At 73.7% G+C, this 57,240-nt stretch carries 46 protein-coding genes, 1 tRNA gene, 1 pseudogene and 1 riboswitch; of the genes and pseudogenes, 35 read left to right on the plus strand and 13 right to left on the minus strand.

The genetic code is table 11. The features are described 5' to 3' along the window. Window positions 1-77: 77 nt before the first annotated feature. The 3 genes from ACFRAV_RS03720 to mfd all read left to right on the plus strand — a co-directional run bounded on the left by ACFRAV_RS03720 (window position 78) and on the right by mfd (window position 4,968). Window positions 78-599 carry a YwqJ-related putative deaminase gene (locus tag ACFRAV_RS03720; RefSeq protein ID WP_382551416.1) on the plus strand — a complete coding sequence of 174 codons (522 nt, stop codon included), beginning with the start codon at window positions 78-80 and terminating at the stop codon, window positions 597-599. Window positions 600-669: 70 nt separating this feature from the next. Continuing rightward, a complete protein-coding gene (locus tag ACFRAV_RS03725; RefSeq protein WP_382551331.1) occupies window positions 670-1,191 on the plus strand; it encodes an SUKH-3 domain-containing protein in 522 nt (173 codons plus the stop codon). A 228-nt stretch (window positions 1,192-1,419) separates the two neighbouring features. Then, window positions 1,420-4,968: a transcription-repair coupling factor gene (gene mfd, locus ACFRAV_RS03730; RefSeq protein ID WP_382551333.1), complete on the plus strand. Its 3,549-nt coding sequence runs from the start codon at window positions 1,420-1,422 to the stop codon at window positions 4,966-4,968. A gap of 341 nt (window positions 4,969-5,309) precedes the next feature. Here mfd and ACFRAV_RS03735 read toward each other — a convergent pair whose 3' ends face one another. Further along, window positions 5,310-5,912, minus strand: a complete 603-nt coding sequence (locus ACFRAV_RS03735) for a TetR/AcrR family transcriptional regulator (RefSeq protein ID WP_382551335.1) — start codon at window positions 5,910-5,912, stop codon at window positions 5,310-5,312. Window positions 5,913-6,016: 104 nt separating this feature from the next. On the opposite strand from ACFRAV_RS03735, the gene ACFRAV_RS03740 reads away from it, so the two are divergent. Beyond that, the gene (locus tag ACFRAV_RS03740) at window positions 6,017-6,937 is read left to right on the plus strand and encodes a hypothetical protein (protein ID WP_382551337.1); all 921 of its coding nucleotides are present in this window, start codon (window positions 6,017-6,019) and stop codon (window positions 6,935-6,937) included. Between the two features lie 107 nt (window positions 6,938-7,044). Continuing rightward, window positions 7,045-7,842, plus strand: coding sequence for an HNH endonuclease family protein (locus ACFRAV_RS03745; protein ID WP_382551339.1), 798 nt, complete (start codon window positions 7,045-7,047; stop codon window positions 7,840-7,842). Between the two features lie 175 nt (window positions 7,843-8,017). On the opposite strand, the gene ACFRAV_RS03750 is transcribed toward ACFRAV_RS03745, so the two are convergent. After that, window positions 8,018-8,794, minus strand: a complete 777-nt coding sequence (locus tag ACFRAV_RS03750; protein ID WP_382551341.1) for a hypothetical protein — start codon at window positions 8,792-8,794, stop codon at window positions 8,018-8,020. Between the two features lie 208 nt (window positions 8,795-9,002). On the opposite strand from ACFRAV_RS03750, the gene ACFRAV_RS03755 reads away from it, so the two are divergent. After that, window positions 9,003-11,123: an N-6 DNA methylase gene (locus tag ACFRAV_RS03755; protein ID WP_382551343.1), complete on the plus strand. Its 2,121-nt coding sequence runs from the start codon at window positions 9,003-9,005 to the stop codon at window positions 11,121-11,123. A gap of 96 nt (window positions 11,124-11,219) precedes the next feature. On the opposite strand, the gene ACFRAV_RS03760 is transcribed toward ACFRAV_RS03755, so the two are convergent. Further along, window positions 11,220-12,059, minus strand: a complete 840-nt coding sequence (locus ACFRAV_RS03760) for a DUF4190 domain-containing protein (protein WP_382551345.1) — start codon at window positions 12,057-12,059, stop codon at window positions 11,220-11,222. Window positions 12,060-12,410: 351 nt separating this feature from the next. On the opposite strand from ACFRAV_RS03760, the gene ACFRAV_RS03765 reads away from it, so the two are divergent. The 16 genes from ACFRAV_RS03765 to ACFRAV_RS03840 all read left to right on the plus strand — a co-directional run bounded on the left by ACFRAV_RS03765 (window position 12,411) and on the right by ACFRAV_RS03840 (window position 32,087). Beyond that, window positions 12,411-14,690 carry an N-6 DNA methylase gene (locus ACFRAV_RS03765; RefSeq protein ID WP_382551346.1) on the plus strand — a complete coding sequence of 760 codons (2,280 nt, stop codon included), beginning with the start codon at window positions 12,411-12,413 and terminating at the stop codon, window positions 14,688-14,690. A gap of 146 nt (window positions 14,691-14,836) precedes the next feature. Continuing rightward, complete coding sequence (locus ACFRAV_RS03770) at window positions 14,837-15,538, plus strand: hypothetical protein (RefSeq protein WP_382551349.1); 702 nt, start codon at window positions 14,837-14,839, stop codon at window positions 15,536-15,538. Next, the gene (locus tag ACFRAV_RS03775) at window positions 15,535-17,082 is read left to right on the plus strand and encodes a protein kinase (protein WP_351113449.1); all 1,548 of its coding nucleotides are present in this window, start codon (window positions 15,535-15,537) and stop codon (window positions 17,080-17,082) included. The genes ACFRAV_RS03770 and ACFRAV_RS03775 overlap by 4 nt, the downstream gene beginning before the upstream one ends. A gap of 219 nt (window positions 17,083-17,301) precedes the next feature. Continuing rightward, complete coding sequence (locus tag ACFRAV_RS03780; protein ID WP_382551351.1) at window positions 17,302-17,925, plus strand: SurA N-terminal domain-containing protein; 624 nt, start codon at window positions 17,302-17,304, stop codon at window positions 17,923-17,925. Window positions 17,926-17,976: 51 nt separating this feature from the next. Beyond that, on the plus strand, window positions 17,977-18,963 hold the full coding sequence (locus ACFRAV_RS03785; RefSeq protein WP_382551353.1) for a nucleoside triphosphate pyrophosphohydrolase: 987 nt from the start codon (window positions 17,977-17,979) through the stop codon (window positions 18,961-18,963). A 171-nt stretch (window positions 18,964-19,134) separates the two neighbouring features. Beyond that, on the plus strand, window positions 19,135-20,490 hold the full coding sequence (locus tag ACFRAV_RS03790) for a cytochrome P450 (protein WP_382551354.1): 1,356 nt from the start codon (window positions 19,135-19,137) through the stop codon (window positions 20,488-20,490). Window positions 20,491-20,626: 136 nt separating this feature from the next. After that, window positions 20,627-21,850 (plus strand): transglycosylase family protein, encoded by a 1,224-nt coding sequence (locus tag ACFRAV_RS03795; protein ID WP_382551355.1) that lies wholly within the window; start codon window positions 20,627-20,629, stop codon window positions 21,848-21,850. A 241-nt stretch (window positions 21,851-22,091) separates the two neighbouring features. After that, window positions 22,092-22,260, plus strand: a riboswitch (cyclic di-AMP (ydaO/yuaA leader). A gap of 4 nt (window positions 22,261-22,264) precedes the next feature. Next, complete coding sequence (locus ACFRAV_RS03800; protein WP_382551357.1) at window positions 22,265-22,963, plus strand: transglycosylase family protein; 699 nt, start codon at window positions 22,265-22,267, stop codon at window positions 22,961-22,963. Between the two features lie 292 nt (window positions 22,964-23,255). Continuing rightward, window positions 23,256-24,536: a phosphopyruvate hydratase gene (gene eno / locus ACFRAV_RS03805; RefSeq protein WP_351113456.1), complete on the plus strand. Its 1,281-nt coding sequence runs from the start codon at window positions 23,256-23,258 to the stop codon at window positions 24,534-24,536. Window positions 24,537-24,804: 268 nt separating this feature from the next. After that, a complete protein-coding gene (locus ACFRAV_RS03810) occupies window positions 24,805-25,329 on the plus strand; it encodes a septum formation initiator family protein (protein ID WP_382551359.1) in 525 nt (174 codons plus the stop codon). Window positions 25,330-25,375: 46 nt separating this feature from the next. Next, window positions 25,376-25,924 carry a DUF501 domain-containing protein gene (locus ACFRAV_RS03815; RefSeq protein ID WP_351113458.1) on the plus strand — a complete coding sequence of 183 codons (549 nt, stop codon included), beginning with the start codon at window positions 25,376-25,378 and terminating at the stop codon, window positions 25,922-25,924. Next, window positions 25,921-26,862, plus strand: a complete 942-nt coding sequence (locus ACFRAV_RS03820; RefSeq protein ID WP_382551361.1) for an exopolyphosphatase — start codon at window positions 25,921-25,923, stop codon at window positions 26,860-26,862. The genes ACFRAV_RS03815 and ACFRAV_RS03820 overlap by 4 nt, the downstream gene beginning before the upstream one ends. A 276-nt stretch (window positions 26,863-27,138) precedes the next feature. After that, the gene (locus ACFRAV_RS03825) at window positions 27,139-28,389 is read left to right on the plus strand and encodes an LPXTG cell wall anchor domain-containing protein (protein ID WP_382551362.1); all 1,251 of its coding nucleotides are present in this window, start codon (window positions 27,139-27,141) and stop codon (window positions 28,387-28,389) included. 464 nt (window positions 28,390-28,853) lie between these two features. Further along, on the plus strand, window positions 28,854-30,263 hold the full coding sequence (locus ACFRAV_RS03830) for an NAD(P)/FAD-dependent oxidoreductase (RefSeq protein ID WP_382551363.1): 1,410 nt from the start codon (window positions 28,854-28,856) through the stop codon (window positions 30,261-30,263). A 299-nt stretch (window positions 30,264-30,562) separates the two neighbouring features. Next, entirely contained in the window at window positions 30,563-31,699 is a 1,137-nt protein-coding gene (locus ACFRAV_RS03835) for a lytic polysaccharide monooxygenase (protein ID WP_382551365.1), read from the plus strand. 305 nt (window positions 31,700-32,004) lie between these two features. Further along, window positions 32,005-32,087, plus strand: a tRNA-Leu gene (locus ACFRAV_RS03840). Between the two features lie 295 nt (window positions 32,088-32,382). Here the strand turns inward: ACFRAV_RS03840 and ACFRAV_RS03845 are convergent. The 3 genes and pseudogenes from ACFRAV_RS03845 to ACFRAV_RS03855 form a co-directional block, all read right to left on the minus strand. Then, complete coding sequence (locus ACFRAV_RS03845) at window positions 32,383-32,745, minus strand: CU044_2847 family protein (RefSeq protein ID WP_382551366.1); 363 nt, start codon at window positions 32,743-32,745, stop codon at window positions 32,383-32,385. Between the two features lie 1,850 nt (window positions 32,746-34,595). Then, window positions 34,596-35,783 (minus strand): annotated as a pseudogene (locus ACFRAV_RS03850) (hypothetical protein); the annotation flags it as partial. Then, window positions 35,677-36,387, minus strand: a complete 711-nt coding sequence (locus ACFRAV_RS03855; protein WP_382551367.1) for a serine protease — start codon at window positions 36,385-36,387, stop codon at window positions 35,677-35,679. The gene ACFRAV_RS03855 and the pseudogene ACFRAV_RS03850, both read right to left, overlap by 107 nt. Window positions 36,388-36,822: 435 nt before the next feature. Between ACFRAV_RS03855 and ACFRAV_RS03860 the strand changes: the two genes are divergently transcribed. Both ACFRAV_RS03860 and ACFRAV_RS03865 read left to right on the plus strand, forming a co-directional pair. Further along, window positions 36,823-38,043, plus strand: coding sequence for an acetyl-CoA C-acetyltransferase (locus ACFRAV_RS03860; protein ID WP_382551369.1), 1,221 nt, complete (start codon window positions 36,823-36,825; stop codon window positions 38,041-38,043). Between the two features lie 400 nt (window positions 38,044-38,443). Beyond that, window positions 38,444-39,232, plus strand: coding sequence for a hypothetical protein (locus tag ACFRAV_RS03865; protein WP_382551417.1), 789 nt, complete (start codon window positions 38,444-38,446; stop codon window positions 39,230-39,232). 303 nt (window positions 39,233-39,535) lie between these two features. On the opposite strand, the gene ACFRAV_RS03870 is transcribed toward ACFRAV_RS03865, so the two are convergent. Beyond that, the gene (locus ACFRAV_RS03870) at window positions 39,536-40,924 is read right to left on the minus strand and encodes a cystathionine beta-synthase (protein ID WP_382551370.1); all 1,389 of its coding nucleotides are present in this window, start codon (window positions 40,922-40,924) and stop codon (window positions 39,536-39,538) included. A gap of 165 nt (window positions 40,925-41,089) precedes the next feature. Here ACFRAV_RS03870 and ACFRAV_RS03875 point away from each other — a divergent pair, with 165 nt between their 5' ends. The 3 genes from ACFRAV_RS03875 (at window position 41,090) to ACFRAV_RS03885 (ending at window position 43,524) form a co-directional block, all read left to right on the plus strand. Beyond that, window positions 41,090-42,130 carry an SGNH/GDSL hydrolase family protein gene (locus ACFRAV_RS03875; protein WP_382551372.1) on the plus strand — a complete coding sequence of 347 codons (1,041 nt, stop codon included), beginning with the start codon at window positions 41,090-41,092 and terminating at the stop codon, window positions 42,128-42,130. A gap of 129 nt (window positions 42,131-42,259) precedes the next feature. Next, window positions 42,260-43,144, plus strand: coding sequence for a Bax inhibitor-1/YccA family protein (locus tag ACFRAV_RS03880; RefSeq protein WP_351113469.1), 885 nt, complete (start codon window positions 42,260-42,262; stop codon window positions 43,142-43,144). Between the two features lie 68 nt (window positions 43,145-43,212). Next, window positions 43,213-43,524, plus strand: a complete 312-nt coding sequence (locus ACFRAV_RS03885) for a hypothetical protein (protein ID WP_382551373.1) — start codon at window positions 43,213-43,215, stop codon at window positions 43,522-43,524. 84 nt (window positions 43,525-43,608) lie between these two features. On the opposite strand, the gene ACFRAV_RS03890 is transcribed toward ACFRAV_RS03885, so the two are convergent. Further along, entirely contained in the window at window positions 43,609-43,830 is a 222-nt protein-coding gene (locus ACFRAV_RS03890; RefSeq protein ID WP_382551374.1) for a hypothetical protein, read from the minus strand. A gap of 153 nt (window positions 43,831-43,983) precedes the next feature. Between ACFRAV_RS03890 and ACFRAV_RS03895 the strand changes: the two genes are divergently transcribed. Continuing rightward, window positions 43,984-44,844 (plus strand): MurR/RpiR family transcriptional regulator, encoded by an 861-nt coding sequence (locus ACFRAV_RS03895; RefSeq protein WP_382551376.1) that lies wholly within the window; start codon window positions 43,984-43,986, stop codon window positions 44,842-44,844. Between the two features lie 138 nt (window positions 44,845-44,982). Then, complete coding sequence (locus tag ACFRAV_RS03900; RefSeq protein ID WP_382551378.1) at window positions 44,983-45,567, plus strand: hypothetical protein; 585 nt, start codon at window positions 44,983-44,985, stop codon at window positions 45,565-45,567. 74 nt (window positions 45,568-45,641) lie between these two features. On the opposite strand, the gene ACFRAV_RS03905 is transcribed toward ACFRAV_RS03900, so the two are convergent. The 4 genes from ACFRAV_RS03905 to ACFRAV_RS03920 form a co-directional block, all read right to left on the minus strand. Beyond that, window positions 45,642-46,016, minus strand: coding sequence for a hypothetical protein (locus tag ACFRAV_RS03905; RefSeq protein ID WP_351113475.1), 375 nt, complete (start codon window positions 46,014-46,016; stop codon window positions 45,642-45,644). A gap of 13 nt (window positions 46,017-46,029) precedes the next feature. Next, the gene (locus ACFRAV_RS03910) at window positions 46,030-46,623 is read right to left on the minus strand and encodes a roadblock/LC7 domain-containing protein (RefSeq protein WP_382551379.1); all 594 of its coding nucleotides are present in this window, start codon (window positions 46,621-46,623) and stop codon (window positions 46,030-46,032) included. Then, on the minus strand, window positions 46,620-48,080 hold the full coding sequence (locus tag ACFRAV_RS03915; RefSeq protein ID WP_382551380.1) for a hypothetical protein: 1,461 nt from the start codon (window positions 48,078-48,080) through the stop codon (window positions 46,620-46,622). The genes ACFRAV_RS03910 and ACFRAV_RS03915 overlap by 4 nt, the downstream gene beginning before the upstream one ends. Before the next feature lie 83 nt (window positions 48,081-48,163). After that, window positions 48,164-48,565, minus strand: a complete 402-nt coding sequence (locus ACFRAV_RS03920) for a hypothetical protein (RefSeq protein ID WP_351113477.1) — start codon at window positions 48,563-48,565, stop codon at window positions 48,164-48,166. A gap of 437 nt (window positions 48,566-49,002) precedes the next feature. Between ACFRAV_RS03920 and hutU the strand changes: the two genes are divergently transcribed. The 4 genes from hutU to hutI are packed head-to-tail and all read left to right on the plus strand — an operon-like array spanning window position 49,003 to window position 54,576. Beyond that, window positions 49,003-50,715, plus strand: a complete 1,713-nt coding sequence (gene hutU, locus ACFRAV_RS03925) for a urocanate hydratase (protein ID WP_382551382.1) — start codon at window positions 49,003-49,005, stop codon at window positions 50,713-50,715. Window positions 50,716-50,765: 50 nt separating this feature from the next. Further along, a complete protein-coding gene (locus ACFRAV_RS03930; protein ID WP_382551418.1) occupies window positions 50,766-51,977 on the plus strand; it encodes an allantoate amidohydrolase in 1,212 nt (403 codons plus the stop codon). Further along, window positions 51,974-53,356 (plus strand): formimidoylglutamate deiminase, encoded by a 1,383-nt coding sequence (locus ACFRAV_RS03935; RefSeq protein WP_382551384.1) that lies wholly within the window; start codon window positions 51,974-51,976, stop codon window positions 53,354-53,356. Before ACFRAV_RS03930 ends, ACFRAV_RS03935 begins: the two co-directional genes overlap by 4 nt. Beyond that, a complete protein-coding gene (gene hutI / locus ACFRAV_RS03940; RefSeq protein WP_382551386.1) occupies window positions 53,353-54,576 on the plus strand; it encodes an imidazolonepropionase in 1,224 nt (407 codons plus the stop codon). Before ACFRAV_RS03935 ends, hutI begins: the two co-directional genes overlap by 4 nt. Before the next feature lie 33 nt (window positions 54,577-54,609). Here hutI and ACFRAV_RS03945 read toward each other — a convergent pair whose 3' ends face one another. Continuing rightward, complete coding sequence (locus tag ACFRAV_RS03945) at window positions 54,610-55,647, minus strand: RNA polymerase sigma factor SigF (protein ID WP_382551387.1); 1,038 nt, start codon at window positions 55,645-55,647, stop codon at window positions 54,610-54,612. A gap of 238 nt (window positions 55,648-55,885) precedes the next feature. Here ACFRAV_RS03945 and ACFRAV_RS03950 point away from each other — a divergent pair, with 238 nt between their 5' ends. Together ACFRAV_RS03950 and ACFRAV_RS03955 are read left to right on the plus strand one after the other, a co-directional pair. Next, entirely contained in the window at window positions 55,886-56,269 is a 384-nt protein-coding gene (locus ACFRAV_RS03950; RefSeq protein ID WP_382551389.1) for an STAS domain-containing protein, read from the plus strand. Between the two features lie 253 nt (window positions 56,270-56,522). Next, the gene (locus ACFRAV_RS03955) at window positions 56,523-57,116 is read left to right on the plus strand and encodes an ATP-binding protein (RefSeq protein WP_382551391.1); all 594 of its coding nucleotides are present in this window, start codon (window positions 56,523-56,525) and stop codon (window positions 57,114-57,116) included. Window positions 57,117-57,240: the final 124 nt, after the last annotated feature.

Here is a 57,240-nt window from a genome sequence, read left to right on the forward strand (position 1 = left end):
GGCCCTGGCTTCCTCCTCGGCCGCCGGGTTTGGCACTCTAAGGCGACCGAGGGGATGCTCGGGAGGTGAGAACGATCATGCAGGCCGCACAGACCACCGGGACGGAACCGCCGTCCGGTCCGTCGCAGGACCCGCGAGTGGGCTGGAGCAGCGCGGACGACGCCGCGGCTCCGGCGCTGCTGCACCGCCGTGACGGGATACTCCCGACGGTGGCCGCCGCGCTGTCCGTTCGCGGCACCACGCTCACCGGAACGGCCGCCCGGGGCGACCAGGTCCCGGTCCTGCACCCGCTGGTGCAGGACTTCCTCGACACCCTCACCAGCGACCAGCGTGACCGCTTCACCGGCCGGTGTGCCGAGGCGCTGCTGATCTCCCGGCACATCGCCGCGGCCGACGCGGCGCGCAACAAGCGGGCCGCGCGCCGGCCCATGACCAGCAGCGAGGCGCGCAAGGCCCTGAAGCACGCCAAGCTGACCGCGCGGCGCATCCGGGAGGACGGGGACCCGCTGCACGGCAGCTTCGCCGAGCCCTGCCGGGCGTGCGCGGCCCTCACCGCCCACTTCGGAGTGCGGGTCGTCGACCCGGGCGCCGAGGGCTGAGCCGCCCGCCGTCGCCTGTGCCGTCGCCTCCGCCCGCCCCCGTCCCGTCCTTAAGGACTCCAGGTTTCCGATGCAAGCCGAGCGCACTTCCTCGACCCGTTTCGCCGTCCACGTCGACGTCGCGCTGCGCGCGTCCGGCTGGGAGCCGGGGCGCTGGGACATCCGCCAGGCCGAGGTGTGGGCCGACACGCTGCGCGAGCACGCCTCGCCGGCCGGGCACACGCACGCGGTGTTCCCGGCGGCGGTGGAGGCGTGGGCGGAGTTCGGCGGCCTGCGGATCGCCCCGTCCGGTCCGGGCCGTCAGGTCGCGCCCGCGGTGCTGGACATGGACCCCATGCACGGGCTGCACATGGCGCGCACGCTGGGGGACCTCGGGCGGGCGCTGGGGACGGAGCTGTGTCCCATCGGGGCGGAGGCGGACAGCGGGGCGCTGGTGGCCGTCGACGCGGTGGGGCGGGTGTACGCCCTCGACCACGCCGGCGACTGGTACCTCGGCCCCACCCTCGACCAGGCCCTCACCACCCTCCTCACCGGCACCGCCCCCACCCGCCTCACCACGGCCGACATCCCAGGCCCCCGCACGGAGGCGTGAGCGGCCCCACCCGGCACGCGGGAGGTGAACCCCCGGTGCGGTGAGGGAGAGGGCCCCGGTGCGGTGGCGGAGAGGGCCCCGGTGCGGTGGGGGAGAGGGGCGCCGTCGTGGAGGCGCCGCGCGGTGCCCGGGCGCGACGTAGGCTGGAACCCCCGGTCCGCCCCGCGTACCGGGCGCTTCGCGTGACACGAGAACCCCGCGGAACCCCCGCTGGACGGAAAGGCCTCCATGAGCCTGCACGGTCTGCTCGACGCCGTCGTCAAGGACGCCGCCCTCACCGACGCGGTACGCGCCGCCGCCGAGGGCCACCGCCCCCACGTCGACCTGGTCGGCCCTCCCGCCGCCCGCCCCTTCACGGTGGCCGCCCTGGCCAGGGACGCCGGCCGCACCGTCCTCGCGGTGACCGCGACCGGCCGCGAGGCCGAGGACCTGGCCGCCGCGCTGCGCTCGCTGCTCGACCCTGACGCCGTCGTGGAGTACCCGTCCTGGGAGACCCTGCCCCATGAGCGGCTGAGCCCTCGCAGCGACACCGTCGGCCGCCGCCTCGCCGTGCTGCGCCGCCTCGCGCACCCCCGCGCCGACGACCCGGGCGCGGGCCCCGTCCAGGTGGTCGTCGCGCCCGTCCGCTCCGTCCTCCAGCCGCAGGTCAAGGGCCTCGGCGACCTCGAGCCGGTCTTCCTGCGCACCGGACAGCAGGCCGACCTGGGCGAGATCGTCGAGGCGCTCGCCGCCGCCGCGTACAGCCGCGTCGAACTGGTCGAGAACCGCGGCGAGTTCGCCGTCCGCGGCGGCATCCTCGACGTCTTCCCGCCGACCGAGGAGCACCCGCTCCGCATCGAGTTCTGGGGCGACGACGTCGAGGAGATCCGCTACTTCAAGGTGGCCGACCAGCGGTCCCTGGAGGTCGCCGAGCACGGCCTGTGGGCGCCGCCCTGCCGCGAGCTCCTGCTGACCGACGAGGTCCGCCGCCGTGCCGCCGAGCTGGCCGAGGAGCACCCGGAGCTGGGTGAACTGCTCGGCAAGATCGCCGAGGGCATCGCCGTCGAGGGCATGGAGTCCCTCGCCCCCGTCCTCGTCGACGACATGGAGCTGCTCCTCGACGTGCTCCCCAAGGGCTCGATGGCCGTCGTCTGCGACCCGGAGCGGGTCCGCACCCGCGCCACCGACCTGGTGGCCACCTCGCAGGAGTTCCTCCAGGCGTCCTGGGCGGCCACCGCCGGCGGCGGGGAGGCCCCCATCGACGTCGGCGCGGCCTCCCTGTGGTCGATGGCGGACGTCCGCGACCGGGCCCGTCAGCTCGACATGCTCTGGTGGTCCGTCTCGCCGTTCGCCGCCGACGAGATCACCGGCGAGTTCGCCGACGACGCGACCGCCGACACCCTCAAGCTCGGAATGCACGCCCCCGACACCTACCGCGGCGACACCGCCCGCGCGCTGGCGGACACCAAGGGCTGGGTGGCCGACGGCTGGCGCATCGCGTTCCTCACCGAGGGCCACGGCCCGGCGGCCCGGATCACCGAGGTGCTCGGTGGCGAGGGCGTCCCCGCCCGCCTCGAGAAGGACCTCACCGAGCTCACGCCGTCCCTGGTGCACGTCTCCTGCGGCAGCGTCGAGTACGGCTTCGTGGACCCGGCGCTGAAGCTGGCCGTGCTCACCGAGACCGACCTCTCCGGGCAGCGCACCGCCACCCGGGACGGTGCGAAGATGCCGGCCCGCCGCCGCAAGGCGATCGACCCGCTCACCCTGGAGCCGGGCGACCACATCGTGCACGAACAGCACGGCGTGGGCCGCTACCTGGAGATGGTGCAGCGCACCGTGCAGGGCGCGACCCGCGAGTACCTGGTGGTCGAGTACGCCCCCGCCAAGCGGGGCCAGCCCGGCGACCGGCTGTACATCCCGACCGACCAGCTGGAGCAGATCACCAAGTACGTCGGCGGCGAGGCGCCCACCCTGCACCGCCTGGGCGGCGCGGACTGGACGAAGACCAAGGCGCGGGCGAAGAAGGCGGTCAAGGAGATCGCCGCCGACCTGATCAGGCTGTACAGCGCCCGCATGGCGGCGCCCGGCCACGTGTTCGGCCCGGACACCCCCTGGCAGCGGGAGCTGGAGGACGCCTTCCCCTACGCGGAGACGCCGGACCAGCTGACCACCATCGCCGAGGTGAAGGCCGACATGGAGAAGTCGGTCCCGATGGACCGTCTGATCTGCGGCGACGTCGGCTACGGCAAGACCGAGATCGCGGTGCGCGCCGCGTTCAAGGCGGTCCAGGACGGCAAGCAGGTCGCCGTGCTGGTGCCCACCACGCTGCTGGTGCAGCAGCACTTCGGCACCTTCAGCGAGCGGTACGCGCAGTTCCCGGTGAAGGTGAGGGCGCTCTCCCGTTTCCAGTCGGAGTCGGAGTCCAAGGCGACCCTGGAGGGGCTGCGGGACGGCTCGGTGGACATCGTCATCGGCACCCACCGGCTGTTCTCGTCCGAGACGAAGTTCAAGGACCTGGGCCTGGTCGTCGTCGACGAGGAGCAGCGGTTCGGCGTCGAGCACAAGGAGCAGCTGAAGAAGCTCCGCGCCAACGTGGACGTGCTCACCATGTCCGCCACGCCCATCCCCCGCACCCTGGAGATGGCGGTCACCGGCATCCGCGAGATGTCGACGATCACCACCCCGCCGGAGGAACGCCACCCGGTGCTCACCTTCGTCGGCCCGTACGAGGAGCGGCAGATCGGCGCGGCGATCCGGCGTGAACTGCTGCGCGAGGGCCAGGTGTTCTACATCCACAACCGGGTGGAGTCGATCGACCGGGCGGCGGCGCGGCTGCGGGAGATCGTCCCGGAGGCGCGGATCGCGACGGCGCACGGCCAGATGTCGGAGCAGGCGCTGGAGCAGGTGGTCGTCGACTTCTGGGAGAAGCGGTTCGACGTGCTGGTCTCCACGACGATCGTGGAGTCGGGCATCGACATCGCCAACGCCAACACGCTGATCGTGGAGCGCGGCGACAACTTCGGCCTCTCCCAGCTGCACCAGCTGCGCGGCCGGGTCGGCCGTGGCCGGGAGCGGGGCTACGCCTACTTCCTGTACCCGCCGGAGAAGCCGCTGACCGAGACCGCGCACGAGCGGCTGGCGACCATCGCCCAGCACACCGACCTGGGCGCGGGCATGTACGTGGCGATGAAGGACCTGGAGATCCGCGGCGCGGGCAACCTGCTCGGCGGCGAGCAGTCCGGTCACATCGCGGGCGTCGGCTTCGACCTGTACGTGCGGATGGTCGGCGAGGCGGTGGCGGAGTACCGGGCCTCGCTGGAGGGCGGTGTGGAGGAGGCGCCGCCGCTGGAGGTGAAGATCGAGCTGCCGGTGGACGCGCACGTCCCGCACGACTACGCGCCGGGCGAGCGGCTGCGGCTCCAGGCGTACCGGTCGATCGCCTCCGCCAACTCGGAGGAGGACGTCGCGGCGGTCCGCGAGGAGCTGGTCGACCGGTACGGCAAGCTGCCGGAGCCGGTGGAGAACCTGCTGCTGGTGGCGGGGCTGCGGATGCTGGCCAGGTCCTGCGGGGTGGGCGAGATCGTGCTCCAGGGCAACAACATCCGGTTCGCGCCGGTGGACCTGCGGGAGTCGCAGGAGCTGCGGCTCAAGCGGGTGTACCCGGGGACGGTCATCAAGGCGACGGCGCAGCAGGTGCTGGTGCCGCGGCCCAAGACGGCGAAGATCGGCGGCAAGCCGCTGACGGGACGCGAACTTCTGTCCTGGACCGGGGAGTTCCTGACGACGGTGCTGTCCTAGGCGGACGGGTCCCGGGACGGCTGTCCTAGGCGGACGGATCCCGGGGCGGCGGTCCTGGGCGGACGGGTCCCGGGGCGGCGGTCCTGTTGGACGGGTCCCGGGGCGGCGGTCCTGTCTCGGGGGACGTGATCCGAGGGACGTGATCCGGGCGGACGGTCCCGGGCGGATGTTCCTGCACGGATGTTCCCGGGTTGTGGATGCTTCCTGGGCGGAGGGGCGGGCGGCGCGCGGCGCGGCCCGCCCCTCCGGCGTGTCCGCGGCCTCCCCGGGGGCCTACGGCGCGGCGCGGGGCCGCGCGCGAACCCTTGGCGCGTCCGTGGACCTACGCCCCGTCCGCAGACCTACGGCGCATCCGCGTCGCCGCCGGGCCGGAACAGCGTCGTGGCGAGCTCGCGGAACGTCTCCTCGGGGTCGCCTCCACCGAGCGCGTCGTCGAGGTTGTGCGCCAGCAGCAGCGTGGCGAAGCCGTGGGCCAGTGACCAGGCGGCGACGCCCGCCAGCCGGGTCTCCACCCCGCGGTCGCGGTCCGGGACCTGGGCCACGGCGTCCTGCAGCGCGGCGCCGGAGAGGGCCTGCGCGGTGACCAGCTCGACGTCGTCGGGCCGCAGCAGCTGCGGGCTGAACATCACCTGGAAGTGCGCCGGGTGTTCTCGGGCGAAGCGGACGTACCGCACTCCGGCCTCCCGCAGGTCGCCCGCCCGGCGCAGGGTGTCCGCGAGCAGCTCGTGCCCCTCGGCGGCGATGGCGGTGAGCAGACCCGTGCGGTCCTTGAAGTGGTGGGCGGGCGCGGCGTGCGAGACGCCGGCCCGGCGGGCGAGGTCGCGCAGGCTCAGCGCCGCGGGGCCCTCGGCGGCGATGGCCTCCAGGGCGGCGGACATGATCGCGCGCCGCAGGTCGCCGTGGTGGTACGGGCGGTCCGGAGGCGTCGGGCGGGTGGTGGCCATGGGGCCAGGTTACTCCGATCTGGTCATTGACAAGTTCTGCCCTGCGGCTCAATCTGGACAGTGACAAGTTCAGGTTCTTCCCTCGCCGACGGTGGAGGCATCCCATGACGGAGCAGACCGGAACCACGGCCCCTGCCGCGGCCGCGACAGCGGCGCCGGCGGAGGTCGGCCCCACCGAGGTCCGCCGGATCTGGCACCTCCTCGAGCCGCTGCACGCGGTGCTCTACTACGCCCCGGAGGCCTTCGAGGAGGCGGCCGCCCTGGGCTACGACGTGCGGGAGCGGTGGCCCGCCTACTTCGCCTTCCGGGCCGCCCCGCTCGGAGCCGTCGGCGCGGTGCGCGCGGCCTCGGCCTTCTGCAGCATGAGCCCGCGGATGGTGGAGCGGCAGCTGCCGGCCGCGTGGCGGGTCGCGAGCCCGGAGGAGGTCCTCGCGGCGCGGCTGCGCGGGGTGGACCGCGCCTACCGCTCGCTGTTCGGCGAGCGGGTGGCCGGCCCGGAGATACGCGCTGCCGCAGCGCTCGCCCGGCGTGCGGCCGAGGCCGCCGACCTCGCCGGCAGGCCACTGGCCGCGGCCAACGCCGAGCTGCCCTGGCCGGACGAACCGCACCTCCAGCTGTGGCAGGCGGCGACGATCCTGCGCGAGCACCGGGGCGACGGTCATGTGGCCGCGTTGATGACGGCGGGGCTCGACCCGGTGGAGGCGCTGGTCTCCTTCGCGGCGATCGGCGCCGCCAGTCGGCAGACCCTCGCCAGCCGGGAGTGGAGCGCGCCGGAGTGGGACACGGCGTGCAGCCGGCTGGCCGGGCGCGGCCTGGTGACGGAGGGCGGGGAGGCCACGGAGGAGGGCAGGGCGCTGCGTGAGCGGGTGGAGCGGGAGACCGACCGGCTGGCCTCGGCGCCCTGGCGCGCTACGGGCGGGCGGAACACCGCCCGACTCGCCGATCTGCTGGGCGACTTCTGGGTGGCGGTGATCGCCTCGGGTCTGCTGCCGGCCGACAACTCCCTGGGGATAGGCAAGGTATGAGTCCGGCCGTCGCCGACTCGTACGAGTGAGGGCCGGAATGTCCGCTACCACCGGGGGCATGATCGCATCAGTTCGTGCAGTTCCGACACGACCGGAGGTAGCGAACTATGCGCAACAGAAGGCCGGGCGGCGACCGCCGCCGAGCCCTCGGTGTCCTTTCCGCGATCGGAGCGGCGGCGGTACTGGTCTCCGGGTGCGAGATGCCGGAAGGCACGCTCGACAACTCGCCCTCGGACCAAGCCGGTTCGCCGACCGGCCCGCAGGCGGCCGCGGGGCGTGCCGTCAGCCCGCTCGACAATCCGGACGGCACCAAGCCGGGCCTCGCGGTGGTGTCCTCGGACGCCGACCGCGCCAAGGCCCGTGACCTGATCGAGAAGGTGGACGTGAAGGGCCGCGGCCCCAAGACGGGCTACGACCGCGACGAGTTCGGCGAGGCGTGGCTGGACACCGCCGACGTCCCCCTCTCCCGCAACGGCTGCGACACCCGCAACGACCTGCTGAAGCGGGACGGTGACGAGCTGAAGTTCCGCTCCGGCTCGAACTGCGTGGTCGTGGAGATGACGCTCGCGGACCCCTATACAGGGAAGGAGATCGACTGGGCCAAGGCGGACGCCGCCGAGGTGCAGATCGACCACGTGATGGCGCTGTCCTACGACTGGCAGATGGGCGCCTCCCGCTGGTCGAAGGACAAGCGGAAGGCCATCGCCAACGACCCGCTCAACCTGCTGCCGGTGGACGGCCCCACCAACTCGTCCAAGGGCGACTCAGGCCCGGCGGCCTGGGTACCGCCGAGCAAGCAGATCCGCTGCGCCTACGCGGTGCGCTTCGCCCAGGTCTCGCTGAAGTACGAACTCCCGGTGACCAAGGCGGACAAGGCGGCCATGCTCAAGCAGTGCGGTGGCTGACGCGACCCCGACCCCGACCCCGGCGCGTTCGCGGTGACGGCCACCGAACAGGCCGCAGGGCCGCCCCCCGTGTGGACGGAGGACGGCCCCGCGGCCTGTGCGACGACTTCGGCGCGATGACTTCGGTGCGACGACTTCGGTCCGATGACTTCGGTGCGACGACCGGGAGGCTGGCTCAGAGGTTGTCGAGGTCCACGATCTCGCCCTTGGGGGCGGCGGAGGGGACCGGCTTGCCGTAGTCGCTGAACTTCAGGGAGACCGGGGCGCCGCTCTCGGTGGTGTCGACCTGCAGCAGGTAGGGCTTGCCCTCGGTGGCGACGTACAGCGTGGTGGAGCCCTTGCCCTCCTTCGCCGTGACGGTGAAGGCCGGGGTGCCGGCGAGCTCGGTCTCCTTGCCGCGCTTGGAGCCGGCGGTGCTCGCGGTCTTGAGCTCCCCGAGGATGGTGTCGAGGTTGCACATCTCGGCCACGTCGCCGGCGCCGTCGGCCGAGGTCTTGGCCCACTTGCCGCCGATCATGTCGACCATCGCGTCGAGGGTGGCCGCGTCCTGGTCCTTGTTCTGGGCGCGCAGGGCCTTCTCGTCCAGCTTCATGTAGAGCGTCTTCTCGGTGCTGATGATCTCCATAGTGCCCTCGCCCTCAGGGCTGATGGTCCCCGCGCACGCGCCCTTCTTGTCCATGGCGATGTCCATCGCCATCGTCTTGCCGGTCTCCTCGTCGGGCATCGTGCCCTTGAAGCGCAGGGACTCGGCGTCCGTGGTGGCCTTCACGGCCTTGTCGGCGATCTGCTCGCCGGACAGGCCCGCGAAGACCTCCTGGCCGGCGCTGCCCTGGGAGTCCTTCGAGCCCTTGGAGTCCTTGGCGTCCGAGCCGGACTGGCAGCCGGTGACGAGCAGAACGGCGGTGGCGGCGACCGCGGTCAGCCGGGCGGCGGTACGGGTGGAAGAGCGCATGGCAGGTGGTTCCTTCTCAGGTCCTGGAGACAGCGGCAGGTGTCCCGGCGGCCGCGAAGACGCACTGCACGGGCCGGTCGAACACGACCATGACAGCATGATTGTGTGAACGGGGTCAACCAAGTTCACAAATTGGTGGCCGTACACGCTGTGAACCAGGAGCCCAGATGGCTATGCTCTGCTCGAAGCCGTCCGAGGGGAGTGCCTGGTGCAGGACAACGCGACCGAGGTGACGGCCGCCGATATCGCCCGGCTCGCCGGTGTGGGACGGGCGGCGGTCAGCAACTGGCGTCGTCGGCACGCGGATTTCCCGAAGCCGGTCGGTGGCACGGAGAGCAGTCCGGCGTTCCTCCTCGCGGACGTGGAGGAGTGGCTGCGGCGGCAGGGGAAGCTGGTCGAGGTCCCGCTGCGGGAGCGGGTCTGGCAGCAGGTGTCCGGGCACCCCGAGAGCCCGGCCGCCGCCCTGGTGCAGGCGGGCTGCGTCCTGCTCCTGGTGCACGAGCGGCCCACCCGCTGGCTGGAGATCGCCGCCGGTTCCGACGAGCGGCTCGCCGCGCTCCTGCCGGCGGACCTCGAACAGACCCTCACCCGCCGCCTCGGCGGCGGTCAGGCCTCCGCCGAGGCGGGTCCGTCGAGCGGCCCGCGGGCCGTGCGGGTGCCCACCGGACCCGAACTCCTGCCGTCCGCCGCCCTGTTGCGCGGCGTGGCCGAGCTGGCCGCGGAGAGCGGCCCGCGCCAGACCTACGAGTTCCTCCTCGACCGGTTCGTCGACCTCCGCCACCACGCCCTCACCCCGCCCGACCTGGCCGGGCTGATGGCCGACCTCGCCGAGACCGTCCCCGGGCCGGGCGGCGACGGGGGCGACGGCGACCGCACGTCCCCCCGCGTCGTCCTCGACCCGGCCTGCGGCACCGGCGCCCTGCTGCGCGCCGCCGCCTCCCGGCCCCACCCCGAACCGGAACTCCTCGGCCAGGACAGCGCCCCCGCGCTCGCCGCGCTGGCCGCCCTGCGGCTCGCCCTGCACACCCCGGGCCCGGTGCGGACCGCTCCCGGCGACACGCTGCGGGCCGACGCGTTCTCCACGGCGCGGGCCGACGCGGTGCTGTGCCATCCGCCGTTCAACGAGCGCAACTGGGGCCACGAGGACCTCGCCTACGACCCCCGCTGGGAGTACGGCTTCCCCGCCCGCACCGAGTCCGAGCTCGCCTGGGTCCAGCACGCCCTCGCCCGGCTCAAGGACACCGGGACCGCCGTGCTGCTGATGCCGCCGGCCGCCGCCTCGCGCCGCTCCGGCCGTCGGATCCGCGCCGACCTGCTGCGCCGGGGCGCGCTGCGCGCGGTCATCGCCCTGCCCGCCGGGAGCGCACCCCCGCACAGCCTTCCGCTCCACCTGTGGGTGCTGCGCCGCCCCGGCGTCGCACCGGTCCAGCCCCGGCTGCTGCTCGTCGACACGGCCGGCGGCGCGGGGAGCCGTCCGGAGACCGACCCGCGAGACGTCCGCGAGACCGCCCTGAACGCCTGGCGGTCCTTCGACCGCGCCGGTGACGTCACCGAGGAACCCGGCCGGGTCCGCGCGGTCCCGGTGATCGACCTGCTGGACGACGACGTCGACCTGACCCCGGCCCGGCACCTGCCCCCGCCGGTCACCGCCCAGGACACCGAACAGCTCACCGCCGTGCGTGAACGCCTCGGCGACACCCTCAGACGGACCGCCGAACTCGCCCCCCTCCCGCCGCCCGGGGAAGAGCCTGCCCCCGGCGCCGGCGGCCCGGTCACCACCGTCGGGGAACTCGTCCGCGGCGGGGTCCTCACGCTCCTGCTGGGCGGCGCCGGCGGCCGTCGCGGCCTGCCGGTCCTGACCGACCACGACGTCCTCGCCGGCACGGCCCCCTCCGGCGCGCTGTCCGACGACGGCACCGGCGACGAGCACACGGTCGTCACGCGTGCCGGGGACGTCGTCCTCCCCGTCCTCGGGGGCGAGCCCGTCGCCCGTGTGGTCGACGACGAGGCGGCCGGCGCGGTCCTCGGCCGCAACCTGGTCCTGCTGCGGCCCGACCCCGACACCCTCGACCCCTGGTTCCTCGCCGGATTCCTGCGCGGCACCGCCAACCAGCGCAGGGCCAGCAGCTTCGCCTCCACCGCCACCCGTCTCGACGTACGCCGCCTGAGAGTGCCCAGACTTCCGTTGGAGGACCAGCGCCGCTACGGCGACCGCTTCCGCGCCCTCGACGAGTTCGAGGCCGCCCTGCGCCAGGCCGCCGCCCTCGGCGCCCGTCTCGTCCGCGGCACCTACGACGCCCTCACCGACGGCGTCCTGCCGCCGGTCTGACACCGCCTCGCCGGAGAACGGTGAAAGGGCCGCCCCGGCGGGGCGGCCCTTTCACGTGTCAGGGTGGCGACCGGTGGACGGTCGCGCGGGGGCGGGTCAGGGGGTCTTGAGCTCCCAGACGACCGGGTCGGACATGAAGTCCGGGGTGACCGACAGGTCGATGGTCTTGGCGCCCGCCTCGACGCTGAAGCCGTAGACGAGGGTGGCCTTCTTGCCCGGGGCGACGGTGCCCGCGTTGAGCTCCAGGTCGGAGTCGAAGTCGAAGACCTGCGAACCGGGGGTGCCGTTCTTGCCGGCGGTCGCGTCGACCATGAGGTTCGCCAGCTTGTAGTTCTTGCCGGTGGTGTTCTCCACGACGACCGTCACCTTGTACGCGTCGTTGCCCTTCTCGTGGCCCGCGGAGACGTCGCTCGGCGTGAACTTGGCGATCTTGTCGATGCTGACGGTGACGCCGTCCTCCCACTCCGCCATGTCGTCGATGGTGAAGGGCTTGCCGTCCGCGGCCTCGCCCTCGGCGCCCGCCTCTTCCGCGGTCTCCTCGGTGCCCGGGTCCAGCGGCGCGCTCGTGCCGGACTCCTTCTCGAGCCGGTCGAGGTCCTTGGCGATGTCGTCGCCCAGCTTGTTGACCACGAAGACCGAGACGATCGTGATGGCGGCCGCGGCCACGACGGCGATGGCGCCGAGCACCACACCGGTGACGGCCGCGCCCTTGTTGGTCGCCTCGCCGGCCTTCGCCTTGCTGATGCCGATGATGCCGAAGATCACCGCGAGGACGCCGAGGACGCCGCCGAACACGGAGAAGATCACCGTGACGGCGAGGATGAGGGCGATGATGCCGCACACCAGACCGGCGGTGCCCATGCCGTTCTTCGGCGGCTGCTGGTAAGGCGGCAGGGGCGGCGGCGGTACGGGCGCGTAAGGCATCTGCTGGGACATCGGGGTTCCCCCTCCAAGGGTCGTGATCGCCGCCCGTTGTCGTGTCCACGTGCAGCACTCCAAGGAGATCACGTGTTGTGAACTCGATCAACCAAAAACCCCGCGCCGAGACGGTCTTGTGATGAACCGGGGACGTATGTGTGAACAGTCGTGCGGTGGTGTCCGAGGTGAGGGTGGAGGTGGCGGATCCGCGTCGGAGCGGTCCTGGCGCTCGGTCTGACGTCCCGCCAGGTGGTGGGGACAGAGGTGTGAATGGGATCAACCTGTATGCACAGACGTTCAAAGCAACTCGCTGTGTACGTCGTGATCGTGTGGTTATGCTCGGCCCCACCGAACGAGGGAAGGGGGCCCGTGCAGGAGGACGCGACCGAGGTGACGGCCGCCGGCATCGCCCGGCTCGCCGGTGTCGGGCGGGCGGCGGTCAGCAACTGGCGTCGCAGGCACGGGGACTTCCCGAAACCGGTGGGCGGCACGGAGAGCGGTCCGGCGTTCCTCCTCGCGGACGTGGAGGAGTGGCTGCGGCGGCAGGGGAAGCTGGTCGAGGTCCCGCTGCGGGAGCGTGTCTGGCGGCAGGTGACCGCACACCCGCAGGGTCCCGCCGTGGCTCTGGTGCAGGCGGGCTGCGTCCTGCTCCTGGTGCACGAGCGGCCCACCCGCTGGCTGGAGATCGCCGCCGGTTCCGACGAGCGGCTCGCCGCCCTCCTGCCGGCGGACCTCGCGAACGTCCTCGCCCCGCGCCTCGGTCCTGCCGCACCCGTGGTGCCCGGCGCCCCCGAACTGGCCGCCTGCGCGTCGCTGTTGCGCGGTGTCGCCGAACTGGCCGAGGGGAGCGGCCCGCGCCGGACCTACGAGTTCCTCCTCGACCGGTACACGGACCCCCGTCGGCACGCGCTCACCCCGCCGGGCCTGGCCGGGCTGATGGCCGACCTGGCGGGAACGCACGGCCCGGACCGTCCCGGCCCACCCCGGGTCGTCCTCGACCCGGCCTGCGGCACCGGCGCCCTGCTGCGCGCCGTCGCCCGGACACACCCAGCTCATGTGCTGCACGGTCAGGACAGTGTCCCCGTCCTCACCACGCTCACCGCCCTGCGTCTCGCCCTGCACACCCCGGGCCCGGTGCGCGTCACCACCGCGGACACCCTGCGCGCCGACGCCGCCCCCTTGCTGCGGGCCGACATCGTGCTGTGCCATCCGCCGTTCAACGAGCGCAACTGGGGCCACGAGGACCTCGCACACGACCCCCGCTGGCGGTACGGCTTCCCGGCACGCACCGAGTCGGAGCTGGCCTGGGTGCAGCACGCGCTGGCCCGTCTGCGCGAGGGCGGGACCGCCGTGCTGCTGATGCCGCCGGCCGCCGCCTCGCGCCGCTCCGGCCGCCGGATCCGCGCCGACCTGCTGCGCCGGGGCGCGCTGCGCGCGGTCATCGCCCTGCCCGCCGGGAGCGCGCCCCCGCACGGGCTCCCCCTCCACCTGTGGATACTGCGCCGCCCGGGCCGCGGCCCCGTCCCGGCGCGGGTGCTGATGGCCGACACCGCCCTCGCCCCCGCCCCCGAGGCGCGAGCGGCGAGCGCCACGAGGTCCACGAGGTCCACTGCCATGAGGTCCACTGCCACGAAGCCCGGTGCCACGGAGCTCGGTGCCACGAGGTCCGTTGTCGCGAGGTCCGAAACCCCAACGTCCGGCGCCCGGACGTCCGGCACCTCGAAGTCCGGCATTCCGACGTCCGGCGCCCCGGCGACGGGCACCCCGGTGTCCGGCGCCGTCTCCCGGCCGGGACGGGACTGCGGGCACGTGCGGGAGGCGGCACTGGCTCTCTGGCGCGCCTTCGACCGCACCGGAACGCTGGACGAACACCCCGGTGTCGCCCGCGCGGTCCCGGTGGTCGACCTGCTGGACGACGAGGTCGACCTGACCCCGGCACGGCACCTGCCCCCGCCCGTCACCCGCGACGGCCCCGAGCGGCCGGCGGCGGTCCGGGAACGTCTGGACGTGACGCTGCGGGCCGTCGCCGCGCTCGCACCCCTCCCGCCGCCCGTGGACGAAGCGGCCGCCGCCGCCCGTGGCTCCGGCCCGGTCACCACCGTCGGGGACCTCCTCCGCGGCGGGGCCCTCACCCTCGCGCCGGGCGGGGCGGGCGGAAGGAGAGGCGCGCGGGTCCTGACCGACCACGACGTCGTCACGGGTGCGGCTCCCTCCGGCACGCTGCCCGAGGACGGAGCGGGGAAGGACGAGCCCGTGGTCACCCGGTTGGGGGACGTCGTGCTTCCGGTGACCGGGGGAGAGGCGGTGGCCCGCGTGGTGGGCGACGAGGCGGCGGGCGCGCTCCTCGGCCGCAATCTGGTCCTGCTGCGGCCCGACCCGGACACCCTGGATGCCTGGTTCCTGGCGGGGTTCCTGCGGGGCACCGCGAACCAGCGCCGGGCCAGCCGCTTCGCCTCCACCACGACCCGCCTCGACGTGCGCCGCCTGCGGGTGCCGAGGCTGCCCCTGGAGGACCAGCGCCGCCACAGCGAACGCTTCCGCGCCCTCGACGAGTTCGAGGCCGCGCTGCGCCGGGCCGCCGCCCTCGGCACGCGCCTGGTCCGCGGCTCCCGCGACGCCCTGACCGACGGCGTGCTCCCTCCCCTCTGACGCCCCTTCACCCCCGGGACGCCCCCACGGCCGCGCCCGCGCACCGCCCCCGGCTGCGATCCGGAAACGGATCCCGTACTCCGGGGCCAGGCGCGCGAACCGGCCAGTACCCTGCTCGAAGCCGTCGATACAACACAGGAGATGCCATGCAGGGCCAGGGCCATCACCACCCGGTCACGCCGCCGCCGCCCACCGGACTGCTGGTGTTCCTGCGGATCCTCTTCGTGGCGATCGCGCTCGGCAGCATCGGCTTCCTGATGTGGGTGCCGATGATGCGACTGGCGATCGTCACCCGCAAGGCCCTCGACTGGGTGCTCTGCGGCCTCTCCTTCGTCCTGCTGGTGGTCTCCATGGCGCTGCTGCTGTCGGAGCCGGACGAGGAGGTCGACACCCCCGCCGAGACGGTCGGCGTGCTGCTGCTGCTGGTCACGCTGCTCGCCGTCGTCTCCTACTACCTGGCCGTCGACATCCGGCACTTCGACGAGCGGCGCCGGCTCGCGGACGCCGCGCTCGCCGGGCACGGGCACCGTCACGGTCCCGCCGGGGCGTACGGCTACCCGCAGAACACCGGCCCCTACGGCTACCCCGTGCTCCCGCAGCAGCAGGGGCAGCCCGGCACCTGGTCCGGCGGCGGCCACGCGCCCACCCCGAACCACACCTCCACCCCGAACCACACGTCGACGCCGAACCACACCCCCGCCGCGACCCACACGCCCACGCCCGCGCACACGCCCCCGCCGCCCACCACCCCCGCGCCCGGCGGCCGCATCGACCAGGTGCGCGCCGAGCTCGACGAGCTCAGCGAACTGCTGCGCAAGCAGGACGGCGGCCCGGAGGACGCCAGGTGACCACCACCACCGGCCGGGTCGTCGCCGGACGTTACGAACTGTCCACGCTCATAGGCCAGGGCGGCATGGGCCAGGTGTGGACCGCCTACGACCGCCGCCTCGACCGGCGCGTCGCCGTCAAGCTGCTGCGTCCCGACCGCGTCGCCGGGGCCGAGGCGGAGGAACTGCGCCGCCGCTTCCTGCGCGAGTGCCGGGTCACCGCCCAGGTCGACCACCCCGGCCTGGTCACCGTCCACGACGCGGGCAGCGAGCAGGACGACCTGTTCCTGGTCATGCAGTACGTCGACGGCGCGGACCTCGCCGACCACCTCGCCGAGCACGACCCGTACCCCTGGCCGTGGGCGACCGCCGTCGCCGCCCAGCTGTGCGCGGTCCTCAGCGCGGTGCACGCGGTGCCGATCGTCCACCGCGACCTCAAGCCGCGGAACGTCATGGTCAAGCAGGACGGCACGGTGACCGTGCTGGACCTCGGCGTGGCCTCCGTGATGGACTCCGACACCACCCGCCTCACCCACACCGGCTCGCCCATCGGCTCGCCCGCCTACATGGCGCCCGAGCAGGCCATGGGCGGCGCCGTCGGCCCCTACACCGACCTGTACGCGCTCGGCGTGGTGCTGCACGAACTCCTCTCCGGCGAGGTCCCGTTCGCCGGGACCACCGCGCTCGGCGTCCTGCACCGGCACCTCTACGACCCGCCGCTGCCGCTGCGTCGGCTGCGCGCCGAGGTCCCCGAGCCGCTGGAGCGCCTGGTGCTGCGGCTGCTGGAGAAGGACCCGCAGAACCGGCCGTCCTCCGCCCAGGAGGTCTACGAGGCGCTGCTGCCGCTGCTCCCCGAGCGGGGACTGCCCAGCGGCGCGCCCCTGGACCCCACCCGGCCCTTCCTGCGCCCGCACGCGCCCTGGCCCGACCGTGCCCGCACGCCCGCCCCGCGGCCCGTCACCCCGCCGCCCGCCGCCGACCCGGCGGCCTCCAGGGCGGGCAAGCCGGCCGTGGCCGACGCCGTGGACGAGGTCAAGCGGCTGCTCGGCGACGGGCGGATCACCCAGGCCGTGGACCTCCTCGGCGCGATCCTCCCGGACGCCGCCCACCAGCACGGCGAGCGCTCCCCGGTGGTGCGCACCCTGCGCAAGCTGTACGCCGCCACCCTGATGGACGACGGCCAGTACCGCCGCGCCCTGCCCGAGCTGCGCCGCCTCGCCGAGGAACGCGCCGCCGAGGCCGGCCACGACGACCGCCAGGCGCTCGGGTTCCGGTTCGACGCCGCGCTCTGCCTGGAACAGCTCGGCGAGGCCACCGCCGCGCTCGCCGAGTACCGCGCGCTGCTGCCCGCCTACGAGAACCCCTACGCCGGCGGCGACCCGGCCCGCGCCCACGACCTGCGCCGCCGCATCGGGCACCTGCTGCTCGCCCTCGGCGACCGCCAGGCCGCCCACGACACCCTGGCCCGCCTGGCCCTGGACGTGGAACGCCTGCACGGCCCCGCCCACCCCCTGGTCGGCGACCTCCGCCGCACCCTCCAGTGGCTCGGCCAGATGGGCGGCTGACCCCAGTCCGACTCCGTGGACGGCGCCACGGCCGATCCACGGCCGACTCCGCGGGGTCGGGCGACGCCGCGGGCGATGTCACGGGCAACGTTGCGGCGGGACTTCCCGATCGTTGGCACGACGTTGGCGCCAGGGGCTGGTTCACAGCCCCGGCGCTGCCTACCATCGATCACCGCAAGACTTTGTGCACCAAAGCACAAACTCCAACGGGAGGTTTCCTTGCAACGCCGCCGTCGCCGTACCGCGCTCCTCCTCACCGCCGCCCTCGCGGCGCCACTGCTCACCGCCTGCGGAACCGAGGCGCACCCGGGCGCCGCGGCCGTGGTGGGCGGGGAGCGGATCACCCAGGCCCAGGTCGAGGAGCGGGTCCGCGAGGTGCGCGACGCACAGCGCGCCGTGGTCCCCGACGACGAGCAGTACCGGCAGGTCGTCTCCCAGTCCGGCGCCCTGGCCCGGTTCACCGTGCAGTCCATGGTGATCGACCGGGTGCTGCACCACGCCGCCGAGGAGGCGGGCGTCACCGTCACGCCCAAGAAGGTCCAGGACCTGCGGACCAACCTGGAGCGGCAGCTCGGCGGGGAGAAGGGACTGCGGAACACCTGGCTCCAGCAGTACGGCGTCGCCCCCGAGCGGCTGGAGGAGAACCTGCGCCTGCAGGTCGCGGCGGGCGAGCTGGCGCAGCGGCTCGGCACCGAGACCGACAGCCCCGTCTTCACCAAGGCGCTCGCCGACGCCTCCAAGGACCTCGGCGTCGAGCTCAACCCGCGCTACGGCACCTGGGACGCGGAGAAGAGCGCGCGGGCGGACCTCAAGACCCCCTGGGTGCGGGACGTCGAGGCCTGAGCCGCGGGGCCGGGGGCGGGAGGCGGCGCACCGCTGCGTTACGTTCGAAGGGTGAACGCCAACGCCTCCCCCGACGCCCCCGGCCGCGTCGTCCTGCTCACCACCAGCCACCGGGTCGCCCCCGGTCTGCTGTCCTGGCCCGCCTGGAGCGTCCTGCGCGAGGCGGACCGGGTGCTCTGCGCGGACGACGCGCATCCGCAGCTGCCGTACCTGCGCGAGGCCGGGGTGACGGTGGAGGAGGCCTCGCCCTCCGCCCGCGAACTGGTCGACGCGGCGGCCGGCGGGCGCACCGTGGTGGTGGTCGCCGGCGGCGAGGGCGAGCCCGCGCTGACCGACGGCCTGGCCCGGCTGGCCGGCTCCGGCCGCGTCCACATGCCCGACCTGGAGCTGCTCCCCGCCTCCTACGACCTGCCCGGCGCGCGGCTCCTGGACCTGGTCGCGGTGATGGACCGGGTCCGCACCGACTGCCCGTGGACCTCCCGGCAGACCCATGAAGGCCTCGCCAAGTACGCGCTGGAGGAGGCGTACGAGCTGGTCGAGGCGATCGAGACGGGCAACCGCGAGGAGCTGCGCGAGGAGCTGGGGGACGTGCTGCTGCAGGTCGTCTTCCACGCCCGGATGGCCGAGGAGGACGCCGAGGAGCCGTTCTCCGTGGACGACGTGGCGGGCGGGCTGGTCGCCAAGCTGATCCACCGGCATCCGCACGTCTTCGGCGAGGAGTCCGCGGCGACGCCGGAGGAGGTCGAGGAGCACTGGCTGCGGACCAAGGCGGTCGAGAAGCAGCGGTCCTCGGTCACCGAGGGCGTGCCGCTCGGGCAGCCTGCGCTGGCGCTCACCGCGAAGCTGGCGTCGCGGGCCCGCAAGGCGGGGCTCGACGCGGCCCTCCCGGCGGGGGAGGGCGTCGGCTACGAACTCCTGACCCTCGCGGTCCGCGCCGAGGAGGCGGGCGTCGACCCCGAGTCGGCCCTCCGCGCGGCCGCCCGCGCCTACCGCGACGCCATCCGCACCGCCGAGGCGGCGGCTGCCGCGGGCCTCTGACCCGCGGGGCCCCACCCCGGGGCCGTCGTGCCGCGAGGCGGGAGCACCGCGGAGGCGGCACCACCGCCCGCGGGGTCGCGGGCCCGGCCGGCCGGACCCGGCGCGAGCCGGTGGGACAGGCAGGCGCAGGTCCCGCGCGGGGGAGGGGGCCCCGCCGCGTACCGTCGTGGGGTGAACGAGCCGCACCAGACGCCCTCCACCCCGCAGACCCCGCAGACCCCGCAGACGCCGCAGGCCCCGCCCGCCCCGCCCGCCCCGGAACTCTTCACCTGGGAGTTCGCGACCGACCCGTACCCCGCCTACGCCTGGCTCCGTGAGCACGCCCCCGTGCACCGCACGCGGCTCCCCAGCGGGGTGGAGGCCTGGCTGGTCACCCGGTACGCCGACGCCCGGCAGACCCTCGCCGACCCGCGGCTGTCGAAGAACCCCGCGCACCACGACGAGCCCGCGCACGCCCGGAACCGGACCGGCATCCCGGGCGAGCGCAAGGCGGACCTGATGACGCATCTGCTGAACATCGACCCGCCGGACCACACCCGGCTGCGCCGCCTGGTCGCCAAGGCGTTCACCCCGCGCCGGGTCGCGGAGTTCGCGCCCCGCGTGCAGGAGCTCACCGACACCCTGATCGACGGCTTCGCCGCGCGCGGCAGCGCGGATCTGATCCACGACTTCGCGTTCCCGCTCCCCATCTACGCCATCTGCGACCTGCTCGGCGTCCCGCGCGAGGACCAGGACGACTTCCGGGACTGGGCGGGCATGATGATCCGCCACGGTGGCGGCCCACGCGGCGGCGTGGCGCGCTCGGTGAAGAAGATGCGCGGCTACCTCGCCGAGCTGATCCACCGCAAGCGCGCCGCCCTGCCCGCGCAGCCGGCCCCCGGCGAGGACCTGATCTCCGGTCTGATCCGCGCCTCGGACGAGGGGGAGCACCTCACCGAGAACGAGGCCGCCGCGATGGCCTTCATCCTGCTGTTCGCCGGCTTCGAGACGACGGTCAACCTGATCGGCAACGGCGCCTACGCGCTGCTCACCCACCCCGCCGAACGCGAGCGGCTGCAGCGCTCGCTGGCCGCGGGGGACGAGTTGCTCCTGGAGACCGGCGTCGAGGAACTGCTGCGCTTCGACGGCCCCGTGGAGCTGGCGACCTGGAGGTTCGCGACCGAGGAGCTGACCCTCGGCGGGCAGCGGATCGCGGCCGGCGATCCGGTCCTGGTGGTGCTGGCCGCGGCGGACCGGGACCCCGAGCGGTTCGCCGAGCCGGACACCCTCGACCTTTCCCGCCGCGACAACCAGCACCTGGGGTACGGGCACGGCATCCACTACTGCCTGGGCGCCCCGCTCGCCCGGCTCGAGGGCCGCGCCGCGCTGGCGACCTTGCTCACTCGTCTGCCCGACCTTCAACTCGGGGCCGCGCCGGAGGAGTTGCGCTGGCGCGGCGGTCTCATCATGCGTGGCCTGCGGACTCTTCCGGTCGAGTTCACTCCCGAGCCGGGACCAAGTGGAAGCAATAGTTCGACAGTTCTGTGATGTTCGTGTGTTCTGTGCGACATCGAGTTGTGACGAACGATGATCACCGGCTACGTTCCCGCACAGACGTGACGACCCCGCCGGCGCGGTGCCGGACGTGGTCGCGCGCCCACAGCAGTCGACGAAAGGCATCCGCATGCTCTCCGGAAACGGTCGTCACCGCCGCCCCCGTCAGGCGCCGGCGGTCGTCGTCGCAGCCGGCGTGACCGGGTCCGCCCTCGCCTTGCCGCTCTTCGCGGCCACCGGCGCGAGCGCGGCCGACGGGGCGACCTGGGACCGGGTCGCCGAGTGCGAGAGCGGAGGTGCCTGGAGCGCCGACACCGACAACGGCTTCTTCGGCGGTCTCCAGCTCACCCAGGACCAGTGGGAGGGCAACGGCGGCCTGTCGTACGCCTCCAACCCGGCCGAGGCGAGCCGTTCGCAGCAGATCGCCGTGGCCGAGCGCATCCTCGCCGAGCAGGGCGCGACCCCGTGGCTCGCCTGCGGCGCGATGAACGGTCTGCGCGAGGACGCCCCCGCCGCCCAGGTGGACACCGGCGTGGACGCGCTGCGCACCGGCGACGTGACGGACTCCGGCTCCTTCGACGGCTCGGCCTCCGGCTGGGGGTCCGCCGGCGGCGACCGCACCGGCGGTTCCGGCGCCGGGCGCGCGGACGAGGCGCGCGGCTCCGGCTCGGCCGAGGCGGCCGGCGACGCCGACCAGGGGATGCTCCGGGGCGCGGGTCACGGCCTCTTCCCCGGCGCCGACCTTGCGCCGGTGGACGGCGGGTCCCTGGACCTCGGCCAGGAGGCCGGGCAGGACGAGGGGCTGGACCTCGGCGAGGACCTGGGCCTGGTCGACACCGGCACCGGCGCCCCCGTCGTCCCGGACCTGCCCGAGGTCGGCGGCGGCTCCGGCGAGCACGGCGGCGGCCAGTCCGGCGAGAACGGCGGCAAGGGCGACGGCAACGGGAACGGCGAGGGCAAGGGCGACGCGGACCAGGAGGAGAGCGGCGACACCGGCTCGTCCGACGAGGACGCGCCGCTGTTCGACGGCGAGGGCGACGAGCTGTTCGGGGACGACACCCCGCTCTTCGGCGACGACACCGCCGCCCAGGAGGACTCCGAGGCCTCCTCCGGCTCCGGCCGCCACCGCGGCACCAGCGCCGAGGAGACCACGGAGACCACGAGCGGCTCCTCGGGCCGCCACGCGGCCCCCGCGGGCACCTACACCGTGCGGGCCGGCGAGAGCCTCGTCTCCATCGCCAAGTCGCAGGACGTCAAGGGCGGCTGGCGCGCCCTGTACGAGGCCAACGAGGACCTGATCGGGGACGACCCGGACCGTCTGGTGGCGGGCACGAAGCTGTCCCTCCCCGCCTGAACCGGGCCGGGGACCGGAGGGGACGAGACGATCAGGCGGGGTGAAAGCCGGGCAAAATCGGGGGAGTTACCCACCCTTTCGTCCTGGAATGTCTGATTCCGGAGAAGTGAGAGATGGGTCTCAGAAGCCCTGATCGTCTTTGAAATCCCGGCATGGGCGTGGCTAACGTCGAACCGCTCGCTCCAGCGGGCCCCGGCGGCCGTCACGCCTAATCCTGCCAACGGCCGTACGGGACATGTCGTCGCGTCATGCGCCGTAGGCAGGAGCGGGGGAACCAGGTAAGCGCCGTGTCCGGCAGCCAGATCGCCGGACCGGCTAGGGGTGAAGCCGTGCACCGGGAGGTGCGCGGCCGGGCGACCCTCATAGCCCGAACCCGACAGCTCACCTCGCAGGCGTCGGTGAGGGGATACCTCCATGTCGTTTTCCTGCCAGGGCAAGCACCGTCGCCCCTCCAAGGCCAAGCGCGCCTTCGCCGTCGCCGGTCTCACCGGCGCCGTCGTGGCCGCCCCGCTGATCACCGCGGGCACCGCCTCGGCCGCCACCGAGTCCGAGTGGGACGCCGTCGCCCAGTGCGAGTCGGGCGGCGACTGGTCCATCAACACCGGCAACGGTTTCTACGGCGGTCTGCAGTTCACCAACCAGACCTGGGCCGGCTTCGGCGGCACCCAGTACGCCGCCCAGGCCAACCAGGCCACCAAGGCCCAGCAGATCGAGATAGCCGAGAAGGTCCTCGCCGAGCAGGGCCCGGGCGCCTGGCCGCACTGCGGCGTCGGCCTGTCCAGCTCCCCGTACCAGGGCGGCGCCGCCGAGGCCCCCGCCCAGGAGCAGGCCCCGCAGCAGGAGGCCGCCCCGGCCCCCGCGCCGAAGGCCGAGAAGCCCGCCCAGCCCGTCAAGGCCGAGAAGCCGAAGAAGGCCGAGAAGGTCACCACGCCCACCGGCAAGAAGGTGCTCAAGGGTGACGGCGAGTACAAGGTCCGCAAGGGCGACTCGCTCAGCCGGATCGCCGACAAGCACCACACCAAGGGCGGCTGGAAGAAGCTGTACAAGCTGAACAAGGACATCGTCCAGAACCCGCAGCTGATCTACCCGGGCCAGATGCTCCACCTGAGCTGACCCGCCGGGCGGCGGGCTCCGACCGAGCCGGCCGCCCGCCCCGTGACAGCCCCGCCCCCGTGTTGCGTGATCCGCGCACGGGGGCGGGGCATTTGCACGCAATACGTCCGCCGACTTTTTGTTTCGGGTCGGAACAATTAATCTCCTGTTACCCCTCCGTAGAGGGGGCGACCGGCTGGCCGATCCCGTCCGGCCGGTTAGGCTCGGTCTCGCAGAGCCACGGAGGCTGTGCACCCCGTGCCGGACCAGGTGGTCCGGCGCCACTCGCGTCACATCCCAGAAGGAGATGCTCGTGCCGTCCATCGACGTCGTCGTAGCCCGGGAAATCCTGGACTCCCGAGGCAACCCCACGGTCGAGGTCGAGGTCGGCCTCGACGACGGCAGCACCGGCCGTGCCGCTGTTCCGTCCGGCGCCTCCACCGGCGCCTTCGAGGCCATTGAGCTTCGCGACGGTGACAAGAACCGCTACCTCGGCAAGGGCGTGGAGAAGGCCGTCCTCGCCGTCATCGAGCAGATCGGCCCGGAGCTCGTCGGCTACGACGCCACCGAGCAGCGCCTGATCGACCAGGCGATGTTCGACCTGGACGCCACCGACAACAAGGGCTCCCTCGGCGCCAACGCCATCCTCGGCGTCTCCCTGGCCGTGGCCCACGCCGCCTCCGAGGCCAGCGACCTGCCGCTCTTCCGCTACCTGGGCGGCCCCAACGCGCACCTGCTGCCGGTGCCGATGATGAACATCCTGAACGGCGGCTCGCACGCCGACTCCAACGTGGACATCCAGGAGTTCATGATCGCGCCGATCGGCGCCGAGTCCTTCTCCGAGGCCCTGCGCTGGGGCACCGAGGTCTACCACACCCTCAAGAAGGTGCTGAAGACCAAGGGCCTGGCCACCGGCCTCGGCGACGAGGGCGGCTTCGCCCCCAACCTCGGCTCCAACCGCGAGGCGCTGGACCTGATCCTCGAGGCGATCAAGGAGGCCGGCTACACCCCCGGCCAGCAGATCGCCCTCGCCCTCGACGTCGCCGCCTCCGAGTTCTACAAGGACGGCAAGTACCTCTTCGAGGGCAAGGAGCGCTCCGCCGCCGAGATGACGGAGTACTACGAGGAGCTCGTCGCGGCCTACCCGCTCGTCTCCATCGAGGACCCGCTGTTCGAGGACGACTGGGACGGCTGGAAGACCATCACCGACAAGCTGGGCGACAAGGTCCAGCTCGTCGGCGACGACCTCTTCGTCACCAACCCGGAGCGCCTGGGCCGCGGCATCGAGGAGGGCGCCGCCAACGCCCTGCTGGTGAAGGTCAACCAGATCGGCTCGCTGACCGAGACCCTGGACGCCGTCGAGCTGGCCCAGCGCAACGGCTTCAAGTGCATGATGTCCCACCGCTCCGGCGAGACCGAGGACGTCACCATCGCCGACCTCGCCGTCGCCACCAACTGCGGCCAGATCAAGACCGGCGCCCCGGCCCGCTCCGAGCGCGTCGCCAAGTACAACCAGCTGCTGCGCATCGAGGAGATCCTCGACGACGCCGCGGTGTACGCCGGCCGCAGCGCCTTCCCGCGCTTCAAGGGCTGACACCCCGGCCCTCGGGCCGCGGCGCCCGACCTGTGCCCCCGGAGCTCCGGCTCCGGGGGCACACCCCTGTCCGTGTCCCGCGCGCCCGCTGCGTGCCCCGCTGCGCGCGGCCGCGCCCCGGCGTCACGTACCGTGTGCGGGGAAGAAGACGCGGGACGGCCGCCAGGACGCTCACGCGGCACAGCAGGCACGCAACGCAGCAGGCACGCAACGCAGCAGGCACACGGCACGCAGGCACACGGCACGCCGACGGGGAGGCGCGGAGAAGATGGCGCAGAACCGGGACCGGTTCTCCACGACCACCCGGCTGCGGCTGCTCGGTGAGCAGACCGCCGCCCGCGTCTACCGCTCCCAGACCCGCCGCCAGGCCCGCCGCTCCCGGCTGACCGGCCGGGCCGCGCTGCTCGCCCTGGTGCTGTGCACCCTGATCGTCGCCCTGGCCTACCCGACCCGGCAGTACGTCTCCCAGCGCGCCGAGATCGCGAAGCTGGAGGCGGAGCGCGACGCCGCCCGCGAGCGGGTGGAGGACCTGCGCGACCTCAAGGCGCGCTGGAAGGACGACGCGTACGCCGAGCAGCGGATCCGCGAGCGGCTGCACCAGCTGCGACCGGGCGAGACCGGGTTCACCGTGCGCGGCGCCGCCTCGGCGCCTCGGCAGGACGCCGGGCGGCCCACCGCGGACCGCCCCTGGTACGACATCCTGTGGGAGGACGTCGACGAGGCGGACACGGCGGACGGGACGGACCGGGCCCAGGCCGGCCGGGCCACCGGCCGCGCGGACGCCGCCCGCTGACGACCGACCGCCCCCACCCGTAGAGCGAGAGAGCAGAACCCCAGGCATGGAAACGCCCCCGCCGCCCACCGAGCGCACCGAGCCCACCGACGCGGACGTCGAGGCGTTCCAGCTCCAGCTGGGCCGTCCCCCGCGCGGGCTGCGCGCCATCGCGCACCGCTGCCCCTGCGGGCAGCCGGACGTCGTGGAGACCGCGCCGCGACTGCCGGACGGCACGCCCTTCCCGACCACGTACTACCTGACCTGCCCGCGCGCCGCCTCCGCGATCGGCACGCTGGAGGCGGACGGCGTGATGAAGGAGATGACCGAGCGCCTCGCGTCCGACCCGGAGCTCGCCGCCGCCTACCGCGCCGCCCACGAGGACTACATCCGGCGCCGTGACGAGATCGAGGTGCTCCAGGGCTTCCCCAGCGCGGGCGGCATGCCCGACCGGGTCAAGTGCCTGCACGTCCTGGTCGCGCACTCCCTGGTGGCCGGTCCGGGCGTCAACCCGCTGGGCGACGAGGCCATCGCCCTGCTGCCCGAGTGGTGGCGCAAGGGCCCCTGCGTGACACCGCAGGGCTGCGCCGCGCCGGAGGAGGGGGAGGCGCAGTGACCCGGGTCGCCGCCGTCGACTGCGGAACCAATTCCATCCGCCTGCTGGTCGCCGACGCCGACCCGGCGACCGGCGAGCTCACCGACCTCGACCGCCGGATGACGATCGTGCGGCTCGGCCAGGGCGTGGACCGCACCGGCCGGCTCGCCCCCGAGGCGCTGGAGCGCACCTTCGCCGCCTGCCGCGAGTACGCCGCCGTCATCGAGGAGCACGGCGCCGAGCGGATCCGCTTCGTCGCCACCTCCGCCTCCCGGGACGCCGAGAACCGCGACGAGTTCGTGGCCGGCGTCCTCGCGATCCTGGGCGTCGAGCCCGAGGTGATCACCGGCGAGCAGGAGGCGGAGTTCTCCTTCACCGGCGCCACCCGCGAGCTCGCGGGCCGCACCGACCTGGCCAAGCCCTTCCTGGTCGTGGACATCGGCGGCGGCTCCACCGAGTTCGTCGTCGGCGACGACCGGGTGCGCGCCGCGCGCTCGGTGGACGTCGGCTGCGTGCGGATGACCGAGCGCCACCTGGTCGAGGACGGCACGGTGGTGGACCCGGCGACGGACGAGCGGATCGCGGCCATACGCGCCGACGTGGAGGCCGCCCTGGACCTCGCGGAGGAGACCGTCCCGCTGCGCGAGGCCCGGACCCTGGTGGGCCTGGCCGGCTCGGTCACCAGCGTCTCGGCGATCGCCCAGGACCTGCCGGAGTACGACTCCGCCGCCATCCACCACTCCCGCGTCCCCTACGAGCGGGTCCGCGAGATCACCGGGCGGCTGCTGGGCTCCACGCACGCCGAGCGCTCGCGGATCCCCTCGCTGCACCCCGGCCGGGTCGACGTGATCGGCTCCGGCGCCCTGGTGCTTCAGGCGATCATGGAGCGGATCGGCGCCGAGGAGGTCGTGGTCAGCGAGCACGACATCCTCGACGGCATCGCCTGGAGCATCGCCTGAGCGACCGCTCGGGCACGGCCCCGCGCCGCGCATGACATGAGTCACACAACCGGTGCGGACCGGGAGGGCAACCCTCCCGGTCCGCACCTCTTTGTCCCCGGAGCGGGTCGGGCGGCCCGCGGCGGGCCAGCCGAAAGATCAGCGCGGATTGCGTCAACCCCTCGTAAAATCCGGTGGGTTGATCACCGTCCGCGCGTCGCGCACGGCGGCCCGGGGGAGGGCCCGGCGGTGGTCCCGCCGTTCTTCGCCACACCCGCGCATTTCGCCCCAGGAGGCATGTCCGTGCAGAAACGCCGTTACCTGGCAGTGGCCGCCGCTCTCGCCGTGACCGCGCCCGTCGCCCTGTTCGCCGCCTCTCCGGCCTTCGCGGAGACGTCGGCGCCGGTGGTCGCCCAGGCCGGGTCCACCGTCCAGGAGCTGGAGGAGGCCCTCGAGGAGGCGCGCACCGCCTACGGCGAGGCCATCCGCGCCCGGATCGAGGCGTACGACAAGCTCGAGGCCCTCGTCGACTACGACAAGGACAACCCGCCGGCCGTGGTCGTCGCCGCCGACGAGGCCAGGAAGGCCGCCGGCGAGGCCAAGGCAGCCCTCGACGCCGCCGTGACGCGCGTCGAGAACGCCAGGACCGCGCTGGCCGAGGCGGACGAGGCGGGCAAGGCCGCCGCCGAGCAGGAGCTGACCGACGCCGAGCTCGCCCTCGAGGACGCCCGCCAGGCCCACGTCGAGGCGGACGAGAAGGCGAAGGCGGCCGGCACGGCGCTCGACGACGCCCGGGTCGAGGCCGGGCGCACCTACGAGCTCGCGAAGCAGGCCGAGAAGGCCGCCAAGGAGAAGGCGGAGGCCGCCGAGCAGGCGCTCGCCGACGCCAAGAAGTGCACCGACGCCAAGGCGCTGAAGTCCAGGGCGATCGGCCTGCCCGAGCAGATGGTCGCGGGCGACCGGGTGCCCTTCACCTTCCGGATCACCAACGGCACCGAGCACACCGTCGACGTCGAGCCGCTGACGTTCATCGTCCTCGACACCCCCGGCGCCGACCAGGACGACCTCGCGGTCGAGTGGAAGAGCGGCGACGGCTGGGTCGAGCTGGAGCCCGCCGACAGCCCCGCGGTGGTCTTCGAGGACCTGAAGCCCGGCGAGCGCGCCAAGATCAAGATGCGCCTGACCGTCGACAAGGACACCCCGAAGAGCCACGTCCACGCGTCCTTCGCCGCCGACCCGGTCAAGGACTCCGTGCCGTGCCTGTTCGGCCCGATGAAGAACTACGGGATCGACATCCTGCCCGCCGGCAGCACCCCGAGCCCGACCCCGGGCGACAGCGCCTCCCCGAGCCCGACCGAGACCACGACGGCGACCCCGGCCCCGAGCGCGAGCGCCACCTCGGGCGCCGCCCCGCAGGGCGGCACCGGCAACCTGGCCGCTACCGGCTCCACGGTGACACCGGTGGCCCTGGCCGCCGCCTCCGCCCTGGTGCTGGGCGCCGGCGCGGTGGTCGTCTCCCGCCGCCGCAAGGCGGACGCCCGGTCCTGACCCGGTCCGGTCCCTCACCACGGCCCGGCGGAGCGCCTCGGCGCACCGCCGGGCCGTGGCGTGTCCAGGGCCGTCCGGACCTGCGCGGGTCCCCTCCGGGTCCTCCTCGACCCCTCCGCGAAGAACCTTCGTGAACTTCTTCACAAGGAATTGGCCCCTGGAGGGCGACAAGCGGCGCGACGAGCGGCCGGCAGGGGGCGGAACGTCTGGTTCCGCGCATCCGTACGAGGGGTTCGCCGTGCGGGGCGCCCGGACGCACGCTCTTCTGTTTCGCGTTCCTCACGCCGTCCTTACATGGACAAGGAGCAGCTCACGGGCCATGGACAACGAGAGGCAGGCGCACACCGTTCCCCTCCGGCGCAATGATCTGGGTCACGTGAGCCGCGCAGTGTAACAGAGCACCGGTAGAAGCTTGTGAAGGGGCGCACGAAGGTCACCCCCCGAAGAGGTGGATACTCGATGCCATGAGCACCACGGAGCGTCCCAGGATCCTCGTTGTAGGCGGTGGGTACGTAGGCCTGTACGCGGCACGACGCATTCTGAAGAAGATGCGCTTCGGCGAGGCGACCGTCACGGTCGTCGACCCGCGCTCGTACATGACCTACCAGCCCTTCCTCCCCGAAGCCGCCGGCGGCAACATCTCGCCGCGCCACGTCGTCGTCCCGCTGCGACGCGTGCTGCGCAAGGCCGAGGTGCTGACCGGCCGTGTCACCACCATCGACCAGGACCGCAAGGTCGCCACGGTCGCCCCGCTCGTCGGCGAGGCCTACGAGCTCCCCTTCGACTACCTCGTGGTCGCGCTGGGCGCGGTCTCGCGGACCTTCCCGATCCCGGGTCTGGCCGAGCAGGGCATCGGCATGAAGGGCGTGGAGGAGGCCATCGGCCTGCGCAACCACGTCCTGGCCCAGCTGGACAAGGCCGACTCGACGCACGACGAGGAGATCCGCCGCAAGGCGCTCACCTTCGTCTTCATCGGCGGCGGTTTCGCCGGCGCCGAGACGATCGGCGAGGTCGAGGACATGGCCCGCGACGCGGCCAAGTACTACAAGAACGTGTCCCGTGAGGACATGCGCTTCGTGCTGGTCGACGCCGCGGACAAGATCCTCCCCGAGGTCGGCCCCAAGCTCGGCCAGTACGGCAAGCAGCACCTGGAGTCGCGCGGCGTCGAGGTGCACCTGTCCACCTCCATGGACTCCTGCGTGGACGGCCACGTGGTCCTGAAGAACGGCCTCGAGGTCGAGGCGGGCACCATCGTGTGGACCGCCGGCGTCAAGCCCAACCCGGTGCTGTCCCGCTACGGCATCGCGCTCGGCCCGCGCGGCCACGTCGACTGCGCCCCGACCCTCCAGGTCCAGGGCACCGACTACGTCTGGGCCGCGGGCGACAACGCCCAGGTCCCGGACCTGGTCGGCCGTGCGGCCGGCAACCCGAACGCCTGGTGCCCGCCGAACGCGCAGCACGCGCTGCGTCAGGCCAAGGTCCTCGGCGACAACGTCCTCTCGGCGCTGCGCGGCTTCCCGCAGAAGGACTACAAGCACGCCAACAAGGGCGCCGTGGCGGGTCTCGGCCTCCACAAGGGCGTGGCGATGATCGTCATGGGCAAGATGAAGATCAAGCTCAAGGGCCGTCTCGCCTGGTACATGCACCGTGGTTACCACGGCATGGCCATGCCGACCTTCAACCGCAAGATCCGCGTCCTCGCGGACTGGACCCTCGGTGCGCTGACCAAGCGCGAGGTCGTCTCGCTGGGCGCCATGGAGCACCCGCGCGAGGAGTTCTACGAGGCCGCCAAGCCCGCTCCGGCCGCCGCCGTGGCCGCCCCGGCGCCCGCCGGCGTCGTCGCCGCCAAGGCCGAGGAGAAGGCCAAGGCCTGACCTTCCGGTCACCTGCGTGAGCCCGAAGGGGCTGCCCACCTTCCGTGGTGCGGGCAGCCCCTTCGGGCTTTTCGGCGTTGCTTTTCAGCCGATCGTTTGCTTTTCGGACGCCTACGCCCGGCGGTGCCGATGTTTCGGGATGTTTCGTTGACGCGGGCTGTTTACAGCAGGTTCACAGTCGCCCTATGGTCCGGAGTGGGAGCGCTCCCACCCCCACGTTTCTATGTCATGCCCATGCACTGCAGTCGGGTGGACGACCCGGCGGCGCACACCGGCATGACCGGCGAAAGGCACCTGCCGTGATCAGACTGACCAGCCGCTTACGCGGCATCAGGCGCAAGACCTCCCTGCTCACCGCTTTCGCGACTCTGCTCTCCGGTTTCGGCCTGGTGCTGCTGGCCCAGGGCCCGGCCGAGGCCCACGGCGTCGCCATGTCTCCGGGTTCCCGGACCTACCTTTGCTACAAGGACGCGATCACCGGCTCCGGCGCGGCCTCCCCGACCAACGCGGCCTGCGCGGCGGCCCTCGCCCAGAGCGGCTCCTCCTCCCTCTACAACTGGTTCGCGGTCCTCGACTCCAACGCCGGCGGCCGGGGCTCGGGCTACGTGCCCGACGGCACCATCTGCAGCGCCGGCGACCGCTCCCCGTACGACTTCAAGGGCTACAACCTGGCCCGCAACGACTGGCCCAAGACGCACCTGACCTCGGGTTCCAGCTTCCAGTTCAAGTACAGCAACTGGGCCGCGCACCCGGGTGAGTTCCGGGTCTACATCACCCGCCAGGGATGGTCGCCCACCTCGCAGCTGAAGTGGTCCGACCTGTCGCTCATCCACACCGTCTCCAACCCGCCCCAGACGGGCTCGGCCGGTGCCGACGGCGGCTACTACTCCTGGAACACCCCGCTGCCCTCGGGCCGCTCCGGTGACGCGATGATCTTCGTCCAGTGGGTGCGCTCGGACAGCAACGAGAACTTCTTCTCCTGCTCCGACGTCGTCTTCGACGGCGGCAACGGCAACGTGACCGGCATCGGCGGCAGCACCCAGCCGAGCCAGCCGCCCACCACCACGCCGCCCACCACCACGCCGCCCACCACGACTCCTCCGACCACCCCGCCGACCTCGCCGAGCCCCAGCTCCTGCATGGCGTCGTACAAGGTGGTCAGCTCCTGGGGCGGTGGCTTCCAGGGTGAGGTGCAGGTCATGAACCACGGCACCACGGCCCTCAAGGGGTGGCGCGTCAACTGGACGAACGCCAGCGGCACCTCCGTCGCCAGCCTCTGGAACGGCAACCTGACCACCTCCGGATCCGCGGTGACGGTCACCAACGCGGCGCACAACGGTGCGGTGGCGGCCAACGGCACGACGACCTTCGGGTTCACGGCCAACTCGTCCGGAAGCAACCTGCCGACCGGTTCCGTCTCCTGTACGGCCCTGTAGCCGGCCAGGACCGCACCCCCTGAGGGTGACGGGTCTGTGGACAGCCGCGCGGCTGTCCACAGGCCCGGCGGGGGCCGGCACGCAGGCCCTCATGCCTGAAGGGCGTCCTGACGGGCAGAGATGAATTCCCGTCAATCTCCGGTTGACCTAGGTCTCCGGCCGGAGTGTTCAGGGCGGGCCGGCGCGGATCGGAGCGGTTCTGACGATCCGTCAGAGGCCCGTAAAATAAGACAACTTCGTGGGTGTGCTGCTGTTCGAACGGGGTCCCGCCGCTAGGCTCAGGCCTCGCGTGCGCCCCGCGACCGGCCCGGGTGGTGGAATGCAGACACGGCGAGCTTAAACCTCGCTGCCCCTCGGGGGCGTACCGGTTCGAGTCCGGTTCCGGGCACACTGAGTGACACCATGATGACCAGGCGAAACGGCCCTGCGGGGTCGTTTCGTCGTTTCGTCGTCGGCGCGCGGGCGGCGTCCGTGGAGGCGGGCGGCAGAGGCGCCCGGCGCCCGGGGCCTGCCTGGGCGCCCCGGAGGCCGAGGCGTCCAGCCGCACCGTAGGGATCCGAGGCGTCTCGCTGCAGGTGCCGTTGCCGTTGTACCCCCTGTGACAAGGAACGGCGACGGCGGCGTGGAAGCGCGGCACGCAGGAATCGGGGACTCCGCGGCGTGGGACCGCCGCCGGCCAGGCCCTACGGCGTGGGCGCCCCCTCGTCCGCGCGCCGCCAGGTCAGCCGGACCGTGAAGTTCCCTTCCGCCGCCGTCTTGGCGATGACCGCTCCCGCCTCGGCGTTGATCTTCACTCCGAGTTCGACCTCGACCGTGCTGGGCGCGGTGGGGAGCGTGACCAGCCGGTCGAGGAGCGCCGCGGCGGCGTCGCGAACCTGGTCGAAGCTGTCGGCGAGGGTGCGCGCGGCGGTGCCGGCGATCTCCCCCGGCCGGGCGGCGCGCACGATGCCGGAGGTGGCCGGCTCGACCTCCACCACCACCCGCGCGCCGCGCTCCGGCTCCGCGCCGCCGCCCAGCGGCACCCGGATGAGCTGGGTCTCGGCCATGTCTCCTCATCCCTTCTTCGGGCACAGCGCCCCCCGGTAGGCACCGGGGGGAAGTTTCTCCGCGGCGGCCGCGGGCAGCTTCTCGTCGCCGAGGGCCCGGCACAGGTCCGCCATCCACCGCTTCGCCTCGTCGGACGAGGGCGCCGCTGTCGCCTGCTCGCTCCCGCCGGCCGCGGGGGCGGAGGTGGCAGTCTGCTGATCGGGCTTCCCTTGCCGGGGCCGACGAGGGCGAGCACCCCCTGCGGGTCGTACAGGACCGCCGACAGTCCATCGCCCGAGCCCAGGAGGTCGACCGACCACGCCTCGGACAGCGCGAAGGGGTCGTAGCCGGGCGGAGAGGCGGCGGAAGGGGCGGTGCGGGGCGTCGGCGACCGGGGAGACGCCGGGGCGACGGGACCGGCCGCGGAGTAGACCAGGATCCGGGACGCCCCGTCGGTCAAGGTCACCCCCGCGCCGATCTCCTGCTGTCGGGACCGTTCCCGCCGCAGGATCTCGCCGCCCGGCAACTCGCGCACCGTCAGGCGCTGTTCGACGTCCGTGCCCTTGACGAGGGACTCGACCACGGCCACCCGGTCGAGGTCCGGGCTCAGGTCGAGCGCGATCGACTTCCTCATCGTCTGTTCCAGGGTGAGCACCTTCCGCCCCCGGGGCTCCGCCCCGGAAAGGTCCCACACCTCCAGCAGGTTCGTGGTTCCCGTGACGCCGTCCGACAGGCGATTGCTGAGCGTGACCAGGCGTTCGCCGCCGTCGTCCAGCCACAACGCGTCGACCGCGTTCGGCAGACCGGGCAGGATCTTCCTGATGTGCCCGTCGGCCGTGTCCCAGAGGACGAGCCGGCCGCCCTCGCCGAACATCCCGGTCTGCCCGATCAGCACCGAGCCGTCGGGGGAGAAGGCGAGCCGTCCGTACTCCGTCGGCAGGGTGAGGCCGCCACCGCCGGGCAGGTCCGCCAGGTCGCCGAGGTCGGGCAGCTCCAGCCCGGGCAGGTCCACCGACGGGATGCCCACCTCCTCAGGGAAGGGGTCCCCTTCCGCGGGACGTTCCAACTCGCGCGCGTGCCCGGTCCGCACGTCGTACAACCGCACCGGCAGGCCGCCGGGGTCCAAGGGAGTGCTGGGGACGGCGGTGGATCCGACAGGCAGGGACGCACGCGCCATCGCCACCGCGGAGCCGTCGGGGCTGACCGCCGTCACGTCCGCGTGGTGGCCGTCGGACAGCCGTCGTGGCCCGGAGTCACCCGCGCCGTCCAGCACCACCACCTCGCCGTCGGCGGCCGACGCGGCGATCACCCGTCCGTCGGCGTCGACGGTGGGGAAGGCCCTCCACAGCCCCACCGGGTCGGTCAGCAGGGTCCGCAGAGAGGCGTACACCGGGACGATGACGTCGGCGAAGCCGTACCGCGCGTACATCTCGCCCAGGCGCGCCCGGGTCTGCCGGGTGTCCTGGGTGCGGTACGCCCGCAGGGCCAGCAGCAGGGCCGTGTACCCGGAGCCCGTGTCGGAGGGGTCGGCCATGAGGTCGGAGTCGCGTGACTGCTGCACCAGCACCCGGGACGCCTGGGTCGCCGTGTCCTTCACGGCCCCACGCTCACGCGCGCGGACCTCCAGGGCCAAGGCCCCCGCGAGGAGGCCGAGGACCAGGCCCAGCGCGACGATCCGTACGTGACGACGGCGGGCGCCCCGCACGCTCGCCTCCACGTACTCCTGCTCCACCGGGGGGAGTTCGGCGGCGTGGAGCCCCCGCCGGCGCCGGGCGTCGCGCAGGTCCGCGCCCCGGAGCAGCCGGCTGCCGCGGCGCCCTTCGGCGTCCCAGCGGGCGATCCGCCGCCGCAGGTCCTCCTGCCACAGCCTGAAGCCGCGGTCGGCCTCGAAGAACTCGCGCAGCCGGGTCCAGTGCGTCAGCAGGGTCTCGTGGGCCAGTTCCACGGTCTCCTCGGACGATCCGTCGCCCCCGCGGCGCTCCTCGCCGGGCACGACGAGGCGGGTGGTCATCAGCCGCTGGGCGATCCGCCACTGGTGCGGGGGCAGTTCGGTGCGGGCGAGGGTGCGCCGGGTGGGCGCCGCCCGCTCGTCACCGGGGTGGACGAGCTGGACGAGCAGGGCGCGGGCCGCCCCACGCTCCTCCTCGGTCAGGGCGTTGCTCCAGATCTGCTCCGCGTGGGTGACCAGCGCGTCGTCGACGCGGCCCAGGGACTCGTAGGCGGCGTGTCCGATCACCCCGCGCCGCTGGCGCTCCCACAGCCTGGTGAGGGTGAACTCCAGCAGCGGCAGCCGCCCTGGGTCGCTTCCGAGGTCCCTCAGTATCCGGTCCACCAGCCCCGGTTCGTAGCGGACGCCGGTGTGGTCCAGCGGCCGTTCGACGGCCGCCCGCAGCTCCTCGTCGGACATCGCCCCCACGGTGAACAGCCGGTCACCGCCGAACAGCGGGGCGAGCCCCGGATGGCTGAGGACGGACACGAGGAAGTCGGCGCGCAGGGTCACGGCGAGCTGGAGCCCCGAGCCGGGGGCCAGGGCGTGTCCGAGCGCTGCCGCCAGGGCGTCCAGCTCGCTCGGCTCGGCGCCGGTGAGCGCCTCCTCGAACTGGTCGACCACCAGCAGCAGCCGGTCCCTGCCCCGGCGGGCCGGCAGCCGCTCGACGATCTCGGGCATCCGGCCCGCGCGCAGCAGGTCCGTCAGCCCGGGCAGTTCGTGCAGACGCGCGGTCTCGGTCAGGTCGGGTTCGAGTGCCGGCAGCAGCGCGAGGGCCAGGGACTCCAGCGGGTTCCGGCCGACCCCGCCCGGCCGGAGGGCGATGATCTCGCGGCCCCGCCGGTCCCGGAGGGCCGGCAGCACTCCGGCGTGCAGCAAGGAGGACTTCCCGCAGCCGGACGGGCCGACCATGCTGAGGGCGGACGCGTGGTCGAGCAGGCCCGTGATGCGCCGAGCGTGCTCCTCACGGCCGTGGAACAGCCGGGCGTCCCGCTCCTGGAAGGGCTTCAGGCCGCGGAACGGGCAGGGGGGCAGCGCCGTGTCGTCGAGGGCCGCCGAACTCTCGCGCAGCGTCCGGGTGGGGATGAGGTAGGCCGTGCGAACGTCGGGCCTGCTGTCCGCGGCGACCACCATGCCCACCACACCGCCCCCCGGCCACGTCCCAGACCGGGGCGCCGGAGAAGCCGGTCCGCACGCGATGTTCGCTGGCCGGATCCGTGTCGTACTGCAGCCAGCCGGTCGCGGTCCGCGCGCGCAGCCGTCCGACGCTCCAGGCGCCGTCGTCGTAGGCGGGAGGAAAGCCGAAGGTGCGCACCCGCAGGTCCGGTCCGGCCACGTCCTCCACCAGCCGGGCGACCGTCGCCCTGGCCGGGGGGTCGGCGAGCAACCGCAGGACGGCGATGTCACCGGACCCGTCGGGCTGGACCGGGACCCACGACACGACACGCACCTCTGCCCGGAGGCCCGGCCGGGCCAGGGGGAAGTCGACCCATAATCGTCCGGCCGGCGGCTCCGCCGACGAGGGCGAGGAGGAGCCCAGCGCCCTGCCGACCACGTGGGCGCAGGTGATCACCTCCCGGTGGCCGCCGAGGAAGCCGGCCCCTTCCGGTCTGCCGTCCGCGTTCAGCACCCTCACCACCGCCGCGTCGCTCGGCGCGGCGCCGTCCCGCTCCATGGAGTAGTCCCCCGATCGCCCGGTCCACCGGTCGGCCCCCCGGCGTCGCTGCGGCCCGCCGAGGAGCTCGACGCGACCAGAGTGTCGCCCGCCACCGTGCGGGACAAGCGGGTTCCCGGACGACCTGCGGGGCGAGCCGCTCCGGGTCCGGGGCCTCGTCGCGCGTGCGGCCTCCAGGCAGCGTGACGTCGAACGTGCGCGCCGGCTGGGCGAGTTCACCACTGCCGGTGATCCGGGCGCGGTGTCCGGGCTCCCGGGGTTTCGCGTCCGGCATGGCCTCCTCAAGGCGCGGGCGGCGTGCGGGCGGGGCCAAAAAAGCAAGCGCTTAGAAAAATGCGTCCGGTGTCACACCTCCATCGCGGTGACCGCGCGGGTACGGACCGGTAACTTCCCAGGAAGTCCGACCTATCCGCCGCGTACGCCTCAGGAGTCCTGATGCCCGAAGCCGTGATCGTCTCAGCCGCCCGTTCCCCCATCGGCCGCGCCTTCAAGGGCTCCCTCAAGGACCTGCGTCCGGACGACATCGCGTCCACCATCATCCAGGCCGCCCTCGCCAAGGTCCCCGAGCTCGACCCGCGCGACATCGACGACCTGATGCTCGGCGTCGGCCTCCCCGGCGGCGAGCAGGGCAACAACCTCGGCCGCATCGTCGCCGTCGAGATGGGCATGGACTTCCTGCCGGGCTGCACGATCACCCGGTACTGCTCCTCCTCCCTGCAGACCAGCCGCATGGCCCTGCACGCCATCAAGGCCGGAGAGGGCGACGTCTTCATCTCCGCGGGCGTCGAGATGGTCTCCCGGTTCGTCAAGGGCAACTCCGACAGCCTCCCGGACACGCGCAACCCGCTGTTCGCGGACGCCGAGGCGCGCACCGCCGAGGTCGCCCAGCAGGAGGGCACCACCTGGCACGACCCGCGCGAGGACGGTCTGCTCCCCGACCCCTACATCGCGATGGGCCAGACCGCCGAGAACCTGGCCCGCCTCAAGGGCGTCACCCGCCAGGAGATGGACGAGTTCGGCGTCCGCTCGCAGAACCTCGCCGAGAAGGCCATCAAGGACGGCTTCTGGGAGCGCGAGATCACCCCGGTGACGCTGCCCGACGGCACGGTCGTCTCCCAGGACGACGGCCCGCGCGCCGGCGTCACCCTGGAGGGCGTGCAGGGCCTCAAGCCGGTCTTCCGCCCCGACGGCCTGGTCACCGCGGCCAACTGCTGCCCGCTCAACGACGGCGCCGCCGCCCTGGTGATCATGTCGGACACCAAGGCCCGCGAGCTCGGCCTGACCCCGCTGGCCCGCATCGTCTCCACCGGCGTCTCCGGCCTCTCCCCGGAGATCATGGGCCTCGGCCCGGTCGAGGCCTCCCGCCAGGCGCTGAAGCGGGCCGGCCTGTCCGTCTCGGACGTCGACCTGTGGGAGATCAACGAGGCGTTCGCCGCCCAGGTGATCCCCTCCTACCAGGACCTCGGCATCGACCTCGACCGCCTGAACGTCAACGGCGGCGCGATCGCGGTCGGCCACCCCTTCGGCATGACCGGCGCGCGCATCACCGGCACGCTGATCAACTCCCTGCAGTGGCACGACAAGCAGTTCGGCGTGGAGACCATGTGCGTCGGCGGCGGCCAGGGCATGGCGATGGTCATCGAGCGCCTCAGCTGACCTCGGCCCGGCCCGCGGTGGGGCCCCGCTTCCCGGACGTTCGTTCCGGGGGCGGGGCCCGCGCGTTTCCGGGGCCCCTCCAGCCCTGTGCGGCAGTCTCCGCGGCGGGCCCTTCACAGGACCGGTGCCGTCCCGTGACCCAACCTCCTCCAGGATGTGACCTATCTCCCTCGGGCCACGGTCGACGCCGAGAACGCGCAGGTCAGCCGCCCCGTGGACACCGATGCGCCCCCGCTGTGCGCCCGATTCGCGGTGGTTCGCACTGACATCCGGGCCGTTCAGGCGTCAAGCTCGGTAGGGGAACTCGATGTAGGAAAGTCGGGGTCGACTCGTACGGGGGTGCGCCGGTCGTCGTCCGGCGCGTTTGTCCGTGGGAACCGGGAGTACGTCAGTGAGCGCCATGCAGACCGCCCTGCTGGTCATCTCCGCCGCCGCCTGTGTCGTGGGGGCCGCGGTCCTCGTCGCCCTGCGGCGTCTGCGCGGGGAGTTCGCCGCGCTGCGCGCCGAGCTGGAGAGCGCGGTGCCGGACGGGTCCGCCGCCGGCCGTGAGGGCGCCGCGCCGCGGGTCCCCGCCGCGCGGTCCGCCGCCGACACCGAGGACATACGCGCGGCCGTCGCCGAGGCGCTGGCCGAGGAGCGGGAGCGGGAGCTGGCCGAGGCGCGCGCCTTCTGGGCCGCGCAGGAGGCGCGGGACGCGTCCGAGGCGCGGTCCCTGCTGGGACTGCCGCCGGACGGCGAGTTCCTCCTGCCGCACCCGTCCGACTTCGCCGGGCTGGAGCTCGACGCGGAGGGCGGCGAGGGCGAGTCCGCCGAACTGGCCGCCGCGCGGCGCCGTCACCCCTCCCACCCCGAATTCACCCCGCTCGGCGCGCAGTCGCCGACCGTCGCCGACGACGAGCAGACGCTGGCGCGGCTGGAGGAGCTGGCCCAGGCGGAGACGCCGCTGGCCGACGTGCGGCCCGGGCCGATGGGGACGCTCGACGTCTACGAGTTCGCCGACGGGACGACGCTGTGCGTCACGCCCGGACACCGGGAGACCGCGGAACGGCTCGCCTCGGCGATAGACCAGGGTGACGCGCCGTCGCTCCTGGGCGGCTCCGGGATCTCCGGCGGCTACGTCCTCACGTTCACCTGCGGCCCCACCGACAACGTCTGCGTCCTCGCCGACCGGGTCATAGCCTCCCTCTGACGGGAGCGCTGACGCGGCGCGGGAAAGACTGCCGCGGAAAAGACTGTCGCGGGAACCGTCGCACCCCTCGCGGACGAGGGGTCGGGACGACGACGGTTCCCGCGTCGGACGCGGACCGGGTCAGGACCGGGCATCGCGCACACCGGCCCGGGGCGGGGAGCCGCTCCCGCCCCCACCGGCATCCACCACCCTGCCGGACCCGTGTTAAGCCCATGCTGCGCGCACGTGACACGTGGGTACCACTTGCCGCAACGCCCCGGGTGCGCCCCCGTCGCGAGGGGCGCGCCCGGGTTCACCGCGTGGTCAGCGCTCCTGGCCCCTGGCGAGGAAGGACAGCAGGTCCTGCCGGCTGACGACGCCCGTCGGCTTGCCGTCCACCAGCACGATCGCCGCGTCCGCGGAACCCAGCACCGCCATCAGGTCCTCCACCGGCTCGCCCGAGCCGACCTGCGGCAGGGGCGCCGACATGTGCCGCTCCAGCGGGTCGCCGAGGTCCGCCCGCTTGGTGAACAGCGCGTCGAGCAGCTCCTTCTCGACGACCGAGCCGATCACCTCCGCCGCCATCACGTCCGGGTGGCCCGCCCCCGGCTTGACGATCGGCATCTGCGAGACGCCGTACTCGCGCAGCACCTCGATGGCCTGGCCGACCGTCTCGTCGGGGTGCATGTGGACCAGCGACGGCATGCCGTGGTCCTTGTCGTTCAGCACGTCGGAGACCCGCGCGCTCGGGCCCGCGTCCTCCAGGAAGCCGTAGTCGGCCATCCACTCGTCGTTGAAGATCTTGCTCATGTAGCCGCGGCCGCTGTCCGGCAGCAGCACCACGACGACGTCGTCCGGACCGAGCCCCTTCGCGACCTCCAGTGCCGCCACCACGGCCATGCCGCAGGAGCCGCCCACCAGCAGGCCCTCCTCCTTGGCGAGGCGGCGGGTCATCTGGAAGGAGTCACGGTCGGAGACGGCGACGATCCCGTCGGCCACCTCGCGGTCGTAGGCGGTCGGCCAGAAGTCCTCGCCCACGCCCTCGACCAGGTACGGGCGGCCGGAGCCGCCGGAGTACACCGAGCCCTCCGGGTCCGCGCCGATCACCTTGACGCGGCCCTCGCTCGCGTCCTTCAGGTAGCGGCCGGTGCCGGAGATGGTGCCGCCGGTGCCCACGCCCGCCACGAAATGGGTGATCTTCCCCTCCGTCTGCTCCCACAGCTCGGGGCCGGTGGAGTGGTAGTGGGAGAGCGGGTTGTTCGGGTTCGAGTACTGGTCCGGCTTCCAGGCGCCCGGGATCTCCCGGACCAGGCGGTCGGACACGTTGTAGTACGAGTCCGGGTGCTCAGGGTCGACGGCGGTCGGGCAGACCACGACCTCCGCGCCGTACGCGCGCAGCACGTTGATCTTGTCCGTGCTGACCTTGTCGGGGCAGACGAAGACGCACTTGTAGCCCTTCTGCTGCGCCACGATGGCCAGGCCGACGCCGGTGTTGCCGCTGGTCGGCTCGACAATGGTGCCGCCCGGCTTCAGCTCGCCGCTCTGCTCCGCGGCTTCGATCATCCGCAGGGCGATGCGGTCCTTCACGGAGCCGCCGGGGTTGAAGTACTCGACCTTGGCGAGGACCGTGGCCTCAATGCCCTCGGTCACCCTGTTGAGCCTCACCAGCGGCGTGTTGCCGACGAGGCTGATCATCGAGTCGTGGAATCGCACCGTTGTCTCCGGTCGCTCAGGTCTTGATTCGGTGGCCACCAGCCTACGGGCCTGACACAGCGTCGCCGACTCGTCACGATTGCGATTGGCCGACCACCTCCACGGGGCAAGCAAGGAGTACAGGACCGCGCGGGTGCGCAGGTGACGAGGAGGTGGCGGCGAAGGATGTCGAGTACGGCGAAGGCACGCGTGGCCCGGCGGATCGCGGCCGGCGCCGCGTACGGCGGGGGCGGTATCGGCCTGGCGGGCGCCGCCGCCGCGGGACTGCTGCTGGCCGAGATGCATCTGGCCCGGCGGACGGTGACGACCAACGGGTACGACCCGCACGTCCCGAACGCCGACGGTCTGTACGGAGGCGGCTACGCCACCCGGGACCGCGCTCCGCTGCGCCTGGTGATGCTGGGCGACTCCACGGCCGCCGGGCAGGGCGTCCACCGCTCCGGGCAGACCCCCGGCGCGCTGCTCGCCTCGGGGCTGGCCGCGGTCGCGGAGCTGCCGGTGCGGCTGCGCGTGGTGGCCGTGCCGGGGGCGACCTCGGAGGACCTGGACCGGCAGGTGTCCGAGGCGGTCGCCGCCGACGACGGCCCGCCGGACGTGTGCGTGATCATGGTGGGCGCCAACGACGTCACCAGCCGCACGCCCGCCACCCGCTCGGTGCGCTGCCTGGCGGGCGCGGTGCGCCGGCTGCGTACCGCCGGGGCCGAGGTGGTCGTCGGCACCTGCCCGGATCTGGGCACCATCGAGCCCATCCAGCAGCCGCTGCGCTGGCTGGCGAGGCGGACCTCGCGCCAGCTGGCCGCCGCCCAGACCATCGGCACGGTGGAGCAGGGCGGGCGGACCGTCTCGCTGGGCGACATGCTGGGGCCCGAGTTCGCCGCCCATCCGCGGGAGCTGTTCGGCCCCGACGCCTACCACCCCTCGGCCGAGGGCTACCAGACGGCGGCCATGGCGGTGCTGCCCACGGTCTGCGCGGCCCTCGGGCTGTGGCCGGCCGAGGAGGAGCGTCCGGACGCCACCCGCGACGAGGGCTTCCTGCCGGTGGCCCGGGCCGCGGCGGCGGCGGCCGAGGAGGCCGGCACCGAGGTCACGGCGGCCTCGCCGGGCGGGGTGCGCGGCGCGTGGGCCATGCTCAAGCGGCGCCGCCGCCGGCGGGTGAACCCCCCGCCGGTCCACGAACCCGCCCGGCACAGCTCCACGGGGGCATAACGAGGAGGTCCGGGGCGTTGCGTGCCTGCAAGGGGGAAGGAAAGATCCTACCCAAGCAGTAGAGTCACTTTTTTGCCTGTCCATTACTCTTGAGCCCAAGGCCGCGCAGGGTGGCCATGGAGGAGTGAAATGAGGAGCAGCAACCCGGTCTTCTCGCGACGGGGGTTCAGCCGCGACAACGGCCACGCGGGCTTCAACACCGCGCCGCAGGCCGGGGGAGCCGCCGTCGGCACGCAGGGGGCCAACCCCTACGCGCAGAACCCGTACGCGCAGAACCCTTACGCCCAGGACGCCGCCCAGTACGGCGCCCCGCAGGCCCCGGTCTCCGCCGGCCGCATGACGATGGACGACGTCATCATGCGCACCGCGAGCACCCTCGGCGTGCTGATCGTCACCGCCGCCCTCTCCTGGGCGCTGCTGCCGGTCGACATGGGCAACATCAACCGGTCGTACGGCGTCGCCATCGGTGCGGCCCTCATCGGCTTCGTGCTGGCCATGGTCCAGTCCTTCAAGCGCAAGGCCTCGCCCGCGCTGATCCTGACCTACGCGGCCTTCGAGGGCGTGTTCCTCGGCGTCCTGTCGAACATCGTCGACACGCACATCGCGAGCGGCGCGGCCATGCAGGCCGTGCTCGGCACGATGGCGGTCTTCGCCGCCGTCCTGTTCGCGTACAAGATGCGCTGGATCAGGGTGAACCGCCGCTTCGCCGGCTTCGTCATGGCGGCCGCGCTCGGCTTCGTCCTGCTGATGATGGTGAACATGCTGTTCGCCGTCTTCGGCGGCGGTGACGGCCTCGGCTTCCGCAGCGGCGGCATGGGCATCATGTTCGGCGTCATCGGCATCCTGCTCGGCGCCTGCTTCCTCGCCCTGGACTTCAAGCAGGTCGAGGACGGCATCGCCTACGGCGCGCCCCGCGAGGAGTCGTGGATGGCCGCCTTCGGTCTGACGCTGACCCTGGTCTGGATCTACACGGAGTTCCTCCGTCTGATCGCGATCCTCAACAGCAGCGACTGATCACCCGCGTGAACGGAAGGGCCCCGGGTCTCCCGGGGCCCTTCCGGCGTTACGCGTAGTCTCGGGGTGTGGTTGATACGACACCCCTGACCCGGGCCGTGGAACAGTTCGCCGACCGTCTGCGCGCCGCGCCGCAGAGCCGGCTGCAGCGCGGGGCGGCGGGCGAGGCCCTCGGCCTGGCCCGCGAGCTGGCGGTGCGGGCCCAGCGGCTGGAGACGCCCGGCGCGGAGCCGCGGGAGATGCCCGACGCCGGCATGTTCGCCGTCGCCGACCAGGTGACCGTCGCCGCCCACGACCTCGCGTCGGTGGCCCCGGACGCGTCCACGGTCGCCGACGCCGCCCACCTGGTCGTCGAGGCGCAGCGCCGCGCGGGGGTCTGACCGGGGCCCGACCGCCGGCTCTGCATCGACCGGCGGTCAGGCCCCGCGTGCTGGGCGCAGGGCCGCGTGTCGGGTGCCGAGCGCCTACGGCGCGGTGGGGGCCCCTTCGGCGGGCTCGCCCTCGGTGATCTCCGTGGTGTCCACGTCGGCGGCGCAGTCCTCCGGTATCCCGGCCGCGGTGGTGGCGCACTCGGTGGGAGTGACCACCGCTTCCTTGTCCGCCGCCTCGACCGGCGAACACGCCGTCGCGGCCGTGGCGAAGCAGAGAACGAGCGCGGCCGAGGCCGCCGCGGTACGCAGGCGCATGGAAGAGGTCCCCCCTCTTGATCGTCGTCAGGACGCCCGGATCGTAGCCGAGGGGAGCACCCGGACGGTCCCGTGCCGTGGACGCCCCCTCCCGCCGCCCCGCCGGGCTGAATAAAGTCATGCGGAGTGACCCGCCGGGAGAGGGAGTATGCATTGAGCACCACCACCGGGAGCCCCGCCGACGCCCGGCTGAGGGCGCTCTTCGAGGGCCGGCAGCTCACCCCCACCCAGCGCCGCATCGCCCACTGCATGGTGCGCCGCGCCGCGGAGATGCCGTACCTGTCCAGCGTGGAGGTCGCGGAGCTGGCCGGCGTGAGCCAGCCGTCCGTCACCCGCTTCGCGGTGGCCCTCGGCTTCGACGGCTACCCGGCGCTCCGCCGCCGCCTGCGTGAGGTGGTGCCGGCGCCGGCGGACGCGTCGCAGGAAGGGGAGCGGGTGGAGACGAACTCCTACCAGCGCGCCGTCGAGGCGGAGATCGACAACCTGCGCCGCCTCGCCGACGCGCTCGCCGACCCCGGACCCGTCCGCGAGGCGGGCCGGCTGCTGGCCGCCTCCCGCCCGCTGCCGGTGCTGGGCCTGCGGGCCGCGGTCGCGCAGGCCCACGGGTTCGCGTACTTCGCCGCCAAGGTGCACCCGGACGTCCGCCTGCTCACCGAGGGCGGCTCGATGCTTCACGACCGGATCGACGGCGCCCGCCGGGCCGGCGCGGGCGCGCTGCTCTGCTTCGCGCTGCCGCGCCACCCGAAGGAGACGGTCGAGGCGCTGGCCCACGCGCGGGAGGAGGGGCTGACCGTGGTGACCGTGGCCGACTCCGCGTTCGCGCCGGTGGCCGGCGTCTCCGACCTGCTGATCCCGGCGGCCGTCGGCACCGGCCTGGCCTTCGACACGGCCTGCGCCCCGATGCTGCTGGGCCGCGTGCTGCTCGAGGCGATGTGCGACCGCCTGCCCGAGGCGCAGGCACGGCTCGAGGAGTTCGACGCCCGCGCCGCCTCCCGTGGGCTCTTCGCCGAATAGCGCGCGCCCGCGCGGACCGTTCGCGCATGTTGATCTCGTCCGTACTGACGCCGTTCCGACAGGCCTTGACTACGCTTTTCGTTCGAACGTTCCGATACCGGAGACGCGCGACAGGCGCTGGAGGACGAGGAGGGGATCGTGGCTCGCGGAGGTCAGGGACTGGCCCGGGTGGCCGTGGTCGTGAGAGCGGGAGCAGCCCCGATGTGGTGGCTCGGGGTGCTGGCGGCGGGAGCGGGATCGCTCCTGCCGGGACTGACCGGCCGGCGGATCGGCTGGTACGCGGGGGCGGTGCTGTTCCTGGCGGCCGCCGCCGTGGTGGCCGCCGCCCGGCGCAAGCGGTACCGGGCGCTGGTGAAGGCCGCGGCCAAGGCGGGCCGCAACGACGTGCTGCAGGACCGTGCGGTGTCGGCGCGGGTGTGGCGGCGCGGCCACGGGTGGTGGCTGCTGCTCGCCTTCCTCGCCGCGGCGGGGTCCTCGTTCGCGATGCCCGCCGCCGGCGGCATGGCGCTGGCCGGCGCGGGCGTCGGCCTGTGGCTGAAGGCGGCCTGGCTGGGCTCCCAGGAGCGGGCCGCCGGGGCGCTGCTGTGGGTGCGGGTGGACTGGCTGCGGCGCGGTGGCGCCCCGGCCGGGAGGACCGTCCGGGGCTACCGCGTCACGGGCGTCGCGGCGGGTGACGCGACGCCGGGTGGGGCGCGTCGCCGCCGTACCCCGGTTCCGGCCTGACCGGAGCCGGTTCCTGCGAGGACCCCGGCCGGGACCGTACGCCGGAGCGCACCGGGTGCGGTCCCGGCCGGGGATCAGACCTCCAGCTCCGCCTCGATGCGCTTCAGCTGGTGGCGGGCCATCGCCAGGTTGGAGCGGGCGGCGTCCAGCGCCAGGTAGAGGAACAGCCCGTTCCCGCTGCGGCCCTTGATCAGCCGGATCAGGTGGTACTGGTCGGTGAGGGTGATCAGGATGTCCTCGATCTCGGACTGGATGCCGAGGTGTTCCATGGTGCGCATCTTGGCGCGCACCACGTCGGTGTTGCCGGCGGCGGCGACGTTCAGGTCGAAGTCCTTGCTGCCGCCGAGCGTGCCGAGCGCCATGCCGCTGGTGTAGTCCACCAGCGCGACGCCGGTGGCGCCCTCGATGGTCGTCAGGGCTTCCTTCAGGGCGGTCTCGGTGCTGGCCATGCGGTGTTTCCTCTCAACTGTGGGTGGTGGGCGCGTTCGCCCCGCTGGTGCTGTGCGGAAGCGCCCGGTTCGGTGCGGACGCGGGAGCCGCGGTGGCGCCGACGGCGCCGGGGGCCGCGACGGCCGCGGTGGCGGGTGTGGTGGGAGGTGCGGGAGGGGGGAGGGGCGCGGGATCCAGGGCCGGCGGACCGGCCGTCCCCCCGTCGACGAGCTCGCCGATCCGGGCGGCGCAGCGGCGGCCCTCCAGGTGCAGCCGGCCGAGGTTCACCCCGTCCTCGGCGAGCAGGGTGAGCACGGTGGACCGGCCGGCCGCGTAGGTGGCCAGGTAGCCGGACCTGCCGCGGACGACCAGTTCGCGGGGCGTGCCGCGCGAGGTGACGTCGGTCAGCCGGAGCACCGCGGCGAGCACCTCGGCGGTCTGCGCCGCGGCCTCCTCCGCCGCCACGCCGGGGGAGTCCTCGGCCAGCACCGTGCCGTCGGCCGAGGTGGCGAGGGCGCCGGTCAGCTGGAACATCCGCGAGCGGATGCGGCGCAGCTCGCCGCGCACCTCCGCCTCCACGGCCGGCAACTGCTTCCTCCCGGCACGCTGCCGGAGGGCGCGGATCACAGGGCCTCCAAGGCTGCCCGCAGTCGCTGGAGCAGGGTGACGTCGGGGTCGGCGAAGTGGGTGGGCGGCATCGACGACGGGGCGGCCGCCGGAGTCCGCGGCGGCGGGACCACCGGGGCGGCGGGGGCGGCCTGCACCGCGGGGGCCGCGGGCGCCGCCTGGGGGGCCGGTGCGGCCGGTGCCGCGGTGCCGCGGCCCGCACGGTGGCGGCCGCCGGAGGGCCGGCGGGGCAACGGGGTGTCCACGTCGGGATGGTTGCGGGCCGGCTGCTCCACCCTGTCGTCCGGCGGGCGGACCGGGTGCGCGGGCTGCGGCGCCAGTGGAGGCAGCGGCTGCACGAGCGGCACCAGCGGGACCGGGCGCACCGAGGGCGCGTCGGCCGGACGGGTCCGGGCGGTGGGCTGCGCCGGGAACGGCGCTGGCAGCACCTGCCCCGCGCGTCCCTGCCGCGCGTACGGCGGCTGCTCGGGATACGTCCGCCCCGGGGACGGCGCCGGGGGCTGCGGTGACGGTGGCGCGTACGGCTGCTCCCCGTAGGACCAGTCCCCGGAGGACTGCTCAGGGTAGGGCCAGTCCCCGTGGAGCCCCTCCCCGTGGGGCTGCTCCGCGGAGGGCTGGGCGGGGAGCGATCCGTGGCGTGCGTCCGCCGTGTTCCCGGACAAAGGCAGCGGCACGGGCAGGGGCGAAGGGGGAGCCGGGGGCGAAGCCGGCGGAGCGGGCTGCGGCGGGACGGGGAGCGGCGCCTCGGCGGTCTCCGTCGTCGTGCCGGTGCCGGTGCCGGTGCCGGTGGCGGTGGCCGGGGGCGCGGGAGACGCCGGGCGGTGGGTGGCGGCGACCAGCCCCGCCGCCGCCAGCCGGCGCAGGTCCACCAGCGTGTGGAACGCGGGCCGGCCCAGCTCGCGGGCGATGTCGGTGGCCGTCCGCCGTCCGTCGACCAGGTCCAGGATCGCCTGCCGCCGCACACAGACCTGGGCGGCGCGGGCCGGCCGTATCAGGGTCAGCGGGGCGGTGTCGGTGGACGGGTCGGGCCAGATCCGGTTCAGCAGCGAGCGCCGCCGCATCGTCTCCCGCTCCAGAGCCGAGACGGGCACCGGCCGCACGGCCCCCATCCAGTGCCAGGCGCCGTACCGGAAGTGTCCCGGGGCGCTGCTGGGGGCGAGCGCGAAGTAGGCGGCGTCGAAGAGGCTGCCGAGGTGGCACAGCTCCAGCTGGCCCTGGGAGAGCACGCCCTGCGAGATCAGCGTGCGGCTCACCGGCCGCTCCGGGTCGGCCTCCGCGCCCTCGACGGCCCGCTGCCAGCCCTCCGGGTCCACCGCCCCGGCGGCGGTGAGCAGCACGTCGATACCGGGGGTGGCCGGGCTCTCGGCGTGCACCACGCGGCCCTCGGACAGGTAGAGCGTGCCGCGCTCACGGACCAGGACGCCGGTGGCGTGCTCGGCGGCGAGACGGTTCAGCATCGGGGAGACGCTGCCCCAGGGGCGCTGCCGCGCGGTCGAGGGGTCCCGGACCGGGAGTCTCGGCGGGGGCGTGTTCACGGGCGTCATCCGAGCACCAGCCGTCCGGCCAGGTCGCCCAGGCGGATCCGGGCCAGAGCGAGGTTGCCCTCGTCGCGGTCCAGCCACAGGTGGAGGAAGACGTTGCTCTCGTAGGTGGCCCGCAGGAAGCGCAGGACGTGGTAGCTGTCCCGATTGCTGATGATGACGTCCTCCACCGGCGGCTCGGAGCTGTCCCAGCCGGCCCCCTCGTCGGGGGTGAAGGCGCCGTGCTCGGCGGCGAGGCGGGCGAGTTCGGCGGCCTCCGCCGCGGCGGTGTCGTGGTCCTCGCCGCCTGGAGGGTCGCCGACCGTGCCGAGCGGCAGTCCGCTGGTCCAGTCGACCAGCGCGGCGCCCCTGGCTCCGGGCAACCGCATGACTTCCAGCAGACACTCGTCGATCCCGGGCACGCGCGGCCCCCTCCACCTGGCGTTCGGCTGAACGACGGAGACGCTACGCAGGGATCGTGGGGGTGAGTGAGCGTTCTGGCATTTTCCGGCGGAACATGCGGCGCCCCCACTATCGTGGGTCAACTGCCCCGCCCTCGCCCCACCTTGCCCCCAATCCTCCCACCGGGGGTCACCCTCGCGCGGGCGTACGCGGAGTACGCGCCGCCGCCCCCACGGCCTGCGGGCCGTCCCCTGCGTCCCATCGCGCCGCGGCGGCTGCGACCGGTGCGAACCCCTCCTCCCTCCCGTCCTGCGGGCCGTCGTGCCGCTGGGCGGTCCGGCCGCCCGCAGACGCGGCGGAAGCCGGGGGCAGGGAGGGGTGGCGCTGTTGACTGGAGCTATTCACGCCGACAGGATGTGAATAGAGGTCAAGCAAACGCCCCCAGGAGGCAGCCGGCATGCCAGGTCCCCGCCCCGTCCGCTCCCCCCGCGGCACCGAACTCACCACCGCCGGCTGGCAGCAGGAAGCCGCCCTGCGGATGCTGCAGAACAACCTCGACCCCGAGGTGGCCGAGCACCCCGACAAGCTCGTCGTCTACGGCGGCACCGGGAGGGCGGCGCGCGACTGGCGTTCCTTCGACGCCATGGTCCGCACCCTCCGCACGCTCAAGCAGGACGAGACGATGCTCGTCCAGTCCGGCCGCCCCGTAGGCGTGATGCAGACCCACGAGTGGGCCCCCCGCGTCCTGATCGCCAACTCCAACCTCGTCGGCGACTGGGCCAACTGGGAGGAGTTCCGCCGCCTGGAGGCCCTCGGCCTGACCATGTACGGGCAGATGACCGCCGGCTCGTGGATCTACATCGGCACCCAGGGCATCCTCCAGGGCACCTACGAGACCTTCGCCGCCGTCGCCGCCAAGCGCTTCGGGGGCACCCTGGCCGGCACCATCACCCTCACCGCCGGCCTCGGCGGCATGGGCGGCGCCCAGCCCCTCGCGGTCACCATGAACGACGGCGTCGCGATCTGCGTGGACTGCGACCCCCGTGCCATCGAGCGCCGCATCGAGCACCGGTACCTCGACGTCCGCGCCGACTCCCTCGACCACGCGCTCCAGCTGGCGGTGGAGGCCCGCGACGCCCGTCGCCCGCTGTCCATCGGCGTGCTGGGCAACGCCGCCGAGGTGCTGCCGAAGCTGCTCGCCATGGGCGCGCCCATCGACGTCGTCACCGACCAGACCTCGGCGCACGACCCGTTGAGCTACCTGCCCGTCGGCGTCGCCTTCGACGAGATGGCGGACCGGGCCGCCAAGGACCCGGCCGGCTTCACCACCCGTGCCCGCGAGTCGATGGCCCGCCACGTGGAGGCGATGGTCGGCTTCCTGGACGCCGGCGCGGAGGTCTTCGACTACGGCAACTCCATCCGCGGCGAGGCCCGGCTCGCGGGCTACGACCGGGCGTTCGCCTTCCCCGGCTTCGTGCCCGCGTACATCCGGCCGCTGTTCTGCGAGGGCAAGGGCCCCTTCCGCTGGGCGGCGCTCTCCGGCGACCCGGCGGACATCGCGGCCACCGACCGCGCCGTCCTCGACCTGTTCCCGGAGAACGAGTCGCTGGCCCGCTGGATCAAGCTGGCCGGTGAGCGGGTGAAGTTCCAGGGCCTGCCCGCCCGCATCTGCTGGCTCGGCTACGGCGAGCGCGACAAGGCCGGCGAGCGGTTCAACGACATGGTGGCGAGCGGCGAGCTGAAGGCCCCGGTGGTCATCGGCCGCGACCACCTGGACTGCGGTTCGGTCGCCTCCCCCTACCGGGAGACCGAGGCGATGCTCGACGGCTCCGACGCCATCGCCGACTGGCCGCTGCTGAACGCCATGGTCAACGTGGCCTCCGGCGCGTCCTGGGTGTCGCTGCACCACGGCGGCGGCGTCGGCATGGGCCGGTCGATCCACGCCGGCCAGGTCACCGTCGCCGACGGCACGCCACTGGCCGGGGAGAAGATCCGCCGGGTCCTCACCAACGACCCCGGCATGGGCGTCATCCGCCACGTCGACGCCGGCTACGACGTCGCCGAGACGGTGGCCGGCGAGCGCGGCGTCCGCGTCCCCATGCGCGAGGGCGACAGTGAGGGCGCCGGCGGGGGCGACAACGAGGACGCCGGCGGGGGCGAGGGCGCGTGAGCGTGTCGAAGGAGTCCGCCGCCGGGCCCAAGGGCGCGTCGTTCCACGAGATGTGGCGGGACCTGGCCGGCATCGGCCGGGACCGCTCCTCCGGCGGGTACCGCAGGTTCGCCTGGACGGCGGCCGACGGCGACTGCCGCGCCTGGTTCCGCGAGCAGGCCGAGGCCCGCGGCCTGGCCGTGGAGACCGACCGCAACGGCAACCAGTGGGCCTGGCTGGGCGATCCGTCCGCAGGGGACGCCGTGGTGACCGGCTCCCACCTGGACTCCGTCCCGGACGGCGGCGCCTTCGACGGACCGCTCGGCGTGGTGTCCGCCTTCGCCGCGCTCGACGAACTCCGCGCCAGGGACGCCCGCTTCGACCGCCCCCTCGCAGTGGTCAACTTCGGCGACGAGGAGGGCGCCCGGTTCGGCCTGGCCTGCGCGGGATCCCGCCTCACCGCCGGACTGCTCACCCGCGAACAGGCGCACCGGCTCACCGACGCCGACGGCGTCACCTTGCCCCACGCCATGGAGGCGGCGGGGCACGATCCGGACGCCATCGGCGCGGACCCCGAACGCCTCGGCCGCGTCCGCGCGTTCGTGGAACTGCACATCGAGCAGGGCCGCGCCCTGGACCTGACCGGCGACCCGGTGGGCGTGGCGAGCGCGGTCTGGCCGCACGGGCGCTGGCGGTTCGACTTCCACGGCGAGGCCAACCACGCGGGCACCACCCGCCTCGCCGACCGCCGCGACCCGATGCTGCCGTACGCCGAGACCGTCCTCGCCGCCCGCCGCGAGGCGACGCGCGCGGGCGCCGTCGCCACCTTCGGCAAGGTCGCCGTCGACCCCAACGGGGTGAACGCCGTGCCCTCCCTGGTGCGCGGCTGGCTGGACTCCCGCGCCGCCGCCCAGGAGGCACTGGACGACGTGGTCGGCGCCGTGGAACGGGCCGCCCGCGCCGCCGCCGAGGCGCACGGCGTCCGCCTGGAGGTGGCCCGCGAGTCGTTCACCGGCGAGACCCGCTTCGACCACGCGCTGCGGGACCGCCTCGCCGACCTGCTCGGCGGCGAGCGCGACGGCGGCCCGCGCCGGGCCCCCGTCCTGGGCACCGGCGCGGGACACGACGCCGGAATCCTCGCCGGGAGCATCCCCACCGCCATGCTGTTCGTGCGCAACCCCACCGGCGTCTCCCACTCCCCGGCCGAACAGGCCGCCGAGGACGACTGCGTCGCGGGAGTGCGCGCCCTCGCCGACGCCCTGGAAGGACTGGTCCGCGCGTGACCCACCCCGACAGCGGCCGCCCGGGCCGGTCCCGGGCCTACTGGCTGGAGCACGCCCTCCGCACCGCCGGCGGCCCGGTCCGCTCCGGCGTCCTGGTGGAGACCGGGGCCGACGGACGGATCACCGCCGTCACCGAGGACACCCCCGCGCCGCCGCCCGGCGCGGAGCCGCTGCGCGGCCTCACCCTCCCCGGCCTGGCCAACGCCCACTCGCACGCCTTCCACCGGGCGCTGCGCGGCGTCGTCCAGGCCGACCGCGGCACCTTCTGGACCTGGCGCGAGGTGATGTACCAGGTCGCCGGGCGGCTCGACCCGGACTCCTACCTGGCCCTCGCCCGCGCCGTCTACGCCGAGATGGCGCTGGCCGGCATCACCGCCGTCGGCGAGTTCCACTACCTGCACCACGCCCCCGGCGGGACCCGCTACGACGACCCCAACGCCATGGGCGAGGCGCTGATCGAGGCCGCCGCCCAGGCCGGGGTGCGGATCACCCTGCTGGACACCGCCTACCTCTCCTCCGGCTTCGGCGAACCGCCCACCGGGGCCCAGCTGCGCTTCAGCGACGGCGACGCCGAGGCGTGGGCCGCCCGCGCCTCGCTGCTGAAGGAACGCGACCACGTCACCCTCGGCGCGGCCGTCCACTCCGTGCGCGCCGTCCCCGCCGGCCAGCTGGCCCAGGTCGCCCGCTGGGCCGAGGAGCGCGGCGCGCCGCTGCACGTCCACCTCTCCGAGCAGCCCGCGGAGAACGAGGCATGCCTGGCCGCCCACGGCCGCACCCCGGCCCGGCTGCTCGCCGACCACGGCGTCCTGGGCCCGCGCACCACCGGCGTGCACAACACCCACCTCACCGACGAGGACATCGCCCTGATCGGCGGTTCGGGTACCGGAACCTGCATGTGCCCCACCACCGAACGCGACCTCGCCGACGGCGTCGGACCGGCGCCCGCCCTCCAGCGGGCCGGTTCGCCGCTCAGCCTCGGCTCCGACAGCCACGCCGTCATCGACCTGTTCGAGGAGGCGCGCGCCCTGGAGCTCGACGAGCGGCTGCGCACCCGGGTCCGCGGCCACTGGAGCGCCGGAGCGCTGCTGCGCGCCGCCGGGGCGGACGGCCACGCCGCCCTCGGCCGCCCGGAGGCGGGCACGCTCGCGCCGGGCGCGCCGGCCGACTGGACGACCGTCGCCCTGGACACCGTCAGGACCGCGGGGCCGCCACCGGAGCGCGGCGCCGAGACCGCGGTATTCGCCGCGACGGCCGCGGACGTGCGCCACACCGTGTGCGCGGGCCGCCACGTGGTCCGCGACGGGGCGCACACCCTGGTCCCCGAACCCGCCCGAGAACTGGCGACGGCCGTCGCCCACCTGCGCACAGGACGAGCATGAGCACCCCTCCCAGCACCCCTGCCGACACCGCGACGACCAGCACCCTGATCGACAACGTCGCCCACCTGGTCACCAACGACCCCTCCCTCGGCTCCTCCCCGGACGGCTCACCGCTCGGCGTGATCCGCGACGCGGCCGTCGTGATCGAGGGCGACCGCGTCGTGTGGACCGGTATGTCCAGGAAAGCACCCGCCACCGACAACCGGGTCGACGCCCAGGGACGCGCGCTGCTGCCGGGGTTCGTGGACTCCCACACGCATCTGGTCTTCGCCGGCGACCGCACCGAGGAGTTCAACGCGCGCATGTCCGGCCGGCCCTACACGGCGGGCGGCATCCGGACCACCGTCGCGGCCACCCGCGCGGCCGGCGAGGCCGAGCTGGAGGCCAACCTGGTGCGGCACCTGACGGAGGCGCTGCGCCAGGGCACCACCACCGTGGAGACCAAGTCCGGCTACGGCCTCACCGTCGAGGACGAGGCCCGCTCGCTGGAGATCGCCGCCCGGCACACGCCCGAGGTCACCTACCTCGGCGCGCACATCGTCGCCCCCGAGCACGCCGACGACCCGGCGGCCTACGTGGAGCTGGTCACCGGCGAGATGCTGGACGCCTGCGCCCCGCACGCCCGCTGGGTCGACGTGTTCTGCGAGCGCGGCGCCTTCGACGGCGACCAGGCCCGCGCGATCCTCACCGCGGGCCGGGAGCGCGGCCTGGTGCCGCGCGTGCACGCCAACCAGCTGGGGCACGGCCCCGGGGTCCGGCTGGCGGTGGAGATGGACGCGGCCAGCGCCGACCACTGCACCCACCTCACCGACGCCGACGTGGACGCGCTGGCGAGCTCGGGCGGGCGGACCGTGGCCACCCTGCTGCCCGGGGCGGAGTTCTCCACCCGGGCCGAGTGGCCCGACGCGCGGCGGCTGCTCGACGCCAAGGTCACCGTCGCCCTGTCGACGGACTGCAACCCGGGATCGTCGTACACCTCGTCCATGGCGTTCTGCGTCGCACTCGCCGTGCGGGACATGGGCATGACCCCGGGCGAGGCGGTGTGGGCGGCCACCGCGGGCGGCGCGGCGGCGCTGCGCCGCGCGGACGTCGGACGGATCACGCCCGGCGCCCGCGCGGACCTGCTGCTGCTCGACGCGCCCAGCCACGTGCACCTGGCCTACCGGCCGGGCGTCCCCCTGGTGGCGGGGGTGTGGCGGGGCGGCGTCCGCGAGGTATGAGGCCCCCGAGGCTCCCCACACCCGGCGGCGGCGCTACTCCTCGCCGGTGAGGCCCTCGCGCAGCTTGACCAGCGTCCGGGACAGCAGCCGGGAGACGTGCATCTGGGAGATGCCGAGCTCCTCGCCGATCTCGGACTGGGTCATGCCGGCCGTGAACCGCAGCGAGAGGATCTTCCGCTCGCGGGCCGGGAGCCCGGCGATCAGGGGCTTGAGCGACTCGATGTACTCGACGCCCTCCAGATCGTCGTCCTCGTAGCCGATGCGGTCCGCCAGGGCGCCCTCGGAGTCGTCCTCCTCGGGCTGGGCGTCCAGCGAGGAGGCCGTGTAGGCGTTGGAGGCGACCATGCCCTCCAGCACGTCCTCACGGGAGATCCCCAGGTGCTCGGCCAGCTCGCCGACGGTCGGCGCGCGGTCGAGCCGCTGCTGCAGCTCGTCGGTGGCCCTGGCGAGGTCCAGCCGCAGCTCCTGCAGCCGGCGCGGGACGCGCACGGACCAGGAGGTGTCGCGGAAGAAGCGCTTGATCTCGCCGATGATGGTCGGCATCGCGAATGTGGGAAACTCCACACCACGGCTCAGTTCGAACCGGTCGATCGCCTTGATGAGGCCGATGGTGGCGACCTGGATGATGTCGTCCATCGGCTCGCTGCGGGAGCCGAACCGGGAGGCCGCGAACTTCACCAGGGCCAGGTTCAGCTCGACCAGCGTGTTGCGTACGTAGCTGTGCTCCGCGGTCCCTTCCTCGAGCGACTCCAGCCGCTCGAACAGGGCCTTGGAGAGGGCGCGGGCGTCGGCCGCGCGCACTCCCGCGTAGTGCGGGATCTCGGGGAGGCCGTCCAGCAGGCCGGCCGGATCCGCGGGGGGAGCGGTGCCGGCGGGGCCGTGCGGCGGGGCGTCGGGACCGGCTTCGAGCACGGTCGCGGTCCGCTGGTGGGGGAGGTGGGGAACGGTCTGGACGGGGAGTGTCGCGTCCGCCGTGGGGGACGTGAACTCCTCGTGCGCATGAGGCGGGATTGCCGACGTCGCTCTGGGGGTATGCGATGCGTCGAGCCGGGGTGACATGAAGTCCTCCATCGTTCTCGGCATATGGCTGCCGATGCCAGTACGTGCGCTTCTGCGGTGTGCGGCGCCTCCAAAGCCGGCCGGATCGGATGTGTCCTCATCAGCCCTACCCGCTCGAGCAACAAGACCGCAAGTATGCTCCGTACGCTTATGTCCTAATTCTTATGATTGTTCGACTGCCGAATTCTGCGCAGAGGGCGTAGGGTTCGGAGGCGGTATCAGCAGATCGGACGTCGAGAGAGAGACGGCAATGGACCACGGGACGGTCGGCAGCGCGCAGTCGGGCCGGCTTCTGGTGGAGGTACGGGAAGAGGGAGCCAGCGCCGTCGTGATCCCGGCGGGCGAACTCGACCACCACACCGCCGAACTCCTCCGCGAGCCGTTGGAGCGCAACCTGGCGAAGGGGCGCACACGGATCGTGGTGGACTGCTCCCAGCTGGAGTTCTGTGACTCCACTGGGCTGAACGTGCTGCTCGGCGCCCGCCTGAAGGCGGAAGAGGCCGGCGGCGGTATCCACCTGGTGGCGATGAGGCCCGCGGTGGCGCGCGTCTTCGAGATCACCGGCGCGGACACGGTCTTCTCCGTGCACGACACGGTGGAAGGCGCGCTCGCGGAAGGCACGGGAACCGGCTGATCGGTGACGGGCGTCACGAAGAGCGACGGCGTGCGCAGTCGTTCGTGACATCTTGTGCTGAATCGGTGAAAGATGGCGGATAGGGCGAAACGGGGCGAATCGGTGAGTGTTCCGACGTCCGGGGCGGGCAGGAGAATTGCTGAGGACAGGGGGCGCCATGGACGGGGCCGGGCCGAAGGCCCGAACCGTTTCCGACGCCCCGAAGACCCCGAGGTCCACTCGTGTATCGGTGAATCGGTGAGGTGAAGCGCTGATGAGCACCACCCGGCCCTATCCGCCGGGCGACCGCGGCCCGCAGCCCGGCGGCGCTTCCCCCGCCCCGCCCGTCACGGCGGTGAACGGGACGTCTCCCGACCTGGAACACACGGCGGTGAACAGGACGTCTCCCGACCTGGAACAGGTGACGGGGGCTGCGAACGGAGGCGCGCCGGTGGCGCCGGAGGTACGGCAACTGAATCTGGCGGGGGAGAGCGGCGTCGTTCCCCTCTCCCGCGACTTCACGCGACAGGCCCTGTACGCGTGGGGCTGGTTGCCGTCGTCCACGGACGACGGGCGCGCGGCGGCGGAGGACGTGCTGCTGATCGTGTCCGAGCTGGTCACCAACGCGTGCCTGCACGCGGAGCAGCCGGAGTCTCTCACGCTCACCTTCGACCGGAAGACGATCCGGGTCGCGGTCACCGACCGGGGCGAGGGGCAGCCGACGCCGCGTACGCCGCATCAGGCGGGGCGGCCGGGCGGCCACGGCATGTTCATAGTCCAGCGGCTGTCGATGGACTGGGGGGTCGCGGCGGCCCCCGAGCTCCCCGGCAAGACCGTCTGGGCCGACCTCGCGCGCCCCACCTCCTAGCCGCCCCCCCCGCCGCGGCGCGCCACCCCGCGCCGCGGCCCCAGGGGCGAGCCCTCGTACTCCCCTGCACTTCCCCGCATTCCCCGCGCCGCGGCGCCCCGGGCCCACGCCCCGTGCTGCGGCG

This window comes from Streptomyces sp. NPDC056600, from assembly GCF_042792855.1.
Taxonomy (GTDB): Bacteria; Actinomycetota; Actinomycetes; order Streptomycetales; family Streptomycetaceae; genus Streptomyces.

What these genes read in the sequence shown, in the direction of transcription:
- ACFRAV_RS03740 (WP_382551337.1), top strand. Translation starts at nt 6,017, where the DNA reads ATGACGGAGCAGACCGGAACCACGGCCCCTGCCGCGGCCGCGACAGCG.
- ACFRAV_RS03770 (WP_382551349.1), top strand. Translation starts at nt 14,837, where the DNA reads ATGCAGGGCCAGGGCCATCACCACCCGGTCACGCCGCCGCCGCCCACC.
- hutI (WP_382551386.1), top strand. Translation starts at nt 53,353, where the DNA reads ATGAGCACCCCTCCCAGCACCCCTGCCGACACCGCGACGACCAGCACC.
- ACFRAV_RS03905 (WP_351113475.1), bottom strand. Translation starts at nt 46,016, where the DNA reads ATGGCCAGCACCGAGACCGCCCTGAAGGAAGCCCTGACGACCATCGAG.
- ACFRAV_RS03945 (WP_382551387.1), bottom strand. Translation starts at nt 55,647, where the DNA reads ATGGAGGACTTCATGTCACCCCGGCTCGACGCATCGCATACCCCCAGA.
- ACFRAV_RS03720 (WP_382551416.1), top strand. Translation starts at nt 78, where the DNA reads ATGCAGGCCGCACAGACCACCGGGACGGAACCGCCGTCCGGTCCGTCG.
- ACFRAV_RS03855 (WP_382551367.1), bottom strand. Translation starts at nt 36,387, where the DNA reads ATGGAGCGGGACGGCGCCGCGCCGAGCGACGCGGCGGTGGTGAGGGTG.
- mfd (WP_382551333.1), top strand. Translation starts at nt 1,420, where the DNA reads ATGAGCCTGCACGGTCTGCTCGACGCCGTCGTCAAGGACGCCGCCCTC.
- ACFRAV_RS03735 (WP_382551335.1), bottom strand. Translation starts at nt 5,912, where the DNA reads ATGGCCACCACCCGCCCGACGCCTCCGGACCGCCCGTACCACCACGGC.
- ACFRAV_RS03725 (WP_382551331.1), top strand. Translation starts at nt 670, where the DNA reads ATGCAAGCCGAGCGCACTTCCTCGACCCGTTTCGCCGTCCACGTCGAC.
- ACFRAV_RS03760 (WP_382551345.1), bottom strand. Translation starts at nt 12,059, where the DNA reads ATGTCCCAGCAGATGCCTTACGCGCCCGTACCGCCGCCGCCCCTGCCG.
- ACFRAV_RS03795 (WP_382551355.1), top strand. Translation starts at nt 20,627, where the DNA reads ATGCTCTCCGGAAACGGTCGTCACCGCCGCCCCCGTCAGGCGCCGGCG.
- ACFRAV_RS03830 (WP_382551363.1), top strand. Translation starts at nt 28,854, where the DNA reads ATGAGCACCACGGAGCGTCCCAGGATCCTCGTTGTAGGCGGTGGGTAC.
- ACFRAV_RS03750 (WP_382551341.1), bottom strand. Translation starts at nt 8,794, where the DNA reads ATGCGCTCTTCCACCCGTACCGCCGCCCGGCTGACCGCGGTCGCCGCC.
- ACFRAV_RS03860 (WP_382551369.1), top strand. Translation starts at nt 36,823, where the DNA reads ATGCCCGAAGCCGTGATCGTCTCAGCCGCCCGTTCCCCCATCGGCCGC.
- ACFRAV_RS03825 (WP_382551362.1), top strand. Translation starts at nt 27,139, where the DNA reads ATGTCCGTGCAGAAACGCCGTTACCTGGCAGTGGCCGCCGCTCTCGCC.
- ACFRAV_RS03950 (WP_382551389.1), top strand. Translation starts at nt 55,886, where the DNA reads ATGGACCACGGGACGGTCGGCAGCGCGCAGTCGGGCCGGCTTCTGGTG.
- ACFRAV_RS03800 (WP_382551357.1), top strand. Translation starts at nt 22,265, where the DNA reads ATGTCGTTTTCCTGCCAGGGCAAGCACCGTCGCCCCTCCAAGGCCAAG.
- ACFRAV_RS03890 (WP_382551374.1), bottom strand. Translation starts at nt 43,830, where the DNA reads ATGCGCCTGCGTACCGCGGCGGCCTCGGCCGCGCTCGTTCTCTGCTTC.
- hutU (WP_382551382.1), top strand. Translation starts at nt 49,003, where the DNA reads ATGCCAGGTCCCCGCCCCGTCCGCTCCCCCCGCGGCACCGAACTCACC.
- ACFRAV_RS03880 (WP_351113469.1), top strand. Translation starts at nt 42,260, where the DNA reads ATGAGGAGCAGCAACCCGGTCTTCTCGCGACGGGGGTTCAGCCGCGAC.
- ACFRAV_RS03815 (WP_351113458.1), top strand. Translation starts at nt 25,376, where the DNA reads ATGGAAACGCCCCCGCCGCCCACCGAGCGCACCGAGCCCACCGACGCG.
- ACFRAV_RS03845 (WP_382551366.1), bottom strand. Translation starts at nt 32,745, where the DNA reads ATGGCCGAGACCCAGCTCATCCGGGTGCCGCTGGGCGGCGGCGCGGAG.
- ACFRAV_RS03745 (WP_382551339.1), top strand. Translation starts at nt 7,045, where the DNA reads ATGCGCAACAGAAGGCCGGGCGGCGACCGCCGCCGAGCCCTCGGTGTC.
- ACFRAV_RS03930 (WP_382551418.1), top strand. Translation starts at nt 50,766, where the DNA reads ATGTGGCGGGACCTGGCCGGCATCGGCCGGGACCGCTCCTCCGGCGGG.
- ACFRAV_RS03915 (WP_382551380.1), bottom strand. Translation starts at nt 48,080, where the DNA reads ATGCTGAACCGTCTCGCCGCCGAGCACGCCACCGGCGTCCTGGTCCGT.
- ACFRAV_RS03875 (WP_382551372.1), top strand. Translation starts at nt 41,090, where the DNA reads ATGTCGAGTACGGCGAAGGCACGCGTGGCCCGGCGGATCGCGGCCGGC.
- ACFRAV_RS03955 (WP_382551391.1), top strand. Translation starts at nt 56,523, where the DNA reads ATGAGCACCACCCGGCCCTATCCGCCGGGCGACCGCGGCCCGCAGCCC.
- ACFRAV_RS03810 (WP_382551359.1), top strand. Translation starts at nt 24,805, where the DNA reads ATGGCGCAGAACCGGGACCGGTTCTCCACGACCACCCGGCTGCGGCTG.
- ACFRAV_RS03865 (WP_382551417.1), top strand. Translation starts at nt 38,444, where the DNA reads ATGCAGACCGCCCTGCTGGTCATCTCCGCCGCCGCCTGTGTCGTGGGG.